Genomic DNA, 57,197 nt, shown 5'->3' with positions numbered 1-57,197 from the left:
CATCCATAGTAATAACTACATCGCCTTTAGCTTTTTCAAAACCTGCATGAAGTGCTTGCGATTTTCCAAAGTTTTTTAAAAACCGAATACCTTTAGAGTTTTCGTTTTTTATAGATAATTGTTTAATAATATTCCAAGAATCATCGGTACTACCATCATCAATAAAAATGATTTCATATGAAAAATGATTGGATTGCATGACTTTTGCAATCCAATCATGTAATTCAGTTAAAGAGTCTTGTTCGTTAAGTAGTGGTATAACTACAGATATATTCATTTATATATTTTCAAAAATAATATTCAAAAATACTGAATTTATTTAAGTAGAACTATTCTTCTTTCTTCATTACTAATCCTCCTATTAGAGAGTAAATTAATCCAAAAATAGCACTAAAAGCTACCCAAACTGCAGAACCAAGAAAAGGGTTTTGAAATTTTTTCATCATTTCCAATTGTTTTTCTACAATTTCAGGAGATAAATTTGGGTTTTCCATTAATTTTTCACCAGTTCTCTCAATTACTTGTCCCATAAACTCTGGGTCTATTATGTAGTTGAAAATTAAGCCGTAAATAGCATAAACTAAAGCACTTATGACTCCTATTAATAAACCTATTTTTATTGCAGTTGCTAGGCTTAAAATACCATTGTTTTTTTTCTTGTAATTACTAATGGCATAAATTATTACAACTGGGAATATTACATAATAAATTGTATTTGGCCATTGTACTCCATCGAGAGCCATTCCGTTACTATATGTTATAATTGAAATAAGCATAATAATAATGCCTAAAATCAAACCGTAATTAATAGAGAAATTTCCAAGAGTTAGTTCTTTTGTTTCCATGTTTTTATTGGTTTTAAAGTTGTTTAGTTGGTTAGTATTCAAAGATAATAAAACGTTACATTTATATTAGAAATAAAAAATATTAAAAAGTGTTGTAGATTTATAAAAATTACTTAAATTTGCACTTCCAAAATTGAAAAGAATTAAAGCATTTAGCGATGAGAAAAGGTATACACCCAGAAAATTATAGAATAGTAGCATTTAAAGATATGTCTAATGATGATGTGTTTTTAACAAAGTCTACTGCAAATACTAATGAAACTTTAGAAGTTGATGGTGTTGAATACCCATTAGTAAAAATGGAGATTTCAAGATCATCTCATCCATTTTATACTGGTAAATCTAAATTAGTAGATACTGCTGGTCGTATTGATAAATTCAAAAACAAATACGCGAAGTTTAAAAAATAATTTAGCGTTATATTTTATATTTAAAAGCCTTTCAGTAATGAAAGGCTTTTTTGTTTTATACAATTAAACTATTTTTGATTAAACTTAAGTTTAGGTTAATAGCAATAATTATAAACTTATTAAATTTTAAAATGAATTACATCCTTTTTGACGGGCCGTCTCGTAATAACCTATTGCCTTTTACATATACAAGACCCGTTGCCGATATTAGAGTGGGTATATTGACCATTAGAGAAAAGTGGGAAATGTTTTTAGGAGTAACTACCACAACGGTTACCGAAGATTATTTGTCTGATAAATATCCTATGGTAGAAATGGAAGAGAACATTATGATTAATGCGTCTTATCTTCCAAATTTAGAATTAGTAAGTATTATTAAAGATTTAAAGGAAAATCAAGCTGTTTTTGATGGCGACAATATTATAGCTTTTTTTGCTAAAGAATCGCAAGAAGATATTGATTTTGATACATTTGATGCTATAGAATTTACCAGTGATATTATTAAAATTGAAAACACTTGGGACATTTTTTCTAAAAATGGTGATGCTATTCAAGAAGATTTTAATTTAATAACATCGGGTAGAGAATCACAGCCAATCCCTAAAAGTAATAATATTATTGCTCCAGAAAATATTTTTATTGAAGAAGGTGCTTCTTTAGAATTCACAACACTAAATGCAACTAATGGCCCCATATATATAGGTAAAGATGCTTTAATTATGGAAGGCACTCTTATTCGTGGACCTTTTGCTTTATGTGAAAGTGCGGTTGTAAAATTAGGCGCTAAAATTTATGGGCCTACAACAGTAGGGCCTCAAAGTAAAGTAGGAGGAGAGATTAATAATGCTGTTATTTTTGCTAATTCAAATAAAGGACATGATGGTTTTTTAGGGAATTCTGTTTTAGGTGAATGGTGTAATTTAGGAGCAGATACTAATAACTCTAACTTGAAAAATAATTATGCAGAGGTTAGATTATGGGATTATCAAACTGAAGGTTTTGCAAAAACAGGTTTGCAGTTTTGTGGACTCATGATGGGCGATCATAGTAAATGCGGAATTAATACCATGTTTAATACAGGAACTGTTGTAGGTGTGAGTGCTAATATTTTTGGAAGTGGTTTTCCAAGAAACTTTGTGCCAAGTTTTAGTTGGGGAGGTAATAGTGGTTTTACAACCTATTTAACAAAAAAGGCTTTTGAAGTAGCAGAAGTTGTTATGTCTAGGCGTCAAATTGAATTTACACAGCAAGATAAAGATATTTTAGAACACGTTTTTGAAGAAACAAAGAAATATAGGCGTGAATAGATTAATTTAACGCATTGGTAATTAATGTTTTAAATTGATGATTGATTTCAAAATATTATATTTGTTTGAATCTAGTCTTTCTCTTATGATCAATTGGTGTTGTGTTTTTATTTTTTTTATTGGAATAATATCCTATTCTCAAACAGAAAATTATACTGTAATAAATCATAATATTAATACCGAATATCCTCATTTTGGTTTGATGCGGGTTGGTAAAAAAATACTTTTTACATCTTATTTATTAGATAAAAAAGGACGATTAAAACGTTTTCAGGGGAGTACTATATTAACTATTTTTGAAGGCGATGTAGCTAGTTCTGGTAATATTGAATCTGTAAAATTGCTTGAAATAGATTCTAAACAAAATATACCTCAAATTACAAGTGCAACAAAATCTGCTGACGGTAAATTACTTTATATATCAACGCTTTATACTTTTAAAAACAGACCTAAAGGCGACTTTAAAGATACTAATTTCCATATAGCAGTTGGTGAGTATAAAGAAGGTGTTGGTTGGACAAATTTTAAAGTACTTCCTTTTTGTAAACCTAAATATTCATATACACACCCATCATTAAGTAAAGATGGTAATGTATTGTATTTTACAGCAAATCTACGAGGCGGAAAAGAAACCACTAAAGGAGGTTCTGATATTTTTAAAGTAGATGTTTTAGGGGCTAATACTTTTAGCGAACCAAAAAATTTAGGTAGTGAAGTGAATTCTTATAGTAAAGACATGTTTCCTGTTATAGCTGACGATAACACGTTGTATTTTGCGTCAAATAGACCAAACGGATTTGGAGGTTTCGATATTTATAAAAGTATTATGAATACTGATGGGACTTTTGGTAAAGCTGAAAAATTGCCTAAACCTATAAATAGTAATAAAGATGATTTTTCCTTTATTATGAATCAAGATAATGTGTCTGGATATTTTTCATCTAAGCGAGAAAAAGGAAAAGGTGATGATGATGTCTATTATTTTAAATTAAATTAGCTTTATGTTAGGTATTCTTTTGTTATATTTTATAGGGAAACGATTTTATGATTTATCTGAAGAGTTTAATCAAAATAAATTGTTGTTTACAATATTGAGCATCGTTGTTTATTATGGTGTAGGATTTTTGTTTGTAATGATTATTGCAGTTTTAGATATGTTTGTTTTTGAATGGGGTTTTGACTGGGAAAAAAGTTATGGAATGAATTTACTTGTAATTCCATTTGGTTTACTTGCTGTATGGGCTTTTTATATGTTTTTAGAAAACAGATGGAAAAAATCAGTAGTAATCGTTAAAGATGAAATTAATGATATTGGAAAAAATATTAATTAAGAGAACTAATCTTTTCTCACCCGTTTTAAATCAATCATATTAATAGGGTTTATTCCTAAACCTTTTACGTTTTTTCTTGTAAAACGCACTACTTCATCATAAAATAAAGGTACCATAAGCGCTTTATCCATAGCCAAAGAATCTATTTTTGTGTATAAGAGTTTGCGTTCTTCAATGTTTGTTATAGTAAAAGCTTTGTTGTATAAGCTATCAACTTCTTTACTCTTATAGTGGAAGTAATTTGATCCGTTTGGAGCAAAGTTTTTACTGTAGAATATCGATAAATAGTTTTCGGCATCTAAATAATCGGCAATCCAAGAGCTTCTAAACATATCTACTTTTCCGTTAGATCGAGCACTTCTTAAAGTAGCTTCTGGCATGACATCTACATGAATATTGAGTCCGGTTTTTTCAAGTTCACGCTGTATAAATTCACAAAAACTGAGATAATTACTTGTAGTTGTTAAGTTAATTTCAGGATTAATTATACCGCTTTCTTTTTTAAATTGCTCAACAAGTTGTTTTGCTTTTTCTGGTTGGTAAGTAAAACCAATAGATTTATCATGACCAGCAAGACCAATGGGAATAAAACCACCATTGGCTGGATTACCAATGCCGTTTCGTAAATAAATCATCATTTTTTTTCTATCAAAACCATAGTTAATGGCTTTTCTTATGAGTTCAGATTGTATTTCGGGGGTTTCAGAATCTAGATAGAACCCTAAATATTCAGTATTTAAATAAGGGCCTCGAATCATATCTACTGTAGATTTGTATGTGTCTCGAAGTCTTCCGTCGGCTGTTAATAATTCGTCTTTGTATGAAGCATCCAATCCAGATAAATAATCAATATTTCCTTGTATAAATTGTAGAAACTCACTTTGTTTATCAGGTAAAAAGGTTAATGCTACGGCCTCTAAATAGGGTAATTGTTTGCCGTTTTTATCTTTTTCAAAATAGAGTTCGTTTTTTCTAAAAACAAGTTTTATGTTTTCTTCCCAGCGTTTAAATTTAAAGGGACCTGTTCCTATTGGCTGTGATCTAAATTCAGAACCATAATGTTTAACAACCTCTTTAGGAACTACCGAGCAATATTTCATGGTAAGTAATCCTATGAAAGCAGGGAATGGTTGCTTTAAAGTAATTTGAAAAAGGCTATCGTTAATAGCTTTAAAACCATCTACTTTATTTAAAACCCAACTGCCTGGAGCTGCTAGTTTTTTATCTATTAATCTGTTTAAACTAAATTCAAAATCGTTGGCTACAACAGTTCTTGTTGAGTCTTTTCCGAAAAGAACATGTTTGTGAAAATAAACATCGTTTCTTAGTGAAAACTGATAGGTTTTTCCATCATCAGAAATTGTCCAATTTTTAGCAATACATGGTAAAATATTTAAAGCACTATCTAATTGTACTAAGCCATTGTATAATTGATTGCAAACCGAATTATCTTGTAATGTTCTAGAAAAAGCAGGGTCTAAGGTATTAATGTTTGCATATTCGTTATAGCGAAAAGCAAGTGTATCCATTTTTTTTGATTCTTTATTATTACAAGAAGTATTTAAAAAAATGATAAATACACTTAAATATAAAAGGGTTGTATGTTTTTTTATCAAATTACTATATGTTAAGGTAATTCAAAAATAAAGGTTTTATTGTCTATTTCTAATTATTTCAAAAAGTTTAAAATATAAATGTGACTTTTTAAAAAGTAATGTGTCTTAAATGTGATGAATATTGCTATTATCAATAAAATAAACTCTCTCATGTTTATTTAATTATAATGTTATGGTTTTAAGAAGAGCGTTTCTATTAGAAGCGCTCTTTTTTTATTAAATTTGCATGTTTTTATATGAAAAATGAATTCTAGAAAAAAAGTCGCATTTTATACTTTAGGTTGTAAGCTAAACTTTTCTGAAACATCTACTATTGCTAGGAGTTTTAGGGATGAAGGTTTTGATCGTGTAGATTTTTCTGAAAGAGCTAATATCTATGTTATAAATACTTGTTCTGTTACTGAAAATGCAGATAAGCGTTTTAAAACCATAGTAAAACAAGCTCAAAAAGTAAATTCAGAAGCTTTTGTAATTGCAATTGGATGTTATGCGCAATTGAAACCTCAAGAATTAGCCGATGTAGATGGTGTTGATTTGGTTCTTGGAGCTACTGAGAAGTTTAAAATAACCGATTATCTTAATGATCTTTCTAAAAATGATTTAGGAGAAGTTCATTCTTGTGAAATTGAAGAAGCCGATTTTTATGTAGGCTCTTATTCTATAGGAGATAGAACACGTGCATTTTTAAAAGTGCAAGATGGTTGTGATTATAAGTGTACCTATTGTACTATTCCATTAGCACGTGGTATTTCAAGAAGTGATACCATGAGTAATGTTTTGAAAAATGCTCAAGAAATTTCGGAACAAAACATTAAAGAAATTGTTTTAACGGGGGTAAATATTGGTGATTATGGTAAAGGGGAATTCGGAAATAAAAAACATGAGCATACATTTTTAGATTTAGTTACCGAGTTAGATAAAGTTAAAGGTATTGAGCGTTTACGAATTTCTTCAATAGAACCCAATTTATTAAAAAATGAAACCATTGATTTAGTTTCAAAATCTAGAGCTTTTGTACCGCATTTTCATATTCCATTACAATCTGGAAACAATGAGATTCTTAAAAAAATGAAACGCCGTTATATGCGAGAGTTGTATGTAGATAGAGTTTTAAAAATAAAAGAAGTCATGCCACACGCTTGTATAGGTGTTGATGTTATTGTTGGTTTTCCAGGAGAAAGCGATGATCATTTTTTAGAAACGTATAACTTTTTAAATGAATTAGATATTTCTTATTTACATGTTTTTACTTATTCTGAACGTGATAATACTGAAGCAGCAGACATGGATGATGTAGTTCCAAATAATGTAAGAAGCAAACGTAGTAAAATGCTACGAGGGTTATCTGTTAAAAAACGTCGTGCTTTTTATGAAAGTCAGATTGGGACTAATAGAACTGTTTTATTTGAAAGTGAAAATAAAGAAGGTTATATACATGGTTTTACCGAAAACTATGTAAAAGTTAAAACCCCTTGGAATCCAGAATTAGTCAATAAATTACAGCATGTAATACTCAATAATATTGATGATGATGGTTTAGTTCGTTTTGATTTTGTTAAAAATGATGCTCTAATAAATTAGCAAATACTTCCTTTTAAGTTGATTTAATTGATTTTAAACGATTTTTTTTGATGTATTTGTTTTACAAGTATAAGTTTGGTGTAACCTAAATTTTAAACTAAGTCCCCAAAACTATTAGTTATGAAAAAGCACCTACTGTTATTAACAACTCTAATTGTTGTATCATTCTTTACTTCCTGTACAACTGAAGAAATTAATCAAGACACAAATTTATTAGGTGTTTGGGAGTCAACTTCTTTAAATGTAAATTCAACAGAAACACATAAACTAATATTTGGTGATAAAAATACAGGATTGAGTATTCAAGAAACTATTTCTATTTCTAGTGAAATAATATCAAGTGCCACTTCTTTTAATTGGAATGTAAATGATGATGTTGTAACAATTGTTGAAGATAATATAACTCAAAAAACATTTATTATTAATTCAGAAGGGCAACTTGTTTTAAGTAGCTCTCAAGATTTACGTTTAAATAAAGTGTCTGATGATTATTCAAAATATTATTAAAATTAAGAATCATAAATATTAAAAAAGCCAAAACTTAATAGTTTTGGCTTTTTTAATTGTTTTTTTTAGAAAATTATATTCTCACACCTACAGGTAACATACGTTTGTATTTTCTGTTACCTCGTACAAATTTTGCAATTTCAGGACTTGTAGGAACTACACTTAGGTTTCTGGCTTCAATTTCTTCAAAAACCATAGCTAAAAATTCTTTGCTAAAATTTTCATCTTTAATTTCTTCTGGAATAATAAGCTTAGTTAAAAAAATCTTTCGTTCTTGGAGTGAATATTCAATTTTTGCTAAATGATCGTCAATTTTTATTTCAAACTGACGTAAAAAATCATTATCTATTAATTCAGCAGCATCAATCATGTTGTAAAATTTTTATTTCAATGGAATCTAAATAGCGAATACTAATTTAGTAGCTTTGTAATGCAAAAATACAAAAAAAAATCGTTAAAATAAAGTAAAAAAATGGTTAATGTCTTATGGGTCAAGAGATAATACATGTTTACCTTATGCCAGGAATGGCAGCCAGTCCGAAAATTTTTGAATATATTAAATTACCTGAAAGTCAATTTAAAATCCATTATTTACAATGGATTATGCCTTTTGATGATGAGTTACTCGCAAATTACGCATTTAGAGTCTCTCAATTTATAAAACATGAAAATATTGTTTTATTAGGAGTATCGTTTGGTGGAGTATTGGTTCAAGAAATAAGTAAGCATATAAAAGTAGGTAAGTTAATAATTGTTTCTAGTGTTAAATCTGTATATGAAATACCAAAACATATGTTATTAGCAAAAGCGACTAAGGCATATAAATTAGTTCCCACACAATTAGCAAGTAATATTGATGTATTAGCTAAATATGCTTTTGGCACTGTTGTTTCTAAGAAATTAGAGTTATATAAAAAGTATTTGTCTGTTAATGATAGTAAATATTTAAGTTGGGCTATAAAAAATATGGTATGTTGGAATCAAGAAAATTATAATCCAAATATTATACATATTCATGGCGATAATGATGCCGTTTTTCCTATCAAAAATATATCTAATTGTACTTCAATAGATAAAGGTACTCATATCATGATTATTAATAAATATAGATGGTTTAACGAAAATTTGCCTCGTATTATTTTGAACGAATAACAGAAGCAATTCAATTATTTTTTTTAACTTTAAACAAAACTTATTAAAGATGAAGATAGTACAAAAAGCCTTAACGTTTGTGGGATTACTAAGTTTGTGTGCCTTATTTATTTATGCCCTACAAGATGCTCCAACCGATGAAAATTTTGAAACAAAATTAATAAACGATTATAATGTTTATGCGCTTCAAGTTCCTGAGAATTTAGATTTTGCAGGAGAAACCATGCCACTTAAAAATCCAGATATTTTAGAACGTATGGATCGCGAATTGTTGGTAAATACTTATTGGCAATCTAATGGTTTGTTAATGTTTAAACGTGCCAAAAAATATTTTCCAATTATGGAGCCTATTTTAGAAAAATATGGAATCCCTCAAGATTTTAAATATCTAGCGGTTATAGAAAGTGGTTTAACAAATGCAGTTTCTCCTGCAGGGGCAAGAGGTGTATGGCAAATAATGCCAGCTACTGGTAGAGAGAATGGTTTAGAGGTAAATAAAAATGTAGACGAACGTTATAATTTAGAAAAGGCAACTGAGGTTGCTTGTAAATACTTGTTAAAATCGAAAGAAGAATTAGGCTCTTGGACACTTGCTGCTGCCGCTTATAATGCAGGAAATGCTGGGGTTTCTAGACGTTTAAAAGAGCAAGGTGTTGATAATTATTACGATTTATTATTAGGAGAAGAAACAGGGCGTTATTTGTTTAGAATTGTGGCTTTAAAGGAGATTTTATCAAACCCTTCAAAATATGGGTTTAACTTTAGAGATAAAGATTTATATAATAATGTGCCTACATATAAGGTTGAAGTAGACACAGCCGTAGCCGATTTTTCAAAGTTTGCACAAAACTATGGTATTAATTATAAAATACTAAAACTACACAACCCTTGGTTGCGTGAGTCCCATCTTAATAACAAATCTAGAAAATTATACACTATTGATATTCCTAAAGAAGGATATTATAACTTACAGTAAGTTTTAGCTAACAAAAAATACTTGTTTTAGATGAAAGTTTATAAATCAAAAATTAGCTACCGGTTATTGCTATTTATTTTTTTGATTTTAGTTTTATCCTTCGGTTTTGGAATTTTTAAAGCAGAATCAATACAAAGTATAATTATTCCTATTGGTGTTTTTATTTTAATATTTGGTTTTGTATTACACTTATTTTTAAACACCAAGTATGCTATAATAAATAGCGTTTTAAAAATTAAATCAGGGTTTTTGTATTATAAAGAGTTAGATATTCATTCAATAAAATCTATCTCTAACTCAAATAGTTTGATGTCATCTCCAGCAGCTTCACTAGATAGAATTGAACTAAGTTATGGTAAATATACTTCAGTAATTATTTCGCCAAAAGATAAGTCTAATTTTATTAAGGATTTAGTTAAGATAAATCTGAATATTTTGGTAAAGCAATAATTTACCCTCTACGTTTCTGTGCTCTTATAGAGCCACCTGTTCCGTAATGTTGATTAGGAGCTTGGGCACGTTTCATATTTTGCTTCATCTCCTTAATTTGATCTGTAAGCATACCTTGTTTATCTAACTTTTGAGCTTCAGATAAAAGTTTTTGAGCTTCTTGTTTTCTGCGTTTAGAAAAAGCAATACCAGATAAATTTAGTTTTGCCATTGCTAAATCATGATCCATAGACAAACCTAAAGAAATGGCTTTTTTGAAATATTTTTCAGCTTCATTTATATTACTTTGAGACACCATAATACCATGTAAGTAGTTAAAGTAACCTTGTTGTTTTGTTACTAAAGCACTTTCAGGGTTTTTAATTTTATTAAGCCATTTTTTTGCGCCTTCAAAATCTTGTTTACGCAATCTTAAAAAAGCTAATAGAATAAATTCATTCTTAAAATAAAGGAAAATGAAAATTGTAGAAAGTAAAATATACATAATGCCGTTACCTATATTCCCTTCTGTAAATTGATAAACAGCAAAAGCAATAATACTAGCTGCAATTATAAGTTTTATGATTTTATTGTACATTTTTATTTAGTTTGATGTGTGTTATAGGCGTACTTTTACGTTCAAATTAACGCCATTTTTAATTTAGATTGCAAAGAAACTAAAATTTTATTAAAAATTACTTATACCTTTTAAACAAAAAACAACTGGTTATCCCAAATAAATAGAGGTTTTTCGGAAACTTTTTAGCTTGTGAAAATTAAATAAAATATTTTTTCAAAAATGATTTGCAAAGTAATAAAGGCTTTGTATATTTGCCGTCAGTTTTGGGGAAGCGCCAAACTATAAAATATACATTTCAGATTTTAAAGACATAAGATAATGAGTAAAAGAACATTTCAGCCATCAAAAAGAAAGAGAAGAAACAAACATGGTTTCAGAGAAAGAATGGCTTCTGCTAATGGTAGAAAAGTTTTAGCACGTAGAAGAGCTAAAGGAAGAAAAAAATTATCTGTGTCAACTGAATCTAGACATAAAAAATAATGATTAACAATTGTTAATAATTTAAAGGTGTTGCTTAATAGCAACGCCTTTTTTTATATCTAGTAATGTCTATTTTTGTAACAAATTATAATTCAATATATAAACAGTAAAAATGCCAAAAAAATCTAAACTTAAATCAATTTTAATAATTGGATCTGGGCCAATTGTTATTGGGCAAGCCTGTGAGTTTGATTACTCGGGAACACAAGCTTTAAGATCTCTAAGAGAAGAAGGAATAGAAACGATTCTTATCAATTCTAATCCAGCAACTATTATGACAGATCCTTCTATGGCTGATCATGTTTACTTGTTACCTCTTACTACAAAGTCAATTATTAAAATCCTTAAAGATCATCCTCAAATAGATGCCGTTTTACCAACAATGGGTGGTCAAACAGCATTAAATTTATGTATTCAAGCTGATGAGAAAGGTATTTGGAATGATTTTAATGTAGAAATTATAGGTGTTAATATTGATGCCATAAATATTACTGAAGACAGAGAGCAGTTTAGAGAGTTGATGCTTAAAATTGGGATTCCTATGGCACCTCAAGCTACTGCTACTTCATATTTAAAAGGAAAAGAGATTGCTCAGGAATTTGGATTTCCTTTAATTATTAGAGCTTCATTTACTCTTGGAGGAGCTGGAGCATCATTTGTTTATAAAGAAGAGGACTTTGATGAATTATTAACGCGTGGATTAGAGATTTCTCCTATTCATGAAGTTATGATTGATAAGGCTTTAATTGGATGGAAAGAATATGAATTAGAACTTCTTAGAGATTCAAATGATAATGTTGTTATTATTTGTTCTATAGAAAATATGGATCCTATTGGAATTCATACTGGAGATTCTATTACAGTAGCTCCTGCCATGACTTTAAGTGATAAAACGTTCCAGAAAATGCGTGATATGGCTATTCATATGATGCGTAGTATTGGTGATTTTGCAGGTGGTTGTAATGTGCAATTTGCTGTGTCTCCAGATGAAAAAGAAGATATTATTGCTATTGAAATTAATCCACGTGTATCACGTTCGTCAGCATTGGCTAGTAAAGCTACTGGATATCCAATTGCAAAAATTGCTGCTAAATTAGCTTTAGGCTATCATTTAGATGAATTAAACAATCAAATTACAAAATCTACTTCAGCTTTATTTGAGCCAACCTTAGATTATGTAATTGTAAAAATACCACGTTGGAACTTTGATAAATTTGAAGGTTCAGATAGAAAATTAGGTCTTCAAATGAAATCTGTTGGTGAGGTAATGGGAATTGGACGTTCGTTTCAAGAAGCCTTGCATAAAGCAACTCAATCATTAGAAATTAAACGTAACGGATTAGGAGCTGACGGAAAAGAGAATAAAAATTACGATCAGATTATTGAAAAGCTTACAAATGCATCATGGGATCGTGTGTTTATTATTTATGATGCCATTGCTATGGGAATTCCATTAAGTAGAATTCACGAAATCACAAGAATAGATATGTGGTTTTTAAAGCAATATGAAGAGTTACATTTTTTAAGAAATGAAATTTCAACTTTTACTATTGATACTATAGAGAAAGATTTATTACTAGAAGCGAAGCAAAAAGGTTATGGTGATAGACAAATAGCGCATATGTTGGGCTGTTTAGAAAGCCAAGTATATAGTAAACGTGAAGAACTAGGTATTAATCGTGTTTATAAATTAGTTGATACGTGTGCTGCCGAGTTTGAAGCAAAGACGCCATATTATTATTCAACGTTTGAAAGCGATATGGAAACTGCTGATGGTAATCGTTATGCAGATAACGAAAGTGTTGTTACCGATAAGAAAAAAGTGATTGTATTAGGTTCTGGTCCAAATAGGATTGGACAAGGCATAGAGTTCGATTACTGTTGTGTTCATGGAGTTTTAGCAGCTGCTGAAGCGGGTTATGAAACGATTATGATTAACTGTAATCCTGAAACAGTTTCAACCGATTTTGATACTGCCGATAAATTATACTTCGAACCTGTTTTTTGGGAGCATATCTATGATATTATCAAGCATGAAAAACCAGAAGGTGTTATTGTGCAGTTAGGTGGGCAAACGGCTTTAAAACTTGCTGAAAAACTAACTAAATACGGTATTAAAATATTAGGAACTAGTTTTGAAGCTTTAGATTTAGCTGAAGATAGAGGATTGTTTTCTAACTTATTAAAAGAAAATAACATTCCTTATCCGCAGTTTGATATTGCTACAACAGCCGATGAAGCAGCAGCCATAGCCGATGTGTTAGACTTTCCAATATTAGTACGTCCATCTTATGTTCTTGGAGGACAAGGGATGAAAATTGTGATTAATAAAGAAGAGTTAGAAAAACATGTGGTTGATTTGCTTAGCAGAATGCCAGGGAATCAATTGTTATTAGACCATTATTTAGATGGAGCTATTGAAGCAGAAGCAGATGCTATTTGTGATGGAGAAGATGTTTACATAATTGGTATTATGGAACATATTGAGCCATGTGGTATACATTCAGGCGATAGTAACTCGTTATTACCACCATTTAATTTGGGAGATTTAGTAATGCAGCAAATTATTGATCATACTAAAAAGATAGCTTTAGCACTTAATACGGTTGGTTTAATAAATATTCAATTTGCTATTAAAGACGATACCGTTTATATTATTGAAGCCAACCCTAGAGCGTCTAGAACGGTGCCATTTATTGCAAAAGCTTACGGAGAACCATATGTAAATTATGCAACCAAAGTGATGTTGGGTGATAAAAAAGTTAAAGACTTTGATTTTAAACCTAAATTAGAAGGCTACGCTATTAAGCAACCAGTATTCTCTTTTGATAAATTCCATAACGTAAATAAAAAGCTTGGTCCAGAAATGAAAAGTACAGGAGAAAGTATCTTATTTATCGATGGTTTAAAAGATGATGAATTTTACGATTTATATTCAAGACGTAAAATGTATTTGAATAAATAATAAGTAGATATTTAATTAAATAAAAAAAGCCGCTAATAGCGGCTTTTTTATTGATTGTTTTATTTCTTTTTAAGTTTAAAGTTAAAAGAAACCTCTATATCTTCTGAAATTTTACTTTTAACAATTTTAGGAATTTTTATATCATAATCAGATGCATTTGTTTTAAATGTTCCTGTAATAATAATGTTCCCATCATTACTAATTGAAATATTTAAAGGTGTCGACTCAAGGCTTTTTGTTTTACCATGAAAAGTTATCATGCCGCTACAATTAAAACGTGTAGTGCTTTCAGATAGTTTATTTATAGAAAAATTGTTTATTTTTCCTTTAAAAGTAGCTTTAGGATAAGTGTCAGATTCAGCATAATTTTCATTAAAGTGCTCTTCCATTAATGCATTTTTAAACCTGAATCCTTTTACTAATATTAATGCTGCTAGCTCTCCGTTTTCTGAATTGATAATTGCTGTTACAGAATTGTTGGTGGCTTTAACTTCTTCAAAAGAAGGTACAGAAGCTTCAAAAGTTACTTGTCCTGTTTTTGTTAAATATTTTTCTTGGGCAAATATATTTAAGCTAATAAAAGCTATGGCATATAATAGTTTTTTCATAATTACTTTATTTAACTTAATATACAAATCAAAAATGTTGCCAAAATTAATTTTCTAAAAGACCGTCGTCTTTCCACTTTTGTATCATTTCTCTTGTAGCTAATGGCATTTGTCCTGATGGAGGCATTACAGCTGATCCAGAACTATTAATCCGATTTAATATTGAATTTACACTATTTTTAACTTGAGTATACGTTGTAAATGAAGATGGCGCGCCTCCTGTTGGTGGTGTTCCGTGACATTGAATACAATTATCATTCATAATTGTTTTAATATCTTTATCATAAGTTGTTTTTACAGTTGTGTCTGGATCTTGAGTTGAATCTGAAAGATCTTCAGTACTACTGTTAGAGCAGTTAAATAGAATTAATGCTACTGAGAATGTGTAAAGTAAATTTATTGATTTCATAAGTTTATTTTTAGTTTTTTTTAGAATCTTCGGCTTAAATTAAAGCCAAAATAAATATTTCCATCACTCCAATCTCCCGATCCTTGACCTAAAAATCCATTGGTATTCATAGCTTGCGCATTAGTAAAATGCATTTGGAATACATGTCCTCCAGTTTCTAAGTCTATACCAATAGATAACGGATTTTTAAAAGGAGAATTGTCTGCCCTATTTAAATGATAACCATAATCTGCATTTATAGACCAGCGTTTGTTAAGTTTATAGCGTCCACCAAAGCCAATTGCATATTGCGAATTATCTTGATTATCCATAATAACATAATTATCATGAAAAAAAGTAGGAGCTAATTCAAAAGAGAAATTGCTGTTAATTTTTCTAGATATTAATAATTGGGCGGTATATCCTAAACGGTGTTTAAATTCAAGCAATGGTAAATTAGCTTTTTCTAAAGCAGTATTAATTAAAATAGAATTATAGCCTACTATTGTAAAAGGAGAACCACCATCTTTTTGTCTTAAAAGTTTGTATTTTAAGGATATATCATAAATTTTTAATAAAGAACTTCTTGAAATACCAATATTCAAGTTATTTGTAATACCAAACACGAAATTTAATCTTGTAACTGCTTCATCTAGACCAAAAAAGGTATCGATACCATTTTTAAGACTTCCAAATCGATGAGAAACTATAAATGTAAATTCTTTTTTTGCTACTAATTTAGTCGATTCGAAATTTACAATTTTTAAGCCTTTAAAAGCTGCTGTTGCATATTCAGTCCCTGTTGAATCAGAATCAATTTCATTTAACAAATCATTTTGAGAATAGGTAAATAAAGGTAATGATAAGAGAAGTATTAAGAGTTTTTTCATTCTGTTTTAAAATTTGTTTTGTTTGATGTGTTTTATTATTCCTTTATGAATTTTTTGGTACTTGTTTTTCCTTCAGAAAATATTTTAATTAAATAAATACCTTTACTCCAAGAAGAAACATCTATTGAAGTATTTAAATTAGAAATTGTTTTATTAAATATTTGTTTTCCTAAAATATCAAAAGCATTAATGGAAGCTTTTTTAGTAGTATTTGGTAATACAATATTCAATTTTGATGATGTAGGGTTTGGAAATAAACTAAAATTAGATGCTAAGTTATTGTCGTCTATGCTAAGTGTAATACCGCTAGAGGTAGCGCCTCTATTAGAGCTACCATGGTTTCCTAGATTAAAAGTAGCGCCATTTCCTCTAGCCCAAACTAAATTTATTGAAGTATCTGAAGTGCTGAAAACATAGTCATTACTTTCTCCTGTATTTAATACTCGAGTTGCAACCAATGTTCGCTTTCCAGAAGTAACTGTGTTTGATGTTACAGTCCAATCTTGATTATTGTCAAGTATAGGTGTGCTGCCTAGTCCTGTAAAGGTTCTATCTGTTAAGGTTGTACCTGTAAATATAACAACATCTTTATTTGTGGACATCGCACTAGTTCCAAAGCCCAATGCTAACCATCTATCATCAGGACCAATTAATGTTAATGTAACTTTAGCAGATGTTATGTCTATTTGTGCTGTGTATTCTAAACCATTAGTAGACGATAAATTTATAATTCCTGTAGAACTGGTTTGAGAATAGGAAATCATACCAATTGTTAAAATGAATAGAAATAAATTAATTTTTTTCATTTGGTTGTTTTTTTATAAGGTTTAGTAGTTCTTCGTTGTTGTTAATAAAAGCATAATCGTAAGCTGATTTTCCATTATTGTCTTTTAAGTTGTATTTAGCTCCAGATTTTACTAATAATTTTGCAATATCTGTAAGTTTAAAGAGTACAGCATAATGTAATGCTGTTGTTCCATTTGGATCTGTAATATTTGGGTCTGCTTTTTTGTCTAATAAAAGTTTTGTAATTTTTATATTTCCTTTTACAACAGCAGCCATTAATGGCGTGCCATATTCACTAGAGCCATTAATGTCTTTTACTTTGTCTATTAAAAAAGAAACTATATTATTATTTCCATGATAGCACGCTAAAATTAAAGGAGAGTAACCAGAATTATTCGTTGTATTGATAATGTTTGGGTTTGCTTTATATAATTTTAATATTTCTTCAACTGTTCCGTTACGGCAAACATCATATATGTCTTTTTGCGCATATAATGAAGAACAGAAAATTAATAGTATTAGAAAGTAGTTTTTTTTCATTTTTTTAGAATTGTACATTGATCTAGTTTTACTTGTTCTAATAAATCATCATAACCTATAACCCTTCCTTTTACTTTAATTGGTGAATTGTTTACTGGGGTATTTTGAGTGTTATTTATAAGTTGGCAAAAGACCTTGTTGTCTAAAGTAAGGTTGTTAGCGTTTTTTTCTGTAATATTTCCTTCTATTTCTATGGTTTTATTTAAATATTTTTTTTCTGAAGCACTAGGGTTTATAGAAAATTCATTTAAAATCGTAGTTGGGGTTAATGAAAAATCAGTTTGCTCAGAATTTATATCTCGATGATCTTGATATATATAATTGTAACCTATAATAGCTAATAAAATTATAAAAATAAATATAATTATTTTACGCATTTTAACAGAGGTGTTTAATGATACGACTTAAAAATACGTAATAATTTATATTATTTTAAATCTATTTTGGCATTTTGTGCTTTTATAGATTCAATATGTTCTTCAATTTTAAATTCTGAAGATTTAAACTTATTAGACCTTGTTTTAGCTTGTTCTTGTCTTGTGATACTCCTAGCAAAGCGTCTAACACTTTGTTCGTTATCTAATATAATTCCAGGAACTGGTACGTTTTTACCGTTTTCATCTTTAGCAACCATGGTGAAATAAGATGAATTACAGTGCTTAGTTTCTCCTGTTTGAATATTTTCTGATTCTACACGAACACCAACAACCATAGAGGTTCTTCCTGTATAATTTATAGAAGCTTTTAATGTAACTAGCTCCCCAACTTCAATAGGATTTAAAAAATCAACTTTGTTTACAGATGCTGTAACGCAGTAATGTCTAGAATGTTTAGAAGAGCAAGCAAATGCTATTTGGTCCATTAAATTTAGAATATAACCACCATGAATTTTACCGCTAAAGTTAGAGTGTGCAGGCAGCATTAATTCTGTAATAGTAACTTGTGATTCTCTAGGGTGTTTATACATGAGTGCTTTAACTTTTAATTATTTTATACAACTAAAGTAGTAATATATTCTTCTAGATAAATCAGGTGAATAACATTTTTAATGAGTTCTGAAATTTTTATCTAAAAATAATAATTTTAATAATTATTAATGCAAGAATTGCGCAATACAGTAATTAGGAAAGTACTTTATGATTCTTCTTCAGCACGTTTTATTATAGCCTCTGGAAGCGATTTTTTTGCTTTAGCTCCCATTTTTTTTAGTTTTTCTACACTAGTAATTAAGTTGCCTCTACCATCAACTAATTTATTCATGGCTGCAGAATAATCAGTTTTGGCGGCATCAATTTTTTTACCTACACCAGTTAAATCAATAACCAAACCATGAAATTTATCATATAAAGCACCAGCTTGTCTTGCTATTTCAATGGCATTTTGTTGTTGCTTTTCGTTATTCCACATAGAATCAATCGTTCTAAGTGTTGCAAGTAGAGTAGAAGGTGTTACAATTACAATGTTTTTTTCAAAAGCTTTGTTATAAATACTATTGTCTTCATTTACAACTACGGCAAAAGCAGGTTCAATAGGGATAAACATGAGTACAAAATCTGGCGATTCTATATCATATAAGTCTTGATAGTTTTTTTCTGAAAGTTGATCGACATGTCTTTTTATAGAATTTACATGCGCTTTTAAATAGGTGCTTTTATCGTAATCATCAGCATTTACTAAACGTTCGTAATCGGTTAAAGATACTTTACTATCAATAATCATTTTTTTACCATCGGGTAAATGTAAAACCACATCCGGTAATACACGAGATCCGCTTTCTAAAGTAAAACTTTGTTGTACAAAATATTCTCTATCTTTTTCTAAGCCCGATTTCTCTAAAACACGCTCTAAAACCAATTCGCCCCAGTTTCCTTGCATTTTACTGTCGCCTTTTAAAGCTCTAGTTAGGTTGGTGGCTTCTTTACTCATTTGTTGGTTTAAATCTTTTAAACCTAACAATTGCTCTTTTAAAGCCGAATGCATACTGATGCTTTCCTTTTGGGTTAAATCGACCTTTTCTTCAAAGACTTTGATTTTTTCTTGAAGTGGATTTAAAATATTTTTAATATTTTCTTTATTCTGAAGTGTAAATTTTTCAGATTTTTCATCAAGTATTTTGGTGGCCAGTAATTCAAAATCTTTACGTAATTGCTCTTGGCGTTCTTCTATTTCAGCATCACGCTTGATGTTTTGTTGTTGAAGGTTTTCGTATTCCGAATTTCTTCTAGCTAATTCTGTGTTTAAAAATTCTTTTTCACTTCTTATGGCTTCACGCTCCGTTTCAATTTTAGAAATTGTTTCTTTTAATTGATTAATTTGAAGATTGAAATTGGCATTTGTTTTTTCATTTTCAGCAGTGTTAAAAGATTGTAAATCTGTTAATTGCTGCTGTAAATTAGTGTTCCGTTCTTCTAAAGTACTTTTTTCGCTTTTACTTTTTAGTTTGGTGAAAAGTATCCCTAGATAACCTCCAATAGCTAGAGAAATTAAAACGGATAAAATTAGAATAAGGTTATCGTTCATTTTGAAAAAGTAATTTAATCAAATATAAATGTTTTGAAATGAAGACGAAAGATGGAAGGTGGAAGATTTATAAATTTTACTTTTTCACCCTAAAACTTCCTGTTTTTTTATCAAAAGCAATTAAATCTTCAGGAAATAATGTATTAAATGTACCTTCTTCAATAAGATTACAAGGTTGATTTGATACTACTCCATCTTTAGTCATAACAACAATTGTGTCACATAGCTGAATTGCTAAATCTATCTCGTGAGACGAAAACAAAATAGTCTTATTGGTTTCTTTAGCTAATTTTTGAAGCAGTTTAAGCACGTAGGCTTTGTGATACATGTCTAAATGCGTGGTAGGCTCATCAAGAATGATAAGGTCGGTGTCTTGAGCCAAAGCACGGGAAATCATTACTTTTTGAAGTTGCCCATCACTTAATTCATAACACTTTTTATCTTTTAAATTTTCAATATTTGTTTGTTGTAATGCTTTGTAAATGGCAGTCTTATCTTTTTTAGACAAATTACCAACCCAGTTCGTGTAAGGTTGTCTGCCCAAAGCCACCAATTCTAATACCGATAAATTTTTTGATAAAATGGGTTCAGTTAAAACCAAACTCATTGCTTTAGCTAAATCTATTGACGTATATTTTGAAATATCTTTATCATTAATAAAAATGGTGCCATCAAGTGGATTCTGAACTTTAGTTAAAGTTCTTAATAGGGTAGATTTACCAATACCATTACCTCCAATAAGTCCAATTAATTCACCTTTATGTAATTCAATGTTAATGTTAGAAGCAACAATAGTTTTACCTTTTTTAGAGGTGTATCCTATAGATAAATCTACAGTTTTTAGAACGATATTTTTATTATCAACTTCCATTAAAACATCATTTTACGTTTTCTAACCAATAACCAAATTACAACAGGAGCCCCAATTAGAGAGGTTATAGCATTTATAGGTAATGTATAATCGCTCGTTGGTAATTGTGCAATACTGTCGCAAATTAACATAACAATGGCTCCTAGTAAAAATACAGCTGGTAGTAATATTTTGTGATTAGATGTGCTAAATATTTGTCTTGTCATGTGAGGTATTGCTAAACCTATAAAAGCAATAGGTCCTACAAAAGCGGTAATAGTACCAGCAAGTAAACTGGTTGATATTATTAATGATAATCGACTTCTTTTAATGTTTAAACCTAGGCTTTTTGCATAATTTTCTCCAAGCAATAAGGTGTTTAGTGATTTTATAGAACTTAAACTTATAAGTATTCCTGTAAAGTAAATAATGAATAAAACCAGAAGTTCTTCCCAGGTTAAATTACCTAAACTTCCAAACCCCCAAAAAATATATTGTTGTAATTCTTCGGCAGAACTAAAGTAAGATAGCACACTTACAACAGCTGCTGTTATACTTCCAAACATAAGCCCAATTATAAGAATGGCCATGGTGTCTTTTACTCGAGTAGATACAATAACTACGGCAAGTAATACTAAAAAACTACCAAGACTCGCAGCAATAACAGTACTCCAGTTAGAAGCTAAAATTGTAGATAACATGCCACCAAATATAGAAGCTCCCATAATAGTTAAAGCGACACCTAAACTTGCACCAGATGTAATACCTAAAACAAAAGGGCCGGCAAGTGGATTTCTAAAAAGTGTTTGCATCATTAATCCAGAAATACCTAAACCAGAGCCAACAATAATCGCGGTAAATGCTTTTGGTAATCTGTAATCTATAATAATATGTTGCCAAGAGGTATTATCTATTGGCCCCAGAAAACTTTTAAATATTTCTGAATTTGGTATAGAAATAGAACCTAAACCAATATTAATAAAAAAGCAAGCCAGAGTAGCTAAAGCTAATAGGATGAATGCAATTTTATATGACTTAGTAGTTTCCAATTTATTCTAATGCTTTGAAAAAGTAAGATTCATAGGTTGGTAGTAGTTCTGGATGTGCAATTTTTATAATATCTTTTAAAATTAAATCGGGACGTAAAGGCCCTAATTCAAAATAAAGAAGACCGCCTTTTGGACCAATTTTATTTGTATACGTATATGTTTTACTGTTTTTAAAAGCTTCAAAATAGCCATAACTTTTACTATTTGAAATCATTTCGTTTTTGTTCTTAAAAGAACCAACACCAATCCATAGGTCAGCATTTTGTCCTTTTTCTAGAACATTTTCAAAATTTAGTTGAAGACTTCCAGTAGATTGGTCGTTTTTCCAAAGGTAATCAGTATTGGCGTCTTCCAAATATTTTGAAACAAAACTATGACCTCCAGGAATATTCCAAACCTCTTTAAATAAAGATCCAGACATTACGGTTGGAATAGTATTTGTTTTTTTAGCAAGCGCTTTAGCTTCTAAATAATCAGTTTCAATTTTATCGAAGAGTATCTTTGCTTCTTCATTTTTATCAAAAAAAGCGGCTATAAATTTTATCCATTCAGAGCGCCCTAATGGGTGTTGCTCCGTCCAAGCACCATCTAAAACAACAGGTATTCCAAACTTTTCTATTTTGTTTAAAGACTTGTTATTACCATTAACAGAAAACCCAATAACCAACTCAGGATTTATGTTTAAGAGCAATTCCATGTTAATTTCTAAGTCGTTATTTAAATCTCTTACTTTACCAGAATCAATTAGTTGTCTTGTTTTTTTAGATGAAATATAATCTGTGTTAGGAAACCCAACTAATCTGTCTTCTACATTTAAATATTCTAATGCAGGAATATTTGTTGTAGACATAACTACAACTTTTTTAATTGGAATTTTAATGACAGTGGTGTTGCTATCATGTTCAGGAATAGCTAGTCCATCTTTTATTAAAATATATTTAAAAGTTTTCTTGCTATTAGGCCATGCAGTATTTACTATAATTTCTTTATAGTTATTATAGACGTTTATAGAAAAACCTTTAGCATATTTAATGTTTTTAGAAACTATTTCAGTTGTTTTTGGATCTACTGTCTTAGTGTTTGTTTTCTCTTTACATGAAGAAAAAAATAAACAACTACTTAATAAAATTAGTATATAACGCATCTAAAAAAAATATCTGTCAAAGGTCATTATTTTTTTTGTAATAAAGTCAATATAAAACTACTTTTGAGCATTTAAAATACTTTATAATGAATTTTTTGTGCTCTTGGAGTGGAGGTAAAGATAGTTGTTATGCCTTTTATAAAGCTATTATGCAAGGTTATAAACCAATGGTACTTTTAAATGTTATGAATGAGTTTGGTGATAGATCGCGTTCTCATGGCATACCTAAAAATGTTTTAGAAGCTCAGGCTGAAGCTTTAGATTTACCTATCCATTTTTTTAGCAGTACATGGACAGATTATGAGGCAAAATATATTGAAAGTTTAAAAACACTTGTTAAAGATTATCCTATTGCATATAGTGTTTTTGGTGATATAGATATTGAATCGCATCGTGCTTGGGAAGAAAAAGTATCTAAAGCAGCAAATCTAGAAGCTGTTTTGCCGCTTTGGCAAGGTGACAGAAAACAATTGGTTTTAGATATGATTGAAGTTGGATTGGAAGCAATGATTGTATCTTGTAACAACGTTCTTGGTCCAGATTTTTTGGGACGCATTATTGATGAAGCTATAATTGCTGAGTTTGAAGCCTTAGGTGTTGATGCTTGTGGTGAAAACGGTGAGTTTCATACCTTAGTTGTAAACGCACCATTTTTTAAAAACCGCATCGAAGTTGAGATAAAAGAAAAAGCGAAATCAAGTAATTACAATTTTGCGAACTTAGTTCTTAAAGTTTAATTTCTGTAACGAGTTTTAAGGATTCATTTTCTTTCTTTAGATGAAATATATCGCCGTAATTAATTTTAATGTTGAATGAATCTTTCAGCGGAAGCTTTAAAAGTTTAGCAAGTATCGCTCTTATGGGGCCAGCATGTGATATAATTATTAAGTCCTGATTACTTTCTGAATGGGTGATTTCTTCAAAAAAAGCATGAACTCTTGAGGCTAACTGTATATACGATTCGCCATTTGGGACAGCAACATTTACAAAGTCTTCCATCCAAGGATTACTATCTTTTTCGGGTATATCGTTCCAAGCTTTGAGTTCCCAATCTCCAAAATTTAGTTCTTTTAAGCGATCGTCAAAAACGATCTCATCATTAAACTGTTTTGCTAATAGTTTGCAGCGTTTTAAAGGGCTAGATATAACTTTGAAATCTTTTTTTAGTTCAATTTGATTCGAAATAGCTTCAAATTCTTCAGAGCAATTAGATTTTAGACCTAAATCACTTTGGCCGTAGCAAATACCTTTTTCAATATCGGGTGTTGTATGTCTTATTAAATAAATTTCCATAGAGCAATCGCACTTAAATAAAAAACAACTTCACTTAATTGTTGAACAGCACCAGCACAATCTCCAGTTTGTCCACCTATCCATTTTTTAAATTTAGTACCTAAATAGACTTTTGCTAAGTAACAGGGAATTAATGTTAAGAAAATATAAGGTGATTTAAAAAAGAGTAGAGGAGCTAACCCAAATATAGCACTAACAATAACCATACTTAGCTTAATGTTTTTGGCAGCAGGTTTTGCTTTACTATCGTCTGTGTCTCTTACATACGGGTGCGTATAAATTAAAGTGGTTGCTATAAAACGGCTAACGCTATGTCCTGCAATAATAGTTAAAGGAATGATATGAATAGGTGTTTCTCTTAAGGCTGAGAATTTAACAGCAAGAATTAAAATTAGCCCTGAAACGCCATAAGTTCCTAAACGAGAATCTTTCATAATTAATAAAATTTTCTCTTTTGTCCATCCGCCTCCAAAAGCATCACATACATCTGCAAATCCATCTTCATGAAAAGCACCTGTAGCATATATTGTAGAAACCAAACTTAGAAGTAAGCTTATTTCAGTAGAAAAAATATAAGAGAAACCATAATAAACTAAAGCACCTATACTTCCAACGATAATGCCAACCAGCGAAAAATATTTTGCACTTTTTTGCAAAAACTCAGGTTTATGATCTACCCATTTTGGACAGGGAATTCTTGTAAAGAACATAATGGCTGTTAAGAATATTTGGATTTCTTTTTTCATTGTTTATTATTTTTCAATTTCGCCACTAACTCCAGCACTTTCAAAACTTGCCATATTATTTAAAAAATCTACCGAACCTCTTAATAACGGTATTGCTAAAGCGGCTCCTGTGCCTTCTCCAAGCCTTAAACCTAATGATAATAGTGGTTTAGAATTAAGAAAGTCTAATATTTTAGTATGACCTTGTTCGTTAGAGTTATGTGCAAATATGCAGTAATCTAATACGTTTTTATTTATTGCTTGTGCAGTTAAAAGAGCTGAAGAAACAATAAAGCCATCAATAACAATAACCATTTTTAACTCTGCAGCTTTTAAAATAGCACCACATAGCATAGCTATTTCAAAGCCTCCAAAAGTGGCTAAAGCTTCTTTTGGGCTTTGAGGTTTGTGTTTTTTATAAACTTCGGAAAGAATACGGCTTTTTTTATTAATACCTTCTGAATTTAAACCAGTACCTGAACCAACACATTCGACAACTGGTACATTCATAAAATAAGCCATAAGTAATGATGCCGATGATGTGTTGCTTATTCCCATTTCTCCAAAACCTATCGTATTACAGCCTTCAGAATGAATTTGGCTTATAATATCACCCGCTTTATCCATAGCATTTTGACATTTTTGTAATGTCATTGCAGGTTCGTCTTGGTAGTTTTTTGTTCCCAGTGTTATCTTAGCATCAATAATGTTTAAGTTGTTTTCAAAGTTATGATTAACGCCTGCATCTACAACTTTTAAATTAATGTCATTCGTTTTTGTAAGTACATTTATAGCAGCACCTCCGTTTACAAAATTATAAACCATTTGTGCTGTTACTTCTTGCGGAAAAGGGTTAACTTCTCCCTTCTTAGCAATACCATGATCGCCTGCAAAAACAACAATGGTTGGGCTCGATATTTTTGGAGTTTCAGTATTTTGAATGCAGCCTATTTTAAAAGCTAAATGTTCTAAATCGCCTAAAGAACCTAATGGTTTTGTTTTTAAATCAATTTTTTTTTGAAGCGCAACTTCTAATTCTGGATTTTGAGTTGAGACAATATTTATCATAGTTATTATTTAAGAATTAATGGTATGCCAGAAACCATCATGGTTGCTTTATCTGCATGTTTAGCTATGTGTTGATTCACCCAACCTTGTAATTCTGTGAATTTTCTACCAACTTCTGTTTGTGCATGTACACCCATTCCAATTTCATTAGAAATTATAATTATTGTAGCATCAATATCTAGTAGTTTATTGAATTCTATTTTAGCTAATTCTAGGCATTTTTCAATATCATTTTTAGTATCAACATAAAAATTAGTAAGCCAAAGTGTGACACAATCAATAACAACAACATCTTTGGTTTCTATAACGGAAGCTAATACTTTTTCTTCTTCAATAGAGGTCCAACGTTCGTCTCTATCTGCAATATGTCTGTCAATACGATTTCTGTGGTCGTCTCCCCAAATGCGAGATGTGGCAACATATTTTGGTGTATTTGAAAGTGATAATGCCAAGTTTTGAGCATAACTACTTTTACCAGAACGTTCGCCTCCTGTTATGTAATAAATCATAAATTTTGTGTTGTTGATTCTTGGTTACAAAGGTTATTATTTTTTTAATAATTACGTCATAAAAAGCTTTATGATTATAAAAAATGTATTTCATGAGTAGGATATGATAATTGTCATCTTTAGATATTTTATAGCTTATTACTTTTGGCAAAAGTATTTGACAATGAGAAATGATTCCGATATAATACTATATGATAGTAGGCGGCGTAATTATAGCTCATTTTCTTATAGGGTTTATTTATCTTATTTGTAAAATGAATAAGAAAGAGTAAAGTTTATAAGAGAAGTTAAATTAAAACAATTATTTTTGCACAGAATTTGGTTTTGTTCAGTATTAAACTGAACAAATTAAAAGGGAATCTGGTTAAAATCCAGAACTGTTCCCGCAACTGTAAGCTTAGTCCTTTTATTAGGATGCTTAATAGTATACTTCAAGTCACTGGATAATATATCTGGGAAGACATCTATTAAGACGCAAGTCAGGAGACCTGCCAATTCGAAACAAATAAGTTAAACTTTCGGGATAAAAGTTTGCGTATGATAATACATACCATCTCGATTAATTATTCATTAAAATGAACAAAAAAACAAATGTTTTAGGTGTACTATGTTTTGGTATATCTATGATTGGATTTGCACAACAGCAGGTAGATTCAACAAAAGTAGAACAACTAGATGAAGTTGTTATTACAGATTCTCGTTTTAAATTAAAACGTGAAAACTCAGGGAAGTCTGTTATTAAAATATCAAGAATTGATATTGAAAGAAATCAAGGAAGAACGGTTTCAGAATTAATTAATGCACAATCAGGTATCGAAATTAACGGTAGTAGAAGTAATGCCGGTCAGAATTTAGGTGTATACGCTCGAGGAGGTCGTAATCGTCAAGTTTTAGTTTTAATTGATGGTATTCAAGTAAGTGATCCATCTCAAATTAATATTGAGTATGATCTTAGACTTTTAAATTTAAATCAAATTGAGTCTATAGAAATAATTAAAGGAGCGGCAAGTACTTTATATGGTAGTGGAGCTGCATCAGTAGTTATAAATATCACAACAAAAAAGGCAGATGCTAAAAAAATTAGCGCCGTTTTTTCTTCAAGTTTCGGAACAAATCAAACGGAATCTGATCAAAATTATAAAATTGCCGATTTTAATAATAGTGTTGCATTAAGTGGAACTTTAAATAAGTTTACATATCGTGCTGCATTTAGTAATCAATTTTCTGATGGTATTTCTGCTGTAATTAGCGATAATAATGAGAAAGATGTTTACAATAAATATGGCGTAGATGTTAATTTGGGTTATAAGTTTAGTAACGCTTTTTCTTTAAATGTATACGGAAATTTTACGGATACAAAATCAGAAATTGATGGGTACGATTCTAATTTTAGTTTAGTTGATACTGATGATGAGTTTAATAATGAACAATCTCGAGTAGGTATTTCTTCTAAATTTAAATATAGAAATGGTAGCGTAAATTTAAATGCTGCTTATAGTGAGTATGAAAGAGAGTTTATTTCTGCTTTCCCTTCTATATTTAATTCTAAAAATTATGTTTTAGATGTTTATAATAAATATGTTTTTGATAAAATGTTCTATACTATTGTTGGTTTGAATGCTATTGAAAATAAGGCTGTATTTGCTAACGATGTAAGGTTTACTATCGTTGACCCGTATGCTAATTTTGTATATGTTTCAGATTTTGGATTAAATATTAATACGGGAGCACGCTTAAATAATCACAGTGACTATGGATCTCATTTTACATATAATTTAAATCCTTCATTTACTATTAAATCTGATGAAGATCGTTACACAAAGATTTTTGGGTCTTTTAGTACATCATTTATAACCCCTTCTTTATCTCAACTATTTGGTGATTTTGGTGCTAATCTAGATTTAGAACCAGAAGAGAATAGAACTATAGAAGCTGGAGCTGAATTTAAACTAAATAATAATTTTAGAGTAACAGGGCTTTTCTTTAACAGAGAAGAAAAAAATACCGTGTTATGGCTTAATGGAGGCTATTTAAATGCTATAGATAAGTTACATGCGCGTGGTGTAGAGGTTGAAGTTAATACAACACCAGTTGAGAAATTATCTGTTACAGCTAATTATACATTTACAGAATATAAAGAAAGTTTAGCTCGTAGAATACCTAAGCATAAAGCTAATTTACAATTGGGTTACGATTTTTCTAAAACTACTTTCGCTTCTCTATCTTACCAATACACTCATGATAGGTTCGAAAATAGTTTTGTGCCACTTTTAGATAGCTTTAGTTTAGTTAATTTGTATGTAAGTCATACAGCTTTGAAAAATAAAATTAAGTTTTTTGGAGGGCTTGATAACATCTTAAATGAAGATTATGTAGATGTGCCAGGTTATGCAACCAAAGGAAGAAATGTTAGATTAGGATTTCAATTGACTTTATAGTGAGAGAATAAAGTCAATTTTAAATGCCACCATAACTTCTATATGGTGGCATTTTTTTATGGAATTAAATCGCAATACCAAACCCCGTATTTTTCAGAGTCGCTTTTACAAATAGAATCATCGTCAGATTTTGGAGCGTTATATTCACGATATACTTTTTCGCCAATAGTAAAAGGAATAGGGTTTTTAAAAATGGGTCCATCAAAACAAAAAGTGTGAAATTCTCCATTTTCACCACAGGGGTCAACACCTTCAGGAAGATTGTCTATAAAGTTTTTGTCAATAATAGTTCCCACAAAGTCTTCTCCAAAATATTTAGAATTGGCACAAACAATAATAGTTTTAAAGCCTAAATCTAAAAACTCGTTTAGAAGTGTTTTTGTATCTCGTTTCCAAATAGGGAAAACAGCTTTAAAACCTTGTTTGGCTAATTGCTCTTCTCTATAAGTTCTTAAATCTTCTAGAAAAATATCACCAAAAGCGCTATGTGTAAATCCGTTGTTTTTTAGTCTAGAAACCGTTTCAAGCATTTTTTGTTCATAGATTTCCATACTTGGCATTTCTGGTAATTCTATAAGGTTCGCTTTAATATTAATAGCATCCGTTTGAGCAAGGAGTAATTCTTTTCTCAATCCGTGCATAGACACTCTATTGTAATGACTATTTACTGTGGTAATTAATTCTTCAACAGAGTAGTGTTCGTCTTGTAATAAGTGGTAGAGAGCTAAAGCCGAGTCTTTTCCAGAACTCCAGTTAAAGTAGGTTTTGTATTTTTTCAAAATTATAGATGTTTATTCAATACGCATACCACCTTCATAAGGATTAAGATCGTTACTGTCAAATATTAATTTTAATGAAGAGTTGTCCTTAGATTTTATTTTTGAAATTTTAGAAGTTGAATTTTCAATGTCAGCTAAAGCAATTGCTAATAGGGGTTCATTTATATCACCTAATGTCCCGTAATTAAAAGGGTTTTCTTGGTATTCAAATCCAATTGATGGGGTTAGTCCAGAACCTGGTACAGCCACATCATTTTTATTTATAGCATTTGCAACAAGAGGCTGCATAGCATATGTGTGATTTGGATTTGCACCTTGTCTTCCAAAATCTTCAGAGTCATAAATTGTAATAGATGCTTGTGTTTTTCCAGTTGTGTTAGTGCCTATTTGTACTATTTCTATAAATGGAGCTAAGCCATTTATTAAACCCTCGCTCGCCGATGCAGATCTACTTGTTGTTAACACATAAAGCTTTTGAAGATTTAAGCTATTAATGGTATTGCCATTTTCTATTTTAGTATCAAAAGTGTAGATGTTATTTGCTTCTTGTAAATCTTCATTATAAATAACTTTACTAAAAATTTCACCTGTGAATTGTCCTGTTATCATACTTGCTAAAAATGTTCCAGTACTTACACGGCCTCCTGGATTGTAGCGTAAATCTAAAACCAAATGCTGAATGTTATTTGATTTAAATTCACCAAAGGCATCATTTAATTGCGTTTCAAAACTATTGTTAAACTCATTGTAGATTAAGTAACCAACATTTTTACCACCAATATTAAATATATTAGTTTGGTAAACAGGGTTTTCAGTATATTGAACTTTAGTTAATGTTATATCTTCATTTAATGGGTCAATGCTATCATCTGTTGTTTCTGGTGTGCCTTTGTCGTTATAAAAACCAAGATTTAAAGTGTAGGTTTCTTGACTTAATAACTCATTTATGTTTTGATTAGTAAGCCTTTGTCCGTTTATACCATAAAAAATATCACCACGTTTTAAATTTGCAATATCACCTGGGCTATTAGGTAATACTAATTTTATAACACCTATGCCTTCATTGGCAATGTTAGGATTAGAAAAGAAACCAAACTCAATACCATTTGTGTTTGAAATACCATTAAACTGATTTTCCAATTCAAAATAATCATCTACTATCCAGCTAAATCTGTCGATGGTTTGTCTTTCATAAATTAAGCTTTCGAACAATTGTTCGGGAGAATTAAAACTATTTAAGTAATTAGCATATTCACCATTATTAGTAAACCTATCATTTGCAAGATTTGAAATATTTTCTTTATAGAGATAAAAAACATTCATTCCTTTCCATACGAAATCGTTTATTTGACTAGCAGAAACAATATTGTCATCATTATCTTCAAAACAACTTACTGTACTAATAGCAACTATGAGGATTAGAACAAGGGCTTTTATATTTTTCATTTATTGAGTTTTTATAAGTAGTCTATAAAACCCTAAATTTACTTACATTATTGTGTAATAAAAAAATAAAATGAATGAATTTAATTTTCATTGTAACAAAATAGAATGTGCATCGTCGTAATATCAAACAGCCTTAATAGAGTTGTTTTAACTAAACCAAACCAAAAATAAAATGACTCAGACAGAGTTTTTAAATATTGTAATGCCTTTTAAAGATAAGGTCTTTCGTTTAGCAAAACGATTGCTAGTGTCTACTGAAGAAGCTGAAGATGCAACACAAGAGGTTTTGTTGAAGTTATGGAATAATAAAACGAAGATGCAAGAGTATAAAAATGTAGAAGCATTTTCAATGACTATGACAAAGAATTTTTGTTTTGATAAATTAAAGTCAAAGCAAGCACAAAATTTAAAAATTGTACACAGTAACTATGAGGATGGTAATACACAATTACAAAAACAAGTTGAGTTAAATGATAGTGTAAATTGGGTTGCTAAAATAATTGAAGAGTTACCTGAGCAGCAAAAAATGATTATTCAATTAAGAGATATAGAAGATTACGATTTTGATGAGATTGCAAAAATGTTAGATATGAATAACACGGCAGTACGAGTAAACTTATCGAGAGCAAGAAAAACAATAAGAGAAAAATTAACTAATACACATAATTATGGTATTAAATAATATAGAAGAATTACTAGAAAAATACGAGAACGGAGAAACAACTCTAAAAGAAGAGCAGCAGTTAAAAAACTATTTTTCGCAAGAAACTGTAGCGCCACATTTAGAAATGTACAAACCCATGTTCACCTATTTTTTGGTAAACAAGGAAGAACAATTTACTAAAGACATTCCATTAAAAACTAAAAAAGTATTTAACTATAAATGGATTTCTGTCGCAGCCGTAGCTGTTCTTATGTTAAGTATTTATTATACAAAACCATTGATTTCATCATCATATGACGAATATGTATATGGAACTTATAATAACCCTGAAGATGCTTATAATGAACTATCAAATTCATTAGCAATGATTTCGAGTCATTTTAATAAGGGAGCTTCTACTGTAAGTTACTTAAACGAAGTAAATAAAGGAACGTCTACTTTAAGTTACCTTAATGAAATTGAAAACGGAACAAGTATAATTTTTAAAACAAACAAATAATTAAATAATGAAAACCTTTAAAATAAATAAAATGAAAAATAAATTAATAGTATTAATAATGGCAATTATGTTAATGCCTTTAACAGGAATGGCTCAAAAAGATGTTTTTGAAAAATACAGTGACAATTCTGATGTAACTTTTGTCTCCATTAAGCCAAAAATGTTTCAAATGATAGCAAAAATGGGTATTGATGTAGATGATGCTGAAGCAAAAGCTTATATTGATATGGTTAAAAGTATTACCAGTTTTAAAACGATAATAACTGATAATAAAACAATATCTGCCGATCTTTCAAAATGGGTAAAATCGCGTTCAAGTTCGTTAGAAGAACTTATGGAAGTTAAAGATGATGGTACCGAAGTAAAATTTTATATTAAAGAAGGTAAAGATGCCGATCATGTAAAAGAACTTTTAATCTTCGTTAGTGGTATAGATAAAGCTATGAAAGGTGAAGGGGTTGAAATTAATGGAGAGCAACGTAAAATTGAAACTGTAATTGTGTCGCTTACTGGCGATATCGATTTAAATGAAATATCTAAACTTACCGATAAAATGAATATACCAGGCGGTAAGCATTTAGAGAAAAAGAATTAATAAATCATTCAATCATGCAACGAACCATCAATCAATTAATTTGCACCGTATTTGCTACAGTTATCTTAGTTAGCTGTAGCACTGGTGTAAGTTTACAAAGTTATTTTGTAGATAAGCAAGAGACTAAAAACTTTATTTCTCAAGACATTCCATTGTCTATGATGAAAATAGATCAGACTAATTTTACTAAAGAACAAACTGTGGCTTATAATTCTGTAAGTAAATTGAATTTTTTAGGATATAAGGCTAATGAAAATAATGCTGAAGAATTAAAAGCAGAAATAGACATAGTAAAAACTATTTTAAGTAATGCTAAGTATAACGATCTAATGGAGTTTAGCGATAAAGGAAATAAAATAGTTGTAAAATATATTGGAACAGATGAAGAAGCAGATGAAATTATCCTTTTTGGAAGTTCTAAAGAGTTAGGGTTTGGTGTTGTTCGTGTATTAGGAAGTAATATGAATCCAGATAAGATGGTAACATTAGTAGGAGCGATACAAAAGGCGGGAGTTGATAAAAACCAACTTACAGATATTATGAATTTCTTTAAGTAAGAATTAATTATATATGTTAATAAAAAAGGTTTACCATTTTGGTAAACCTTTTTTATTTGATATCGTTATCTTCTTTTTTTTTTGAATTTTCCTTTATTAAAAAAAGATTCAGAATTATTGTAAAAAAAACAAGTGTTAAAATAGTTAAAACAACAAAATTGGTTAAAATTTCCAAAATTCCACTAACAAAAATTCCACCGGCCATAACGCCGCAAAGAATTAAAGATTGTTTGTCGTTTAATATTGCCATAGCTTTAAATTCCTGTATAATTACTAGGCGTAATCTGTTTTAATTCTACTTTAATTGAATTTGAAACCTCTAAGGTATCAATAAAATTTGAGATTGAATCTTTGTTTATTTTAGCGTTGGTTCTTGTTAACCCTTTTAAAGCTTCATATGGATTAGGATATGCTTCACGACGCAAAATAGTTTGAATAGCTTCAGCTACTACTGCCCAATTGTTTTCTAAATCTTCAGCAAATTTACTTTCATTTAAAAGTAATTTATCTAAACCTTTTAAAGTCGATTTAAAAGCAATTAAAGTATGTCCAAAAGGAACACCAACATTACGTAAAACAGTGCTATCTGTTAAATCACGTTGTAATCTTGAAACCGGTAGTTTAGCCGATAAATGCTCGAAAACAGCATTTGCAATACCTAAGTTACCTTCGCTATTTTCAAAATCGATAGGATTTACTTTATGTGGCATAGCGCTACTTCCAACTTCACCTGCTTTAATTTTTTGTTTAAAATAATCCATAGATACATAGGTCCATATATCTCGGTTTAAATCAATTATAATGGTATTAATACGTTTTAACGTATCAAATAAAGCAGCCATATGATCGTAATGCTCTATTTGAGTAGTTGGAAACGAGTGTTGTAAACCTAGTTTTTCTTGAACAAAACTACCTCCAAAAGCTTTCCAATCAATATTTGGATAGGCTACGTGGTGTGCATTAAAATTACCTGTTGCACCACCAAATTTAGCAGCACTTGGTATATCATTCAATAAATTAAATTGTTCTTGAAGACGTACTACAAAAACTTCAATCTCTTTACCTAATCTAGTAGGAGAAGCTGGTTGCCCATGAGTTCTTGCAAGCATAGAAATTTCAGCCCAGTCTTTAGTTAATGTTTTTAGTTTTTCAAGAATAATTAAATATTCAGGAACATAAACATCATTCATTGCTTCTTTAATGCTTAAAGGAATGGCAGTGTTGTTTATATCTTGAGAGGTTAATCCAAAATGGATAAACTCTTTGTATTCAGATAAACCTAAAGCATCAAACTTTTCTTTTATAAAGTATTCAACTGCTTTAACATCATGGTTTGTAACGCTTTCAATTTTTTTAATAGCAAGAGCGTCTTCTGTAGAAAAGGTTTTGTAAATAGCTCTTAAATCTTCAAAAATGGCAGTGTCAATAGCTGCAAGTTGAGGTAACGGAATTTCGCAAAGCGCAATAAAATATTCTATTTCAACTAAAACACGATATTTTATTAAAGCTTCTTCAGAAAAATAAGGTGCTAATTCGTTTACTTTACTTCGGTATCTTCCATCAATAGGAGAGATGGCGTTAAGTGGTGATAATGACATGTATGGTTTGTTTTTTAAGAAGTTGCAAAGATAGAATTTTTAGACTGAAGTCGGAAGATTGAAGACGGAAGTTTTTAGTTTTTAGAAGGACTCTTTTTTATTTTTTTCAGTATTTGTTTTGCTCGTGCTTTAAAAGCGGCACTTTGTAAGGAGAAATCGCGTTCTAAAATTAAGACTAATTCGGGGTAAACCCAATCATACGCTTTACCAAACATAAAAAGTGTTGTCATACTATAAGCTTTTGGAGCTACTTTTTCATCATTAATCATATAATCAAAACAAACTTCAATAATACGTTCTTTATGTATGGCGGTTAATGCTTTTTTTATTTCATTATCTTCTTTTGACGTATATGCTTTGGCAATCAATTCACAAACTTTAGCAACGGGTCTTACAGCAGAATCTAGATGAACTTTATGCATCTGTTCTGTAAAAATATCTAAGTAAGGAATAATAGTATTAATGTTATTACTACACATAAATTCGAAAACCCAAGCAGCACGTGGCGATATTTTATCATTAACTCTAAAAAGAATTTCTAATAATTTAGGGACTAAGTCTGGGTTGTCAATCATTAAATGTGCATAATGCAGACGTTTTTCACGCGAATGATTGACATAATTTAATTCTTTGTAAAGTTGTGCTGTAGTCAAATGAATTTTAGTATTTTTAAAATATAAAATTACTAAAATGCGAATAATAAAAAAGATACTTTGGGTTTTATTAATCCTGCTTTTAATTTCACAGTTTTTCGGTCCAGAAAAAAATCAAGGCGATTTTGCTTCTATAGATGCTTTTTTAGAAGAAACCAATCCGCCAGAAGATGTTAAGCTTATTTTAAAAGAAACGTGTTACGATTGTCATAGCAATGTTACCAGATACCCTTGGTATAGTAATTTAACACCTGTTAATTACTGGTTAAATCATCATGTAGAAGAAGGGAAGCATGAGTTAAACCTCTCTAATTGGGTAGGTAATTCAGTAAAACGAAAAGACCATAAATTTGAAGAAATTATAGAACAAGTAGAAGAAAAGGAAATGCCTTTACCTTCGTATACATGGACACACACAGAAGCTAAACTTACAGATGAACAAATAGCATCTGTTGTTAATTGGGCAAAACAGGTTCGTATAAAGTATAGTTTAATGCCTAAACCAGAATAAATTTAATTTATGTCTAGTAACCTAATGCAAAAAAGAATATTAATTATTGGTTTTGTTTGGCCGGAGCCTAATAGTTCTGCTGCCGGTAGCCGTATGATGCAGTTGATAGATATATTTCGATCTTCAGGTTGTAAAATAACGTTTGCTAGTACATGTGCTAAAAAAGAGAATGCTTTTGATTTAACTGAAATTGGTGTTGAGCAAGTTGATATAGCTTTAAATAGCGATAGTTTTGATGTGTTTGTTAAAACTTTAAATCCAGATATTGTACTGTTTGATCGTTTTATGGTTGAAGAGCAATTTGGTTGGCGTGTTTCTGAGCAATGCCCAAATACTTTAAGAATTTTAGATGCCGAAGATTTGCATTGTTTAAGAAAAGGTAGAGAACTAGCGCTTAAAGATCAGTCTGTTTTTAGCAAGACTTATTTGTTTAATGATACAGCAAAGCGAGAAATAGCAAGTATTTATAGATGTGATTTAAGTCTTATAATTTCAGAAGAAGAAATAGAAATATTAAAAAATCAATTTAAAGTAAGTGCTCATCTTTTATATTATTTGCCTTTTTTAACCGAAGTAATTTCAATGGAGGCTAAACGGAAATTGCCAAAAATAAAGGAAAGAGAACACTTTATTACTATTGGTAACTTTTTACATGCACCCAACTACAATGCAATTTTATTTTTAAAAGAAGAAATATGGCCTTTAATTAGAAAGAAACTACCAAAAGTTGAAATGCATATTTATGGTGCTTATGCTTCAGAAAAAGTACTTCAGTTAAACAATAAAAAAGAAGGTTTCATTATTAAAGGATTTGCTGAAGATGCAAATTTAGTGATGCAAAATGCTAAAGTATGTTTAGCACCTTTACGTTTTGGTGCAGGTTTAAAAGGTAAACTTATTGATGCGATGTTAAACGGTACACCTGCTGTTATGACATCAATTGCTGCTGAAGGTATGTTTGGTGGATTTGATTCAAATGGTTTTATAGCAGATGATGTCGAACAATTTGCAGATAAGGCTATTGAATTATATACGAACAAGATTTTTTGGAACGGAAAACAAAAAAACGGGTTTATTGTAATGAATGCCCGTTTTGATAAACAACTGTTCGTTTCTGATTTTGTGTTTAAAATAAATTCAATTTTAAACAATTTACAAATTCATAGATTAGATAACTTCACAGGGCAAATGATACAGCATCATACCATGCAAAGCACTAAGTTTATGAGTAAGTGGATTGAGGAAAAGAATAAAAATTAATTAAGCCTCAACCTCATTTTTTTTAATTTTTCTATAAATAAAGCTGTTAAAAATATTACGCTTTGCAAAGCGTGTTAATTTATCAGACTGACAAAGTTTAATATACAAGGCTTTATTAACACCAAAGTATTCATAAGTATTACCATCTAAAAAGGTTATTTCTAACAACATGCCTTTGTGTTGCCAATCCATTATTGGTGACGTTATGGTTGTATTGTATTCTTCTAAATTTGCAGCTTTAGTTTCTGGAGCAATACTTACTAAAAAATGATACGCGTCAATTATTTGTCTACTTTTCAATTCGGCTTCAATAGCTTTTTCATCACCTGCTTGAAACTTATCAGGATGCCATTCTTTAACTAAATTTCGGTATGTTTTTTTTAGTTGTTTTAGTTCAATGTTTTTTTCAACATTAAACAATTTTTTGTATTCGTTTATACGTTTCATTACCAGGCTTTTTTCAAAATAAGGCGCGAAGATAGTCTTTATAAAATACTGAAAGAGAAAAGATTGTTATAAAAACATTATTTCTTTTTAATAACGCACTTTTTTCTAGCTTTGCAGCTTTAAAAAATAAACTATGATTTCAGTTGATGCTTTAGCAGTAGAATTTAGTGGACAAGCTTTATTTAGTGATGTTTCATTTACCATAAATGAGAACGATAAAATAGCTTTAATGGGGAAAAATGGCGCAGGAAAATCGATCATGATGAAAATTATTGCAGGTGTTCAAAAAGGAACCCGAGGTCATGTGCGATATCCTAAAGATGTTGTTATTGCGTATTTACCACAGCATTTATTAACCGAAGATCATTGTACTGTTTTTGAAGAAGCTTCAAAAGCCTTTAAGCATATTTTTGAAATGCGAGACGAAATGGAACGTCTTAATAAAGAATTGGAAACTAGAACCGATTACGAATCGGATGACTATATGAAAATTATAGAAAAGGTTTCCGATTTAGGTGAAAAATTCTATGCATTAGAAGATGTTAATTATGATGCCGAAGTTGAAAAAGCTCTTGGAGGTTTAGGTTTTAAACGTGAAGATTTTACGCGTTTAACAAGCGAATTTAGTGGCGGATACCGTATGCGTATTGAGTTGGCTAAAATTTTATTACAAAAACCAGATTTAATTCTTTTAGATGAGCCTACCAATCACATTGATATTGAATCGGTTATTTGGTTAGAAGATTTTTTATTGAATAAAGCCAAAGCGGTCATGGTTATTTCGCATGATAAAGCGTTTATTGATAATATTACCAATAGAACGATTGAAGTTACTATGGGGCGTATTTACGATTATAAAGCAAATTACACTCATTATTTACAATTACGTGAAGAACGCCGTGAACATCAAATAAAAGCCTATCAAGAGCAGCAAAAGTTTATCGCCGATAATATGGCGTTTATTGAACGTTTTAAAGGCACGTACTCTAAAACCAACCAAGTAAGTTCAAGAGAACGCATGTTGGAAAAACTTCAAATTATTGAAATTGACGAAATAGATAATTCTAGCTTGAAGCTTAGGTTTCCACCCGCACAACGTTCGGGAGATTATCCTGTAACTGTTAAAGAGTTGTCTAAAGCATACGACGAGCATGTGGTATTTAAAAATGCCAATATGTCTATTGCACGTGGCGAAAAAGTATCGTTTGTTGGTAGAAATGGCGAAGGAAAATCGACCATGATTAAAGCTATTATGGGAGAGATAGATGTAGATGGCGAATGTAGTTTAGGACATAATGTGAAAGTGGGTTACTTTGCGCAAAATCAAGCATCGTTGTTAGATGAGAATTTAACTATTTTTCAAACCGTAGATGAGGTTGCTCAGGGTGATATACGAACACAAATAAAAAATATTTTAGGTCGATTTATGTTTAAAGGCGACGATATTGATAAAAAAGTAAGCGTGCTTTCTGGTGGAGAAAAAACCAGACTTGCCATGGTAAAACTACTTTTAGAACCAGTGAATTTGTTGATTCTTGATGAACCTACCAATCATTTAGATTTAAAATCTAAAGATGTTTTAAAAGAAGCTTTATTGTCTTTTGATGGGACGCTCATTTTAGTATCTCACGATCGCGATTTTCTACAAGGACTTTCTCAAAAAGTTTTCGAATTTAAAGACCAACGCGTTATTGAACATTTTGAAACTATAGACGATTTTTTAGTTAGAAACCGTATTGAGAATTTGAAGCAGATTGATTTGAACTAGAAGTCTTATACTTGGGTTCATAAAAAAAACAGCATTACAAAACAACTTAAATTCAATTGTTTTGTAATGTTGCTTTTTTGTTTCATCTTTTTAGAAGTGTTACAGGAGGAATAAAAAATATTAGAAAATCTAGTTTAGCGCTACTCTTAAAAGATATGAGTCCGCAGTTATGTATAACATAGATTCATCGGCATTCAAAGCACAATTTGATGTGCGTTCTCCTGTTTTTATTACTCCTAAAAATTCTTCTTCAGCACTAAAAATGAAAACCCCACCAGGTCCCGAAGCATAAATGGTTCCATTCTTACCAACTTTTAGTCCATCCGGAAGTCCCAATTCTCCTTTTTTTATTCTTTCTGAAGCATCAAGTATAACACGGCCATTGGTAATTAGTCCATCCTTGGTTACATCGAAAGCTTTCCAAATGGGTCTTTCTTTAAGTGAATTGGCAATGTAGAGTGTCTTTTCATCTGGCGAAAATGCAATTCCATTAGGGCGTTCAAACTCATCTGTTAAGAGTGTCACTTTTCCATTTTTACTCAATCGAAATACTCCTTGAAATGATAGTTCCTTTTCTGAATCATTCATCCGTTTAGGTAAACCATACGGAGGATCGGTAAAATACAAATCACCATTGTTCATATAATCCAAATCATTTGGGCTATTAAGTCTTTTTTCATTATATGCATCAACTAATGTAATGAAAGATGCCTCTGGCTTACTTAATGAACTATTCATACGAACAATTTTACGGTCACCATGTTGACATAATACTAATGCCTCGTTTTCATCAAGTATAAGTCCATTAGAGCCAGGTTCTGTTCCTGTGAAATTTTCCCCTAGAAACCCTGAAGGTTTCAAATACAATTTGGAGTCTTCTCCTTCTTTCCAAGCATAGATTGAGTTTCTTGGAATATCGCAATACAATAATATCTGCTCAGATTCTACCCAAAGAGGACCTTCAGTCCAGTCATGTCCCTTAGCAAGTATTTCTACCTTAGCATCATTTGAAACAATCGACTCCATTTTTGAATTAATCACTTCAATGGATGCTCCTGCTAATACAGGATATTCTGTTTTTGGATGACTAACCTCTTTTACTTTTTTTTTCTTTGTTTCACAGCTTAATGAAAAAGCGATGATTATGAATATTGATAAAATTCTTAACATGTTGATTGTTTTTGTTTGCTAATATACTATTCTATTTTTGTAGACGACGGTCCTGCATAAGACTCTTTAAGTCCTCCCATATCTATCACTATTTTTTGAATGACCATACCTTGTGTATCTCCCATAATTTTTAAAGTATGCTTCCCTGCTTTGTCTACGTAGATTTTAGACATTTCTAAAGCTGTATTACTAAATACATTTTCTTTCCATGCATCTGAATATTCTCTAACTGTAATATCGTGTCGTTTTGAAATGCCATCATCAATTTTAAGGGTATAACTAGCTTTTTCTAATGGGTTAAGTGGAAATACCGGAAGCGAATACACATATACTTTTACCCAACCTGTATTAAACGTATAAAAATCATATTCTACACTGGCATTACTTTTTGTTAGTGGGTTTCTGTCTCTTTGTAAAGGCGCTCCAAACTGTACAGATTTATTTTCTATACCCAGACCATTAATCACAATTGTTTTATCACTACTTTTTTCATTAGTTCTATGGAAATCGGCAGCAGGAATAGAAATGTATCCGTTTTGTTCTACAAAAAGTCCTTTTAAGTAAGTACTAGCAACTTCTTTAGGTTTGAAAGTAGCTATGTTTACTTTTTCTTTTTGTTTTCCAAATGTAAACTCAATGTTTCCAAATATATTTTCACCGTTAGGTCGTTTACTCCAATCTATAGAAACAGATAGTCTTTGTTCATCTTTAGTTTTTCCGGAAGAATTAGAAAGTTTAATCCAATCTGCACTAGTTGTAGCAGACCATTTAAGGTTTCCTTTTCCTTTGTTAACGACATCTATATAATAAGTTTTATTCGCATAAGCGTTAAATGTAGGTAAGCTAGTATGTGCCGTTTTATTACCCTTAAGTTCCTCATGACCTTCAGGATAAACTCCTAAAGATGGTTTTTCTTTTAACGAAATCGTTTTTAATTCGGGCATTAGATGCGTGGCAGAACGTCCTTGTTTTACAGACATCATATTATCCCATTTTCCATCTAATAATGTGTTATAGCCATTTGTGATTAAATCTAAACTATCTGAATATTGTTTTGCTAAGCCTGCTAACTCATTCGTTTTTGAACGTCCTTGTTGCGCATACATTCTGTTTTTATGAGCAGTTAGCATTTTTTTATTCATTAAATCGGCTCCTTTTATAGGGTAATATACCAGTTGGTAAAAAGCAGGTTTTAATTCCGGACTTAATTTATCCAGAATATTTGTGGCTTTTTCAGCAATACTGTTATACGCTTTTAATCGATTTTCAACTTCATTATAATTATTAAACGAGAACTTGGTATCTACAAGAGTTTCATAATGATTATTATGACCACTATATTCGTAACCAAAGCCCATATATTCTGGTTTTCTTATAAAGGCTTGATGGTAAAACGTATTCCATATGTCTTTAAGTTCCTTAATATATGTTTCTCCAAAAATTTCAGCCGTCCAATTGGCATGGTGTTCATAAAGATTATTATAGTTAAAAGCATCTATATCCCACGCCATATCAAGGAATAACTCGGTAGAATATTCGCAAGATTTAATATCACCAACATTTAAAATCCAAATACGGTCTGCACCTGTATTATAAGCTTTAGACATTTCTTCGTACATATGGTTTGGAGGTGTTGTACTCATCCATAAATTATTATGAGGTTCGCCTAAATATGAAACATGGTAATACACACCGGAACCACCAGAACGTTTTTGTTCTTCTTGGGTGCTTAAACGTTTTATATAACCATAATTATCATCTGGCCAAACAACTGTAACCTCTTCTGGAAGTTCTACCCCCATTTCATAAATATCCATAACTTCTTTATACGGAATTAAAACTTGAGGAATATCTTCAATATTTGTATCTATATATTTTTCTAATAGTTTTCGTTGATCCCTAATGGCGTTTTCAAGAATTTCTACCTTTTCTTGTTGACTCATGTTGCCTATCATGCCTTCATCATGCATGCCTCTTAATGCTAATGTGTATATGTTTTCATAAGGTGCATTAGATTTTACACGTTTTTCTAATTGATTTATAATCCCTTCTTTATTTGTTTTGTAATCCCATTCTCCCATGGTTTCCTTATCCCATTCTGTAGCATTATTAAAAAGTAAAGGCTCACAATGTGCAGATCCCATAAGAATTCCATAATCATCTGCTACAAGTTTGTTTTCTGGGTATTTATTAAAAGCACCAGTAACCTCATGCATTGCAGGCCACATATAATTAGCTTTTAATCTAAGCATTAGTTCAAAAACTTTGGCGTAGGTTTTTGGACCAATATCATTTAATTCTGGATCTATAAGTTTTGAAGCCCAAGGTTTTAATCCCCAGTCTTCATCATTTAAAAAGATACCTCTGTATTTTACAGATGGTGCTTTCGAAACAACAGTTTCTGAACTTAAATTAATATAATTTTGTTTAATTACTGGTATATCTGCCCACCAATACCAAGGTGAAACGCCAATAGATTCTGATATAGAAAAAACACCATAAGCGGTTCCACGTCGATTACTTCCCGCAATGACTAAGGCTTTTCCTCCTTTTGAAAAAGGGTTATCTATGGTTTTTATAACGTAGCGTTCCCATTTTCCTTTAATTTGGTTTATTTCAGGATGCGTTTCAGCCAGTTCATCAATAATCTTACTTTTACCGATTGTTCCAATAATGACAATATTTCCTTTTAAGTTATTTTGTGAAGTAGCTATCTCTGGTTTTGTTTGGGTGACTAAACCAATATCGTTCGAAAATAGATTTGCAGCTTTACTTATAAGTATATCGTCTGCTTTATCATAATAAATTTGAATACTTTGATTTGGTGCTGATAAAACAAAGTCTTTTTGGTTATTCGTTGGCGCATTACTTACGTTTAATTGTGCAATAAGGGCGTAAGGAAGCATAAAAAATGATAAAACTATTTTTTTCATAATATGTTCAATAAGGAGGGTTTTTACTATCAAAGATTCATGTAAATCCAAATATACAAAATTAAAACAAACGTTTGTTTTAATTAGTTGTGAGATATTAGTTTTGAGTTTGACTTTATTTTAAATAATAACTAAATTAATTTTTCAAGCTCCAAGAAGTTTCATGGCCTTCTTAATGCCTTTTGTAGCTGTTTCAGGAATAACGGTTAAATACTGCTTGCTTTCGACATTCGGCTTTGGGTCAATAAAATATGTTAAGGAGTTTTCAGGCACATAATGCATTAAACTGGCTGCAGGATAAACTTGCATAGAGGTGCCAATAATTATAAGGATATCAGCCGTTTCACATATTGTTACGGCTTTTTCTATCATAGGTACATCTTCGCCAAACCATACAATATCTGGTCGTAATTGGTGTCCGTTAGAGTCTGTATCGCCTAACACTAAATCGGTTTTCCAATCTTGTACATCGTTTCTGTTAACGGTGCTTCTAACTTTTAGGAGTTCGCCATGTAAATGAATGACGTTTGTGCTACCTGCACGTTCGTGTAAATCGTCTACATTTTGAGTGATGATGCTTACTTTATAATTGTTTTCAAGTTTCGCCAAATTAAAATGTGCTGTGTTTGGTTTTACTTTAAATAATTGTTTTCGGCGTTGGTTATAAAAATCTAATACCAATTCTGGGTTGGCAGCAAAACCTTCTGGTGTTGCTACTTCTGCAACATTATGCCCTTCCCATAAACCATCGGCATCTCTAAAGGTTTTTATGCCGCTTTCGGCACTCATGCCAGCGCCTGTAAGTACTACTATATGTTTCTTCATGAAATAAAGATAAGTTTTTTTCATTTCCGTAAAAACGAAAATCTTATAGTTTTAAAGCAAAAAACTTTATTAATTTTGAAACATGATTGATTTAAAACTTTTAGAGCATTTAGAAACTTACCTTACAGATTCTCGCAAAGAAAAATTTTTAAAAGTATTACAACAGCGTACTAAACATTTTACGGTAGCAACTGAAGATGTGTATCAATTACATAATACCAGTGCGGTAATGCGTAGTTGCGATGTTTTTGGTATACAGGAGTTACATATTGTTGAAGAGCAAAATTCTAAGCAAATAGATAGAGAAATTGCTATGGGAGCTCAAAAATGGGTTGATTTAAATAGATATACTCATGTTAAAGATTGTATAGCAGGTTTAAAAGAAAAAGGCTATCAAATTGTTGCTACCACACCGCATACTGATGATTGTTTGTTACATGAGTTTGATGTAACGAAGAAGTCTTGTTTTTTCTTTGGAAGGGAAACCGAAGGACTTTCTAAAGAGGTGTTAGACGAAGCTGATGTGTTTATGAAAATACCAATGGTTGGTTTTACCGAGAGTTTAAACATATCTGTAAGTGCTGCTATTACTTTACAGCATGTAACGACCAAGTTAAAACAAACCGATATTAATTGGCAGCTTACTGAATCTGAACAATTAGAAAAACGATTAGATTGGTGTAAAAAAACGATTAAGAGTTATGATGAGATATTTGAACGTTTTTATAGTGTTTAATGTTTAAGCATAAAAAAAAGAGACTTTAGTTAAAAAGCCTCTTTTTTTATATTGTGACAAGGAATTAAATCTTTCTACTTCTGCCTCTGCTTAATACTTTGTATTCTTCATAGCATTCGCTAATGGCATCGAGTATTTGTAAATCGTTAGCGGTTTGTATAAACCCTTTAGAATAATTACAATGACTTACTATTTCATCTAAATCTACACGGTCTACTTGTAGTAAAACGGTAAGCATTTCTCTGTCAAAACGCGATGCTAAAAGATTTCTAATTTCATCATCTTCCTTCATCTTTTTAAGCTTACGCAGCTCATTTGGTTTTTTACCAAACATGCGGTGTAGAAAATCGGCAGGATTAAAAATAGAACCTATAATTTTACTTACAGCTCCAGGAGAACTCGCTTCGTAACCTGTGCTTAACCCAGAAATGCTATAACGGTAATTGTTATTAATAATGGGGACTTGCTTAATGTCTACTTCTAAATAGCCCGTTAGTTTTAATTGATTTACAACCACTTCTTCAAGTGCAAGGGCTAATTCTGTTAATTCAATTTTAGAACTTCCAAACTTTAACCAGTCATTAGTAACTCTTACTTTTATAGATTTAAACCCTAAATAAGAAAGGTGTAATGTATCGTTCGCTTTCGCAGAAATTTCAAATTCCCCTTTTTTGTTAGTTGTTGTACCTACAACCTGATTAAGGTTAACAATATTTACGCTTTCTAAAGGTTTATCTGTTGAAGAATTAATAATAACACCTATAACTTTATCTGCTTCTTGTGCCATAGTAAATGCAGAAGTCGCTAATAGTATAAATAGGAGTAGGGTATTCTTCATAGGTTTGTCTTTATCAACGCTAATTTTGTTATAAAAGTACTAAACTAAATAACAAAATAGCGCCAACAAGTTTTATTTTGACTAAAAATTAACATAAACGTTTAATTCTATCTACGTGAACGTCTTGGTCTGTCTGAACCAGAATAGTTCGATTTAGAATCAGAACCAGAGCGTCTTTCAGATCTGTTAGGACCTGAATTACTAGATTTAAAATCGCCACCAGAACGTCTTGGTCTAGAAGAATCATTTCTAGAGCCAGAGCGTCTTTCGCCACCGCCACGTCTATCATCACGACGTCTGCCGCCACCGCCACTGCGTCTATCGTTACGTCTTCTACCACCACCGCGGTTTTCAGATACTTCAACGTTTACAAAACGACCTTCATGCTTATAGTCTGTAAAGAAAGCTAGTACTTTCTCTTTTTGTTCATTTTCGGTATTAAAGAAAGAGAAACTCTCTTTAACTTCAACTTTAAAAACATCGTCTCTACCTAGCTCAAGTACTTCTTTTAAGAAATCTTTTAACTTCATCCAATCAAAACCATCTTTACTACCAACGTTAATAAAATAACGTGTTGAGTTCGATTTTCCTCCAAAGTCTCTACCGCCTTCTCTATCTCTAGAGCCTTCAGCAACATTTAAGTTTTTAGATTTTTGGTAGTAATTGTAGAAACGTGTAAACTCTACCGAGAAGAATTTTTTAATCAATTCATCTTTATCAGTATCAACAAACAATTCGTTAATACTCGTTAAATGCTTATCAATTTCGTGATTAATCTCTGTATTGTGAATTTTATTAGCAAGCGACATTAATTGTACTTGGCAAATTTCAGATCCATCAGGAATGTCTTTTTTCTCAAACTGGCGTTTAATAATACGCTCAATACTTTTTATTTTACGAACTTCACTTTTAGATACAATAACCATAGAAACACCTGTTTTACCAGCACGTCCTGTACGTCCAGAACGGTGTGTGTAAGTTTCAATTTCATCAGGTAATTGGTAGTTTATAACGTGTGTAATATCGTCTACATCAATACCACGAGCAGCAACATCGGTAGCTACAAGCATTTGTATTTGTTTGTTTCTAAACGATTTCATGACAATGTCACGTTGATTCTGACTTAAATCGCCGTGTAAAGCGCCAGCGCTATACCCATCTTCAATTAAGTTTTCGGCAACTTTTTGAGTATCACGTTTTGTTCTACAGAAAATAACAGAAAATATATCAGGATTGGCATCCGATAAACGTTTTAAAGCTTGGTAACGATCTCTAGAATTAACTAAATAGTATTCATGAGATACGTTGCTTGTACTTTCATTTTTATTACCAACAGTGATTTCCTGTGGGTTAGACATGAATTTTTTAGCAATAGTTGCCACTTCTCTTGGCATGGTTGCAGAAAACAACCAAGTGTTTTTATCTTCAGGAGTATGCGAAAGAATATCGGTAATATCCTCTTTAAAACCCATGTTTAGCATTTCGTCAGCCTCATCTAAAACACTGTATTGTATTTTAGAAATATCAACCATGCGTCTGCTAATCATATCTTTCATACGTCCAGGTGTAGCCACAATAATTTGTGCGCCTCTTTTAACCTCTCTTGCTTGGTCCGATATGCTCGATCCACCATAAATAGCAACTACGTTAAGTCCTTTACAGTACTTACCATAAGCTTTCATTTCGTTGGTTATTTGTAAACAAAGTTCACGTGTAGGCGATAAAATAAGACCTTGTGTGGTTCTGCTATCTACATCAATTTTCTCTAACATAGGAAAACCAAAGGCTGCTGTTTTACCAGTTCCTGTTTGTGCTAATGCAACTAAATCGGTTTCCGATTCTAATAAAATTGGGATTGCTTTTTCTTGAACTTCACTTGGTTTAATAAAACCTAAATCTGTAATAGCTCGTAAAAGGTCGTCATTTAGACCTAATTCTTGGAATGTGCTCATTTTTGTATAAGTATTCGATTATGTTATGTGGTGTTACATAAAGAAGCGAATCGACATACTTAAACATTAAACCTCTCGTAACACATCCTCACTCTGAGGAATTTAAACTCGTTTTTCAGATTTCAAGGCGCAAAGATAAGCTTTTATTTCAATAAACAATTTTTAAGCGTTTTAACACGCTTTACTCATACTCTAATATTTTAAATTTTGGAAATTGTGAATATAAATATTTTACTACTCGTTCCATCCATTGTCGGGCAGTTCAAATCAAGCCGTTAAATCTTTAATACGTTTTTTTTAAAGAGGTTCGTTTATCAACGTCGTTAAGCGAAGGTAGTCGAAAATTTTACAAAATCAAGTTTCACCAAAATATAAAAACATTCCTTTACGCCTTTATTTGACAAGTATAAAGCGATTTCTAGTTACTTAGAAATGACACGTGGATTTAAAATTTATGATTTCCTCAAATTTCCAATCCGTTGCAAAAGTGTAGGATGTGAGTAATGCATAAACACATACGCTTTATGAGGCGTTAAATTACTCAAACTATTTTTAGATAATTTTTTAAGTGAGGTAATTAAAGGTTCTGCTTTAAAAGTGTTTTTAGCATAATCATCGGCTTGATATTCAAACTTTCTAGAAAACAAATTCATAATCAACCCGGTAATTTCAGAAATAGGTGAGTAGAGTAGTCCAAAAGCAATCAAACCAATATGAAAACTAGGAATTTCAACACCCAAAGCATTCGATAATAACGGATTTGAAATAAATAGAGATAAAATGAATAAAGTTAATCCCGTCAATAAAATCGAAGCAAATAGGTTGAAAATAATGTGTTTCTTTTTATAATGTCCTACTTCGTGAGCTAAAACAGCAACAATTTCATCTTCATCTAAATCATTAATTAATGTATCATAAAGTGTTACACGTTTTTCACTTCCAAAACCAGAAAAATAAGCATTGGCTTTGGTGCTACGTTTAGAGCCGTCAATTACAAATATTTTGTCTAATTTAAAGCCAACAGTATCAGCATATGCGGCAATTTTATCACGTAAACTACCTGCTTCTAAAGGTGTTTGTTTATTAAAAAGCGGAACAATAAGTTTAGAATAAAACATATTCATAAATAATGAAAACACAGCAACTAATGCCCAAGCGTATAGCCAAAAATGTGTTCCAGTAACTTGATAAAACCAAATAATGAGAGCTAAAATACCGCCACCAACAATAGCCATCATTAACCAGCCTTTTACTTTGTCTAAAAAGAAAGTTTTAACAGTTGTTTTGTTAAATCCGAATTTTTCTTCAATAACAAATGTGCTATAATAGGAAAAAGGAGTGGTTAAAATATCGCTACCAATCATAATAATTCCGAAGAAAAATAATGCGACAAGAATGGGGTTTTCAGAATAGCCTCTAGCTATATTGTCTATAAATTCGAAACCATCAAACAATAGAAACCCTAAGGTTAATAGAATGGAAAACGTTGAGGTTATAATTCCAAATTTATACTTGGTGGCTTTATAGTTTTGTGATTTTTTATATTCGGTGTCATCATAAACATCTTGTAATTCTTCAGGAAGTACATCATTGTAATGTTTCGCATTTAAAGCATCTAGAATTTTATCAACTACAAAATTGATAATTATTATAGCTATGATGATGTAAAAAAGAGTATTTTCTGTCATGTTATAGTTTAATTAGGTCTTCGACTGTTGTCTTCTACTGATAATAGAAACATCATTAAAATCCCCGTTGTCTTTTCGCTTCAAAAATAAGAATTCCTGCAGCAACCGATACATTCATAGAATCTATTTCCCCCTGCATAGGGATAATAATGTTTTGAGTTGCGTTTATACGCCACTCTTCACTTAAACCTGTGGCTTCTGTACCTACAACAATAGCAGTCGGTTTGGTATAATCTTGTGTGTGATACTCAACAGACTCTTGTAAAATTGCTGTATAAATATTTATGTTTTTAGCTTTTAAAAAGTCAATAATTTCTGTTGTAGTTCCTGTTACTATTTGGTTAGTAAACACACAACCCACACTAGAACGAATAATATTAGGGTTGTATAAATCAGTTTTTGGGTTGGCAATAATAACGGCATCCACATTAGCTGCATCGGCAGTTCTTAAAAGCGCACCAATATTACCAGGCTTTTCTGGAGCTTCGGCAACTAAAATTAAAGGATTTTTAGTTTTAAATGTTGATTCGTTTATATTGTGGTTTTTGCTTTTAGCTACAGCAATTACACCTTCAGTAGTGCTTCTATATGCTAATTTTTGGTACACATCTTTAGAAACTTCTATGAAGTTAATATCTTGAAATACTGATTCGTTTATCTGTTCCTTAGAAATAATATCAGGATTAAATAAAATAGATGCTAACTCATAACCACCTTTTAACGCTAATTTAATTTCACGTTCGCCTTCAATTAAAAATAAACCGCTTTTTTTACGTTCGCGCGATTTGTCTTTTAATTGAACTAGTTGTTTTATAAACGGATTTTGTATACTAGAAATTTCTTTATTCATCTCAGGCAAATATAATTTAATTATAATGATTCAGATTCAAAATAATTTACCAATAAAGCCACTACATAACTATAACTCCCCATGCCTTTACTTTGTTGGTTAGCTTTTAAAAAGCTACCATAAAACAGTTTAAAAAAAGGTTCGGTTGGGTTTTGGTGTGCTTCCCAAAAGTCGCGTGTTTCTTTATAGTTTTTTAGAATGCCTTTGTTTACATCAGAAAAGAGGTCTTCATATAAACAAGAGTCGCGTCTGTAAATTTCATTTAAGCAAAAACGTAAAGCAAATGTGTAACCTGCATATTTAAAATAGATATTATCATGGTTTATGGCCGCTAAGCAACCAATAAAGTTGGCTTCATTTTCGGCAGCATAACCTAATTGATGCGCCATTTCATGTGTTGTTGTGGTTGGAGATTTAAAATCAGGAATTAAGGCGTTTACCTGAGCTTCGTTGGTTAACGGATTCAAATACCCACTAAACCCCATATATGTTAACGGGTAACTAAATAACGATTTTTTAATGCTTTTAGGTTTGTATTCTAAATTAGGAAATATCTGTTTTAAATTTTTATAGCCTTCAGGAGCTAGTTTGAAAGCTGTTTTTTTATTAAAAGGCATTTTAATTTTAACCGTGTCATTTTTTGTAATTTCTAAATGAATTGCATTCGATGTCTCTAATAATTTTTCAGTAACAACAATCAATTCTTCAGTGGTATAATCGCTTTTTAAATTTAAATTTTTATGCAATGGCAATCGGTAATAATTTAAGCCCCAAAATAAATGAAAAGCAAAATAAATAATCGATAAGGCCGAAAACACATCAATAAACCAGTGTTTAGTGTCTTTTCTTAGCCTTTTTCTATTAAGAAAAAACCACCTGATACTATAAATAATAGCAAGGGTATAAATTAAATCACCAAACGAAAAAGGTATCCAGTCTAAAAAAAATCGAAACGTTTTCGAAATATAGGGATATAAACCATTGCTGTAATAAGTTTCAATAAAATCCGGGTAATTAGATAGTAATTTGACTATTAAATATTGCGGAATTAATAGTAAAGCAATAATGGTTTTTTTCTTTTTCAACATACTTCAAAAGTAATAAAATGTTTATTAATCCTGATTAGATATGTTACCTTTGTAGAACTTAAATAATAGATTTATGAGCTCAGAAATAAGACAACTTCAACCGCAACAACTTTGGAATAAATTTGCCGATTTAAACGCTGTTCCACGACCTTCAAAAAAAGAAGAACGTGTTATTGCTTTTATGAAAGATTTTGGTAAAAGCTTAAACCTTGAAACTATTGAAGATGAAGTAGGGAACGTTATTATAAAAAAGCCAGCTACTGCTGGTATGGAGAATAGAACCACTGTGGTTTTGCAATCGCATTTAGACATGGTACATCAAAAAAATAACGATACCGTTTTTGATTTCGATACGCAAGGAATAGACATGTATGTAGATGGCGATTGGGTAAAAGCAAAAGGAACGACACTTGGTGCCGATAACGGTTTAGGTGTTGCAACCATTATGGCTATTTTAGAAAGCACAGATATTGAGCATCCAGACATTGAAGCTTTATTTACTATTGATGAAGAAACTGGTATGACAGGTGCTATGGGTTTAAAAGGTGGTTTGCTTTCTGGTGGAATACTTTTGAATTTAGATACAGAAGAAGATAATGAAATTGGTGTAGGTTGTGCAGGAGGTATAGATGTTACTGCAACAAGAAGTTATGATGAAGAAGAAACGCCTGAATTTAAAATAGGCTATAAAGTAACGGTTAAAGGTTTACAAGGTGGACATTCAGGGATGCAAATTCATGAAGGTTTAGGAAATGCTAATAAAATAATGAACCGTGTTTTGTTTGATGGTTTTGAAAATTTTGGTTTAAGAATTTCAGAAGTTGATGGTGGTAGTTTACGTAATGCCATTCCACGAGAGAGTAATGCTATTGTTGCTATTGATGCTATTCATGAAGATGCTTTTTTATTAGAAATGGCATTAATGTCAACAACAATAAAAAAGGAGCTTAAAACCATGGAACCTGATTTAGAAATTGTAGTTTCTAAATGTGAAGCACCTGAAAAAATAATGGATTTAGGTGTTCAAGAAGGATTAACAAGAGCTATTTATGCAGCTTGTAATGGTGTTTATAGAATGAGCGCCGATATTCCTGATTTGGTTGAAACGTCTAATAATGTAGCGCGCGTAATTGTTAAAGATGGTGACGTTAAAATAGGTTGTTTAACACGCTCATCTGTTGAAAGTGCTAAATGGGATTTGGTAAATACGCTTCGTGCAACATTTGAACTTACTGGTTGTGAAGTTGATGCTTCTGGAGATTATCCAGGATGGAAACCTAATATGGATTCTCCTATTTTAAAAGTATTATCTAGAATTTATAAAGATATGAATGGGGAAGAAGCACACGTTGCTGCTTGTCATGCAGGATTAGAATGTGGTATTCTTGGAACTAATTACCCAGAGATGGATATGATTAGTTTTGGACCTAATATAAAAGGAGCACACTCACCAGATGAACGTGCTCAAATTTCTTCTGCTCAAAAATATTGGAAATTTGTATTGGAGATTTTGAAGCAAATTCCTGTGAAATAAATTTTATATTTTACTTATAAAATCTAAAAAAAAGGTTTATTTATCTAAGTTGTTTCAACCCCTCATAAACTATAATACTAACAGCATTAGCAAGATTCAAACTTCTAACATGTTCGCTATATAAAGGAATTTTAAATAGTGAATTACTATAAGTTTCGTTAATAGATTTTGGTAGTCCTACCGATTCTTTTCCGAAAATTAAAAACATATCATCCTCATAAGGAATATCCCAATGGTTTTTGTTTCCATGACTGGAAAGAAATGCCATTTTTTTGTCTTTGTGTTTGCTGAAAAACTCATCAATGTTATCGTAATAAGTAACCTGTAAATGTTGCCAATAATCTAAACCGGCACGTTTTAAACGCGAGTCGCTAATTTCAAAACCAAAAGGTTTTACTAGGTGTAAATGAGAACCAGAAGCTAAAGCTAATCTACCTATGTTTCCGGTATTATTTGGTATTTCTGGTTCTATTAAAACAATGTTTAAAGGCATGTTTATTTAATATAATGAGTGATAAAACAAAAACCTATTCTAAATAGAATAGGTTTTTATATAATATATTTTTGAGATTTTATTCCTCAATTTGAGGTTTTCCTATTTCGTCAATTTCTTCAGCAGCACTTCCCTTAGGATCTGGTCCCCATTTATTTGGGCCTACTTCTCCATTAGTTACAGCAAGAATGAAGCTATAAATAGGTATTAAAAGATACCAGCCACTTTTGCCTACATCATGCATTCTTCTTACTCCAACAGCTATAGAAGGAATTAATACTGCTAATGAGTATATTGTATTTAAAATAGATAACTCAGGCACATCTAAACCTAAAGCTAAGAAAACTATACCATAAGCAATTAGGATATTGAATAAGAAGAACATCCAGTACTCTTTTCTTCTAGCACGTCCTTTAAAATCAGCATATTGCTTTAATACTTTTAAATACCATTTCATAAATATAAAATTTTGGTTAGTGATTATTATAAATCAAATATATTTAATTTAAGATAATATTTACAAATTTATCAATACTATTTGCTCCTTTATTAGTTACATGCTTTACAAAAGCACTACCAATAATAGCGCCTTTTGCATATTTTGTAGCTTGTGTAAATGTTTCATTATTACTAATTCCAAAACCTATAACTTGAGGGTTTTTTAGGTTCATATTTCCAATACGTTCAAAGTATTCAGTTTGCTCGTTTCCAAAACCAGATTGAGCACCTGTTGTACTTGCAGTACTTACCATATATATAAATCCGTTTGAAATCGAATCAATATATCTAATACGTTCATCGCTCGTTTGTGGCGTTATTAAAAATACATTGATGATTCCGTATTTTTCAAAAATGGCTTGGTATTCTTCATGATACACATCCACTGGCAAATCAGGAATAATTAAACCATCAATACCAATTTCTTGACACTTTTTACAAAAAGCTTCAACACCATATTGAAACATAGGATTAAAATATCCCATGATAATTAAAGGAATTGAAACCGTTTTACGAATGTCTTTTAATTGATTAAAAAGTACTTCGGTGGTCATGCCGTTTTTAAGAGCTTGAGTAGAACTCGCTTGTATGGTTGGGCCATCTGCTAGTGGGTCACTAAACGGGAGTCCGATTTCAATCATATCAACACCGTTTTTTTCTAAATCTTGAATGATGTTAACAGTGTCATCAATATTTGGGTAACCTGCTGTAAAGTATATTGAAAGTAGTTTCTTTTCTTCTTGTAATTTCGTATTTATCCTGTTCATTATAAATGAATATTTTTTCATTCCCTCGAAGGAGGGAATCTTTTTATTATTTTGTTAAATATATTCTGAAAGATCTTTCCAATCAGGGTTTAATCTGTTAATTAGATTAATCTTCCATTCTCGATTCCACTTTTTTATTTGTCGTTCTCTTTTTATAGAATTGTTAACGTATTTGGTTGTTTCAAAATAGACCAATTTATCAACATTGTATTTTCCGGTAAATGTTTTTAAATTATTGTTTTTATGTTGAAGTAATCTTGTTTTTAATTGTTTTGTTCTGCCAACATATATATAATACAGTATGGTTTTTATTTGTTAATATGTAAACGTAATGAATATCCATTGTTTTATTATGGGATTTCCACCTTCGCGGAAATGAAAAAAAATAAAAACTTTAAATCTTAAAATATTCAATATAATTATTCAAATCTTTATCACCACGCCCAGATAAACTCACCACAATAACATCGTTTGGTTTAAAGGTTCTTTGTTCAAAAATGGCAAGCGCATGCGAACTTTCAATAGCAGGTATAATACCTTCTAATTTACAAAGTTCTAATCCTGCATTCATTGCATCATCATCTGTAACTGCCATAAAATCGGCACGTCCTGTTTTGCATAAATGCGCATGCATAGGGCCAACACCAGGATAATCTAAACCTGCCGAAATAGAATAAGGCTCGGTTATTTGTCCATCTTTGGTTTGCATTAACATGGTTTTACAACCGTGAATAATACCTTCTTTTCCTAAAACCGAAGTTGCTGCACTTTCACCAGAATCTACTCCTAAACCAGCAGCTTCAACAGCAATTATATTAACATCTTCTTCATGTAAATAATGATAATATGTACCCGCAGCGTTACTTCCTCCACCAATACAAGCGACTACATAATCTGGATTTTCTCTGCCTTCTTGTTCTTTTAGTTGCCATTTTATTTCTTCGGAAATAACCGATTGAAAACGTGTCACCATATCAGGATATGGGTGCGGACCAATAGCTGAACCAATAATGTAATGTGTGTTTACAGGGTTGCTAATCCAATCGCGAATGGCTTCGTTAGTAGCGTCTTTTAAAGTACGACTTCCAGATAATGCAGGAACAACAGTTGCTCCAAGCATTTTCATACGTGCTACATTTGGTGCTTGACGTGCGATATCAATTTCACCCATATAAACAATACACTCTAAGCCCATTAAAGCACAAACTGTAGCTGTAGCAACACCGTGTTGACCAGCGCCTGTTTCGGCAATAATTCTAGTTTTACCTAAGCGTTTAGCCATTAATATTTGACCAATAGTATTGTTTATTTTGTGAGCACCTGTATGATTTAAATCTTCGCGCTTTAAGTAAATTTTGGTATTGTATTTTTCTGAAAGACGCTTTGCAAAATAGAGTGGGGAAGGGCGGCCTACATAATCTTTTAAAAGCTGATCGAATTCCTTTTTAAAATCTGGTTCAGCCATTACTTTTAAATAGTTTTGGCGTAACTCTTCTACATTTGGATAAAGCATTTCAGGGATGAATGCACCACCAAATTCGCCGTAATATCCTTTTTCGTTTACGTTGTAATTCATAATTTCTGTCATTCCTGCGAAGGCAGGAATCTGTTTAAATTTTTTTAAATCTTCAATATCTTTTAATCCAGGTTCTATTTCAAATTTACTATTTACATCTAATGCATAGCAATACTTTGAAGCTTCACTTTGTTGGAATTTTTTAATATCCTCAATTTGATTCAATCCAATACCACCGCTTAAAAAGAATGGCGTTGTAGAAGGATAGTTATTTAAAACACTCCAATCGAATGTGTATCCGTTGCCTCCTGGAAGTTTGCCTTTCGTGTCAAAAAGAAAATAATTTACAAAGCCTTCATAAGGTTTTAAAACACTAAAATCGAATTCGTCTTTTATTGAGAATACTTTGAAAATTTCAATGTTTTTAGATTGTAATTCTTTACAATAGTTTGGTGATTCTTCACCATGTAATTGAACAGCTTGTAAACTATGTTTGTTAATTTTATCGACAACAAAGTCTATATCTGCATCAACAAAAACACCTG

The 57,197-nt window shown here is 30.9% G+C and carries 61 protein-coding genes, 1 pseudogene and 1 riboswitch (2 of these 63 running past the window's edge); of the genes and pseudogenes, 22 read left to right on the top strand and 40 right to left on the bottom strand.

Annotated features, from left to right (window positions below):
* Positions 1-277, bottom strand: partial view of a glycosyltransferase family 2 protein gene (locus tag ACH5TW_RS04705; protein ID WP_439335324.1) — the start only. It extends 674 nt beyond the left edge of the window; the window shows 277 of its 951 coding nt (coding positions 1-277); its start codon is at positions 275-277; its stop codon lies off the left edge, out of view.
* Between the two features lie 52 nt (positions 278-329).
* Entirely contained in the window at positions 330-845 is a 516-nt protein-coding gene (locus ACH5TW_RS04700) for a DUF4199 domain-containing protein (protein WP_439335323.1), read from the bottom strand.
* Between the two features lie 158 nt (positions 846-1,003).
* On the opposite strand from ACH5TW_RS04700, the gene ACH5TW_RS04695 reads away from it, so the two are divergent.
* From ACH5TW_RS04695 to ACH5TW_RS04680, 4 genes are all read left to right on the top strand, one after another.
* On the top strand, positions 1,004-1,255 hold the full coding sequence (locus tag ACH5TW_RS04695) for a type B 50S ribosomal protein L31 (RefSeq protein WP_439335322.1): 252 nt from the start codon (positions 1,004-1,006) through the stop codon (positions 1,253-1,255).
* 131 nt (positions 1,256-1,386) lie between these two features.
* A complete protein-coding gene (locus ACH5TW_RS04690) occupies positions 1,387-2,562 on the top strand; it encodes a GlmU family protein (RefSeq protein ID WP_439335321.1) in 1,176 nt (391 codons plus the stop codon).
* Between the two features lie 85 nt (positions 2,563-2,647).
* Positions 2,648-3,559 carry a TolB family protein gene (locus ACH5TW_RS04685; protein WP_439335320.1) on the top strand — a complete coding sequence of 304 codons (912 nt, stop codon included), beginning with the start codon at positions 2,648-2,650 and terminating at the stop codon, positions 3,557-3,559.
* 4 nt (positions 3,560-3,563) lie between these two features.
* Positions 3,564-3,893, top strand: a complete 330-nt coding sequence (locus ACH5TW_RS04680; RefSeq protein ID WP_439335319.1) for a hypothetical protein — start codon at positions 3,564-3,566, stop codon at positions 3,891-3,893.
* Positions 3,894-3,898: 5 nt separating this feature from the next.
* Here the strand turns inward: ACH5TW_RS04680 and ACH5TW_RS04675 are convergent, their stop codons facing one another.
* Positions 3,899-5,422 carry an ABC transporter substrate-binding protein gene (locus tag ACH5TW_RS04675; protein WP_439335318.1) on the bottom strand — a complete coding sequence of 508 codons (1,524 nt, stop codon included), beginning with the start codon at positions 5,420-5,422 and terminating at the stop codon, positions 3,899-3,901.
* A 330-nt stretch (positions 5,423-5,752) separates the two neighbouring features.
* Here ACH5TW_RS04675 and mtaB point away from each other — a divergent pair, with 330 nt between their 5' ends.
* Positions 5,753-7,090, top strand: a complete 1,338-nt coding sequence (mtaB, locus tag ACH5TW_RS04670) for a tRNA (N(6)-L-threonylcarbamoyladenosine(37)-C(2))-methylthiotransferase MtaB (protein WP_439335317.1) — start codon at positions 5,753-5,755, stop codon at positions 7,088-7,090.
* Positions 7,091-7,210: 120 nt separating this feature from the next.
* The gene (locus ACH5TW_RS04665) at positions 7,211-7,597 is read left to right on the top strand and encodes a hypothetical protein (RefSeq protein WP_439335316.1); all 387 of its coding nucleotides are present in this window, start codon (positions 7,211-7,213) and stop codon (positions 7,595-7,597) included.
* A gap of 73 nt (positions 7,598-7,670) precedes the next feature.
* Here the strand turns inward: ACH5TW_RS04665 and ACH5TW_RS04660 are convergent, their stop codons facing one another.
* Entirely contained in the window at positions 7,671-7,967 is a 297-nt protein-coding gene (locus ACH5TW_RS04660; protein WP_439335315.1) for an N-acetyltransferase, read from the bottom strand.
* A gap of 116 nt (positions 7,968-8,083) precedes the next feature.
* Here ACH5TW_RS04660 and ACH5TW_RS04655 point away from each other — a divergent pair, with 116 nt between their 5' ends.
* The 3 genes from ACH5TW_RS04655 to ACH5TW_RS04645 are packed head-to-tail and all read left to right on the top strand — an operon-like array spanning position 8,084 to position 10,175.
* Positions 8,084-8,749, top strand: a complete 666-nt coding sequence (locus tag ACH5TW_RS04655; RefSeq protein WP_439335314.1) for an alpha/beta hydrolase — start codon at positions 8,084-8,086, stop codon at positions 8,747-8,749.
* Between the two features lie 49 nt (positions 8,750-8,798).
* Complete coding sequence (locus ACH5TW_RS04650; RefSeq protein ID WP_439335313.1) at positions 8,799-9,725, top strand: lytic transglycosylase domain-containing protein; 927 nt, start codon at positions 8,799-8,801, stop codon at positions 9,723-9,725.
* 30 nt (positions 9,726-9,755) lie between these two features.
* Positions 9,756-10,175 (top strand): PH domain-containing protein, encoded by a 420-nt coding sequence (locus ACH5TW_RS04645; RefSeq protein WP_439335312.1) that lies wholly within the window; start codon positions 9,756-9,758, stop codon positions 10,173-10,175.
* Between the two features lies 1 nt (position 10,176).
* Here ACH5TW_RS04645 and ACH5TW_RS04640 read toward each other — a convergent pair whose 3' ends face one another.
* Positions 10,177-10,752: a tetratricopeptide repeat protein gene (locus tag ACH5TW_RS04640; RefSeq protein WP_439335311.1), complete on the bottom strand. Its 576-nt coding sequence runs from the start codon at positions 10,750-10,752 to the stop codon at positions 10,177-10,179.
* A 300-nt stretch (positions 10,753-11,052) separates the two neighbouring features.
* On the opposite strand from ACH5TW_RS04640, the gene rpmH reads away from it, so the two are divergent.
* Entirely contained in the window at positions 11,053-11,214 is a 162-nt protein-coding gene (gene rpmH / locus ACH5TW_RS04635; protein ID WP_188215129.1) for a 50S ribosomal protein L34, read from the top strand.
* A 112-nt stretch (positions 11,215-11,326) separates the two neighbouring features.
* A complete protein-coding gene (carB, locus tag ACH5TW_RS04630; RefSeq protein WP_439335310.1) occupies positions 11,327-14,179 on the top strand; it encodes a carbamoyl-phosphate synthase large subunit in 2,853 nt (950 codons plus the stop codon).
* 59 nt (positions 14,180-14,238) lie between these two features.
* Here the strand turns inward: carB and ACH5TW_RS04625 are convergent, their stop codons facing one another.
* The 11 genes from ACH5TW_RS04625 to ACH5TW_RS04575 all read right to left on the bottom strand — a co-directional run bounded on the left by ACH5TW_RS04625 (position 14,239) and on the right by ACH5TW_RS04575 (position 22,954).
* On the bottom strand, positions 14,239-14,787 hold the full coding sequence (locus ACH5TW_RS04625; protein ID WP_439335309.1) for a YceI family protein: 549 nt from the start codon (positions 14,785-14,787) through the stop codon (positions 14,239-14,241).
* A gap of 46 nt (positions 14,788-14,833) precedes the next feature.
* Positions 14,834-15,196: a hypothetical protein gene (locus ACH5TW_RS04620; RefSeq protein WP_439335308.1), complete on the bottom strand. Its 363-nt coding sequence runs from the start codon at positions 15,194-15,196 to the stop codon at positions 14,834-14,836.
* A 20-nt stretch (positions 15,197-15,216) separates the two neighbouring features.
* Positions 15,217-16,065 (bottom strand): DUF5777 family beta-barrel protein, encoded by an 849-nt coding sequence (locus ACH5TW_RS04615; RefSeq protein WP_439335307.1) that lies wholly within the window; start codon positions 16,063-16,065, stop codon positions 15,217-15,219.
* Between the two features lie 35 nt (positions 16,066-16,100).
* Positions 16,101-16,871, bottom strand: coding sequence for a T9SS type A sorting domain-containing protein (locus ACH5TW_RS04610; RefSeq protein ID WP_439335306.1), 771 nt, complete (start codon positions 16,869-16,871; stop codon positions 16,101-16,103).
* Entirely contained in the window at positions 16,858-17,391 is a 534-nt protein-coding gene (locus ACH5TW_RS04605; RefSeq protein ID WP_439335305.1) for an ankyrin repeat domain-containing protein, read from the bottom strand. The genes ACH5TW_RS04610 and ACH5TW_RS04605 overlap by 14 nt, the downstream gene beginning before the upstream one ends.
* Positions 17,388-17,768: an OB-fold protein gene (locus tag ACH5TW_RS04600; RefSeq protein WP_439335304.1), complete on the bottom strand. Its 381-nt coding sequence runs from the start codon at positions 17,766-17,768 to the stop codon at positions 17,388-17,390. The genes ACH5TW_RS04605 and ACH5TW_RS04600 overlap by 4 nt, the downstream gene beginning before the upstream one ends.
* 50 nt (positions 17,769-17,818) lie before the next feature.
* Positions 17,819-18,358: an acyl-CoA thioesterase gene (locus ACH5TW_RS04595; RefSeq protein ID WP_439335303.1), complete on the bottom strand. Its 540-nt coding sequence runs from the start codon at positions 18,356-18,358 to the stop codon at positions 17,819-17,821.
* 167 nt (positions 18,359-18,525) lie between these two features.
* Entirely contained in the window at positions 18,526-19,911 is a 1,386-nt protein-coding gene (locus tag ACH5TW_RS04590) for a DNA recombination protein RmuC (RefSeq protein ID WP_439335302.1), read from the bottom strand.
* 76 nt (positions 19,912-19,987) lie between these two features.
* A complete protein-coding gene (locus tag ACH5TW_RS04585) occupies positions 19,988-20,782 on the bottom strand; it encodes an ABC transporter ATP-binding protein (RefSeq protein ID WP_439335301.1) in 795 nt (264 codons plus the stop codon).
* Positions 20,782-21,810 carry a FecCD family ABC transporter permease gene (locus ACH5TW_RS04580; protein WP_439335300.1) on the bottom strand — a complete coding sequence of 343 codons (1,029 nt, stop codon included), beginning with the start codon at positions 21,808-21,810 and terminating at the stop codon, positions 20,782-20,784. Before ACH5TW_RS04580 ends, ACH5TW_RS04585 begins: the two co-directional genes overlap by 1 nt.
* Position 21,811: 1 nt before the next feature.
* Positions 21,812-22,954 (bottom strand): ABC transporter substrate-binding protein, encoded by a 1,143-nt coding sequence (locus ACH5TW_RS04575; protein WP_439335299.1) that lies wholly within the window; start codon positions 22,952-22,954, stop codon positions 21,812-21,814.
* 86 nt (positions 22,955-23,040) lie between these two features.
* On the opposite strand from ACH5TW_RS04575, the gene ACH5TW_RS04570 reads away from it, so the two are divergent.
* Complete coding sequence (locus ACH5TW_RS04570; protein ID WP_439335298.1) at positions 23,041-23,691, top strand: Dph6-related ATP pyrophosphatase; 651 nt, start codon at positions 23,041-23,043, stop codon at positions 23,689-23,691.
* On the opposite strand, the gene cobC is transcribed toward ACH5TW_RS04570, so the two are convergent.
* The 4 genes from cobC to ACH5TW_RS04550 are packed head-to-tail and all read right to left on the bottom strand — an operon-like array spanning position 23,681 to position 26,549.
* Positions 23,681-24,247 (bottom strand): alpha-ribazole phosphatase, encoded by a 567-nt coding sequence (gene cobC, locus ACH5TW_RS04565; RefSeq protein ID WP_439335297.1) that lies wholly within the window; start codon positions 24,245-24,247, stop codon positions 23,681-23,683. The two genes, ACH5TW_RS04570 and cobC, sit on opposite strands and share 11 nt — an antisense overlap.
* On the bottom strand, positions 24,232-24,993 hold the full coding sequence (locus ACH5TW_RS04560; protein WP_439335296.1) for an adenosylcobinamide-GDP ribazoletransferase: 762 nt from the start codon (positions 24,991-24,993) through the stop codon (positions 24,232-24,234). Before ACH5TW_RS04560 ends, cobC begins: the two co-directional genes overlap by 16 nt.
* A 6-nt stretch (positions 24,994-24,999) precedes the next feature.
* On the bottom strand, positions 25,000-26,040 hold the full coding sequence (gene cobT, locus ACH5TW_RS04555; protein ID WP_439335295.1) for a nicotinate-nucleotide--dimethylbenzimidazole phosphoribosyltransferase: 1,041 nt from the start codon (positions 26,038-26,040) through the stop codon (positions 25,000-25,002).
* 5 nt (positions 26,041-26,045) lie between these two features.
* The gene (locus ACH5TW_RS04550) at positions 26,046-26,549 is read right to left on the bottom strand and encodes a bifunctional adenosylcobinamide kinase/adenosylcobinamide-phosphate guanylyltransferase (protein WP_439335294.1); all 504 of its coding nucleotides are present in this window, start codon (positions 26,547-26,549) and stop codon (positions 26,046-26,048) included.
* Positions 26,550-26,851: 302 nt separating this feature from the next.
* Positions 26,852-27,059, top strand: a riboswitch (cobalamin riboswitch).
* A 65-nt stretch (positions 27,060-27,124) separates the two neighbouring features.
* Here ACH5TW_RS04550 and ACH5TW_RS04545 point away from each other — a divergent pair.
* Complete coding sequence (locus tag ACH5TW_RS04545; protein WP_439335293.1) at positions 27,125-28,987, top strand: TonB-dependent receptor plug domain-containing protein; 1,863 nt, start codon at positions 27,125-27,127, stop codon at positions 28,985-28,987.
* 56 nt (positions 28,988-29,043) lie between these two features.
* Here ACH5TW_RS04545 and ACH5TW_RS04540 read toward each other — a convergent pair whose 3' ends face one another.
* Together ACH5TW_RS04540 and ACH5TW_RS04535 are read right to left on the bottom strand one after the other, a co-directional pair.
* Positions 29,044-29,766 (bottom strand): Dph6-related ATP pyrophosphatase, encoded by a 723-nt coding sequence (locus ACH5TW_RS04540; RefSeq protein WP_439335292.1) that lies wholly within the window; start codon positions 29,764-29,766, stop codon positions 29,044-29,046.
* 12 nt (positions 29,767-29,778) lie between these two features.
* On the bottom strand, positions 29,779-31,212 hold the full coding sequence (locus tag ACH5TW_RS04535) for a GFO_1087 family putative carboxy terminal peptidase (RefSeq protein ID WP_439335291.1): 1,434 nt from the start codon (positions 31,210-31,212) through the stop codon (positions 29,779-29,781).
* A gap of 172 nt (positions 31,213-31,384) precedes the next feature.
* Between ACH5TW_RS04535 and ACH5TW_RS04530 the strand changes: the two genes are divergently transcribed.
* From ACH5TW_RS04530 to ACH5TW_RS04515, 4 genes are read left to right on the top strand one after another with little or no spacing between them, the layout of a single operon-like run.
* On the top strand, positions 31,385-31,894 hold the full coding sequence (locus ACH5TW_RS04530) for a GFO_1088 family ECF-type sigma factor (protein WP_439335290.1): 510 nt from the start codon (positions 31,385-31,387) through the stop codon (positions 31,892-31,894).
* Positions 31,881-32,375, top strand: a complete 495-nt coding sequence (locus ACH5TW_RS04525; RefSeq protein ID WP_439335289.1) for a PG0215 family putative anti-sigma factor — start codon at positions 31,881-31,883, stop codon at positions 32,373-32,375. Before ACH5TW_RS04530 ends, ACH5TW_RS04525 begins: the two co-directional genes overlap by 14 nt.
* Before the next feature lie 31 nt (positions 32,376-32,406).
* Positions 32,407-32,970 (top strand): GFO_1090 family protein, encoded by a 564-nt coding sequence (locus ACH5TW_RS04520; protein WP_439335288.1) that lies wholly within the window; start codon positions 32,407-32,409, stop codon positions 32,968-32,970.
* 14 nt (positions 32,971-32,984) lie between these two features.
* Positions 32,985-33,527, top strand: coding sequence for a GFO_1091 family lipoprotein (locus ACH5TW_RS04515; protein ID WP_439335287.1), 543 nt, complete (start codon positions 32,985-32,987; stop codon positions 33,525-33,527).
* Between the two features lie 52 nt (positions 33,528-33,579).
* Here ACH5TW_RS04515 and ACH5TW_RS04510 read toward each other — a convergent pair whose 3' ends face one another.
* The 3 genes from ACH5TW_RS04510 to ACH5TW_RS04500 form a co-directional block, all read right to left on the bottom strand.
* The gene (locus tag ACH5TW_RS04510; protein WP_439335286.1) at positions 33,580-33,777 is read right to left on the bottom strand and encodes a hypothetical protein; all 198 of its coding nucleotides are present in this window, start codon (positions 33,775-33,777) and stop codon (positions 33,580-33,582) included.
* Between the two features lie 4 nt (positions 33,778-33,781).
* Positions 33,782-35,125 (bottom strand): adenylosuccinate lyase, encoded by a 1,344-nt coding sequence (gene purB / locus ACH5TW_RS04505; protein WP_439335285.1) that lies wholly within the window; start codon positions 35,123-35,125, stop codon positions 33,782-33,784.
* A gap of 74 nt (positions 35,126-35,199) precedes the next feature.
* The gene (locus ACH5TW_RS04500; protein ID WP_439335284.1) at positions 35,200-35,778 is read right to left on the bottom strand and encodes an adenylosuccinate lyase; all 579 of its coding nucleotides are present in this window, start codon (positions 35,776-35,778) and stop codon (positions 35,200-35,202) included.
* Between the two features lie 37 nt (positions 35,779-35,815).
* On the opposite strand from ACH5TW_RS04500, the gene ACH5TW_RS04495 reads away from it, so the two are divergent.
* Both ACH5TW_RS04495 and ACH5TW_RS04490 read left to right on the top strand, forming a co-directional pair.
* Positions 35,816-36,289, top strand: a complete 474-nt coding sequence (locus ACH5TW_RS04495; RefSeq protein WP_439335283.1) for a heme-binding domain-containing protein — start codon at positions 35,816-35,818, stop codon at positions 36,287-36,289.
* A gap of 24 nt (positions 36,290-36,313) precedes the next feature.
* On the top strand, positions 36,314-37,549 hold the full coding sequence (locus ACH5TW_RS04490) for a glycosyltransferase (protein WP_439335282.1): 1,236 nt from the start codon (positions 36,314-36,316) through the stop codon (positions 37,547-37,549).
* Here ACH5TW_RS04490 and ACH5TW_RS04485 read toward each other — a convergent pair whose 3' ends face one another.
* Positions 37,550-37,996 carry a KTSC domain-containing protein gene (locus ACH5TW_RS04485; protein WP_439335281.1) on the bottom strand — a complete coding sequence of 149 codons (447 nt, stop codon included), beginning with the start codon at positions 37,994-37,996 and terminating at the stop codon, positions 37,550-37,552.
* A gap of 133 nt (positions 37,997-38,129) precedes the next feature.
* On the opposite strand from ACH5TW_RS04485, the gene ACH5TW_RS04480 reads away from it, so the two are divergent.
* Entirely contained in the window at positions 38,130-39,764 is a 1,635-nt protein-coding gene (locus tag ACH5TW_RS04480; protein ID WP_439335280.1) for an ABC-F family ATP-binding cassette domain-containing protein, read from the top strand.
* Positions 39,765-39,893: 129 nt separating this feature from the next.
* Here ACH5TW_RS04480 and ACH5TW_RS04475 read toward each other — a convergent pair whose 3' ends face one another.
* From ACH5TW_RS04475 to ACH5TW_RS04465, 3 genes are all read right to left on the bottom strand, one after another.
* Positions 39,894-40,790 carry an SMP-30/gluconolactonase/LRE family protein gene (locus ACH5TW_RS04475; RefSeq protein ID WP_439335279.1) on the bottom strand — a complete coding sequence of 299 codons (897 nt, stop codon included), beginning with the start codon at positions 40,788-40,790 and terminating at the stop codon, positions 39,894-39,896.
* Between the two features lie 170 nt (positions 40,791-40,960).
* On the bottom strand, positions 40,961-43,867 hold the full coding sequence (locus ACH5TW_RS04470) for a glycosyl hydrolase 115 family protein (protein ID WP_439335278.1): 2,907 nt from the start codon (positions 43,865-43,867) through the stop codon (positions 40,961-40,963).
* Positions 43,868-44,011: 144 nt separating this feature from the next.
* Positions 44,012-44,692, bottom strand: coding sequence for an SIR2 family NAD-dependent protein deacylase (locus ACH5TW_RS04465; protein ID WP_439335277.1), 681 nt, complete (start codon positions 44,690-44,692; stop codon positions 44,012-44,014).
* A gap of 82 nt (positions 44,693-44,774) precedes the next feature.
* Here ACH5TW_RS04465 and ACH5TW_RS04460 point away from each other — a divergent pair, with 82 nt between their 5' ends.
* Positions 44,775-45,428, top strand: coding sequence for a TrmH family RNA methyltransferase (locus ACH5TW_RS04460; RefSeq protein WP_439335276.1), 654 nt, complete (start codon positions 44,775-44,777; stop codon positions 45,426-45,428).
* Positions 45,429-45,492: 64 nt separating this feature from the next.
* On the opposite strand, the gene ACH5TW_RS04455 is transcribed toward ACH5TW_RS04460, so the two are convergent.
* From ACH5TW_RS04455 to ACH5TW_RS04435, 5 genes are all read right to left on the bottom strand, one after another.
* Positions 45,493-46,266, bottom strand: a complete 774-nt coding sequence (locus ACH5TW_RS04455) for a carboxypeptidase-like regulatory domain-containing protein (RefSeq protein ID WP_439335275.1) — start codon at positions 46,264-46,266, stop codon at positions 45,493-45,495.
* A 107-nt stretch (positions 46,267-46,373) separates the two neighbouring features.
* Positions 46,374-48,218, bottom strand: a complete 1,845-nt coding sequence (locus ACH5TW_RS04450) for a DEAD/DEAH box helicase (RefSeq protein WP_439335274.1) — start codon at positions 48,216-48,218, stop codon at positions 46,374-46,376.
* Positions 48,219-48,670: 452 nt separating this feature from the next.
* Complete coding sequence (locus ACH5TW_RS04445) at positions 48,671-49,906, bottom strand: M48 family metallopeptidase (protein WP_439335273.1); 1,236 nt, start codon at positions 49,904-49,906, stop codon at positions 48,671-48,673.
* 55 nt (positions 49,907-49,961) lie between these two features.
* On the bottom strand, positions 49,962-50,756 hold the full coding sequence (locus ACH5TW_RS04440) for a TrmH family RNA methyltransferase (protein ID WP_439335272.1): 795 nt from the start codon (positions 50,754-50,756) through the stop codon (positions 49,962-49,964).
* A gap of 20 nt (positions 50,757-50,776) precedes the next feature.
* Positions 50,777-51,844 carry a DUF3810 domain-containing protein gene (locus ACH5TW_RS04435; RefSeq protein WP_439335271.1) on the bottom strand — a complete coding sequence of 356 codons (1,068 nt, stop codon included), beginning with the start codon at positions 51,842-51,844 and terminating at the stop codon, positions 50,777-50,779.
* A gap of 73 nt (positions 51,845-51,917) precedes the next feature.
* On the opposite strand from ACH5TW_RS04435, the gene ACH5TW_RS04430 reads away from it, so the two are divergent.
* Positions 51,918-53,378, top strand: a complete 1,461-nt coding sequence (locus ACH5TW_RS04430) for an aminoacyl-histidine dipeptidase (RefSeq protein WP_439335270.1) — start codon at positions 51,918-51,920, stop codon at positions 53,376-53,378.
* Between the two features lie 40 nt (positions 53,379-53,418).
* Here the strand turns inward: ACH5TW_RS04430 and ACH5TW_RS04425 are convergent, their stop codons facing one another.
* From ACH5TW_RS04425 to ACH5TW_RS04400, 6 genes and pseudogenes are all read right to left on the bottom strand, one after another.
* Positions 53,419-53,871, bottom strand: a complete 453-nt coding sequence (locus tag ACH5TW_RS04425; protein WP_439335269.1) for a tRNA (cytidine(34)-2'-O)-methyltransferase — start codon at positions 53,869-53,871, stop codon at positions 53,419-53,421.
* A 79-nt stretch (positions 53,872-53,950) separates the two neighbouring features.
* Entirely contained in the window at positions 53,951-54,328 is a 378-nt protein-coding gene (locus ACH5TW_RS04420; protein WP_439335268.1) for a DUF805 domain-containing protein, read from the bottom strand.
* A 43-nt stretch (positions 54,329-54,371) separates the two neighbouring features.
* A complete protein-coding gene (trpA, locus tag ACH5TW_RS04415) occupies positions 54,372-55,136 on the bottom strand; it encodes a tryptophan synthase subunit alpha (protein ID WP_439335267.1) in 765 nt (254 codons plus the stop codon).
* A gap of 54 nt (positions 55,137-55,190) precedes the next feature.
* Positions 55,191-55,427, bottom strand: coding sequence for a GIY-YIG nuclease family protein (locus ACH5TW_RS04410; RefSeq protein WP_439335349.1), 237 nt, complete (start codon positions 55,425-55,427; stop codon positions 55,191-55,193).
* Positions 55,428-55,530: 103 nt separating this feature from the next.
* Entirely contained in the window at positions 55,531-56,712 is a 1,182-nt protein-coding gene (gene trpB, locus ACH5TW_RS04405) for a tryptophan synthase subunit beta (protein WP_439335348.1), read from the bottom strand.
* A 42-nt stretch (positions 56,713-56,754) separates the two neighbouring features.
* Positions 56,755-57,197, bottom strand: a pseudogene (locus ACH5TW_RS04400) (phosphoribosylanthranilate isomerase); its annotated part runs 130 nt beyond the window's last position; the annotation flags it as partial.

This window comes from Thalassobellus sediminis, from assembly GCF_044386045.1.
GTDB classification, from domain to species: Bacteria; Bacteroidota; Bacteroidia; order Flavobacteriales; family Flavobacteriaceae; genus Thalassobellus; species Thalassobellus sediminis.
This window is presented reverse-complemented; position numbering and strand designations above follow the sequence as displayed.

Excerpts from the sequence above, each read along its gene's own strand:
- ACH5TW_RS04700 (WP_439335323.1), bottom strand. The coding sequence starts at position 845 with ATGGAAACAAAAGAACTAACTCTTGGAAATTTCTCTATTAATTACGGT.
- ACH5TW_RS04695 (WP_439335322.1), top strand. The coding sequence starts at position 1,004 with ATGAGAAAAGGTATACACCCAGAAAATTATAGAATAGTAGCATTTAAA.
- ACH5TW_RS04690 (WP_439335321.1), top strand. The coding sequence starts at position 1,387 with ATGAATTACATCCTTTTTGACGGGCCGTCTCGTAATAACCTATTGCCT.
- ACH5TW_RS04685 (WP_439335320.1), top strand. The coding sequence starts at position 2,648 with ATGATCAATTGGTGTTGTGTTTTTATTTTTTTTATTGGAATAATATCC.
- ACH5TW_RS04680 (WP_439335319.1), top strand. The coding sequence starts at position 3,564 with ATGTTAGGTATTCTTTTGTTATATTTTATAGGGAAACGATTTTATGAT.
- ACH5TW_RS04675 (WP_439335318.1), bottom strand. The coding sequence starts at position 5,422 with ATGGATACACTTGCTTTTCGCTATAACGAATATGCAAACATTAATACC.
- mtaB (WP_439335317.1), top strand. The coding sequence starts at position 5,753 with ATGAATTCTAGAAAAAAAGTCGCATTTTATACTTTAGGTTGTAAGCTA.
- ACH5TW_RS04665 (WP_439335316.1), top strand. The coding sequence starts at position 7,211 with ATGAAAAAGCACCTACTGTTATTAACAACTCTAATTGTTGTATCATTC.
- ACH5TW_RS04660 (WP_439335315.1), bottom strand. The coding sequence starts at position 7,967 with ATGATTGATGCTGCTGAATTAATAGATAATGATTTTTTACGTCAGTTT.
- ACH5TW_RS04655 (WP_439335314.1), top strand. The coding sequence starts at position 8,084 with ATGGGTCAAGAGATAATACATGTTTACCTTATGCCAGGAATGGCAGCC.
- ACH5TW_RS04650 (WP_439335313.1), top strand. The coding sequence starts at position 8,799 with ATGAAGATAGTACAAAAAGCCTTAACGTTTGTGGGATTACTAAGTTTG.
- ACH5TW_RS04645 (WP_439335312.1), top strand. The coding sequence starts at position 9,756 with ATGAAAGTTTATAAATCAAAAATTAGCTACCGGTTATTGCTATTTATT.
- ACH5TW_RS04640 (WP_439335311.1), bottom strand. The coding sequence starts at position 10,752 with ATGTACAATAAAATCATAAAACTTATAATTGCAGCTAGTATTATTGCT.
- rpmH (WP_188215129.1), top strand. The coding sequence starts at position 11,053 with ATGAGTAAAAGAACATTTCAGCCATCAAAAAGAAAGAGAAGAAACAAA.
- carB (WP_439335310.1), top strand. The coding sequence starts at position 11,327 with ATGCCAAAAAAATCTAAACTTAAATCAATTTTAATAATTGGATCTGGG.
- ACH5TW_RS04625 (WP_439335309.1), bottom strand. The coding sequence starts at position 14,787 with ATGAAAAAACTATTATATGCCATAGCTTTTATTAGCTTAAATATATTT.
- ACH5TW_RS04620 (WP_439335308.1), bottom strand. The coding sequence starts at position 15,196 with ATGAAATCAATAAATTTACTTTACACATTCTCAGTAGCATTAATTCTA.
- ACH5TW_RS04615 (WP_439335307.1), bottom strand. The coding sequence starts at position 16,065 with ATGAAAAAACTCTTAATACTTCTCTTATCATTACCTTTATTTACCTAT.
- ACH5TW_RS04610 (WP_439335306.1), bottom strand. The coding sequence starts at position 16,871 with ATGAAAAAAATTAATTTATTTCTATTCATTTTAACAATTGGTATGATT.
- ACH5TW_RS04605 (WP_439335305.1), bottom strand. The coding sequence starts at position 17,391 with ATGAAAAAAAACTACTTTCTAATACTATTAATTTTCTGTTCTTCATTA.
- ACH5TW_RS04600 (WP_439335304.1), bottom strand. The coding sequence starts at position 17,768 with ATGCGTAAAATAATTATATTTATTTTTATAATTTTATTAGCTATTATA.
- ACH5TW_RS04595 (WP_439335303.1), bottom strand. The coding sequence starts at position 18,358 with ATGTATAAACACCCTAGAGAATCACAAGTTACTATTACAGAATTAATG.
- ACH5TW_RS04590 (WP_439335302.1), bottom strand. The coding sequence starts at position 19,911 with ATGAACGATAACCTTATTCTAATTTTATCCGTTTTAATTTCTCTAGCT.
- ACH5TW_RS04585 (WP_439335301.1), bottom strand. The coding sequence starts at position 20,782 with ATGGAAGTTGATAATAAAAATATCGTTCTAAAAACTGTAGATTTATCT.
- ACH5TW_RS04575 (WP_439335299.1), bottom strand. The coding sequence starts at position 22,954 with ATGCGTTATATACTAATTTTATTAAGTAGTTGTTTATTTTTTTCTTCA.
- ACH5TW_RS04570 (WP_439335298.1), top strand. The coding sequence starts at position 23,041 with ATGAATTTTTTGTGCTCTTGGAGTGGAGGTAAAGATAGTTGTTATGCC.
- cobC (WP_439335297.1), bottom strand. The coding sequence starts at position 24,247 with ATGGAAATTTATTTAATAAGACATACAACACCCGATATTGAAAAAGGT.
- ACH5TW_RS04560 (WP_439335296.1), bottom strand. The coding sequence starts at position 24,993 with ATGAAAAAAGAAATCCAAATATTCTTAACAGCCATTATGTTCTTTACA.
- cobT (WP_439335295.1), bottom strand. The coding sequence starts at position 26,040 with ATGATAAATATTGTCTCAACTCAAAATCCAGAATTAGAAGTTGCGCTT.
- ACH5TW_RS04550 (WP_439335294.1), bottom strand. The coding sequence starts at position 26,549 with ATGATTTATTACATAACAGGAGGCGAACGTTCTGGTAAAAGTAGTTAT.
- ACH5TW_RS04545 (WP_439335293.1), top strand. The coding sequence starts at position 27,125 with ATGAACAAAAAAACAAATGTTTTAGGTGTACTATGTTTTGGTATATCT.
- ACH5TW_RS04535 (WP_439335291.1), bottom strand. The coding sequence starts at position 31,212 with ATGAAAAATATAAAAGCCCTTGTTCTAATCCTCATAGTTGCTATTAGT.
- ACH5TW_RS04530 (WP_439335290.1), top strand. The coding sequence starts at position 31,385 with ATGACTCAGACAGAGTTTTTAAATATTGTAATGCCTTTTAAAGATAAG.
- ACH5TW_RS04525 (WP_439335289.1), top strand. The coding sequence starts at position 31,881 with ATGGTATTAAATAATATAGAAGAATTACTAGAAAAATACGAGAACGGA.
- ACH5TW_RS04520 (WP_439335288.1), top strand. The coding sequence starts at position 32,407 with ATGAAAAATAAATTAATAGTATTAATAATGGCAATTATGTTAATGCCT.
- ACH5TW_RS04515 (WP_439335287.1), top strand. The coding sequence starts at position 32,985 with ATGCAACGAACCATCAATCAATTAATTTGCACCGTATTTGCTACAGTT.
- ACH5TW_RS04510 (WP_439335286.1), bottom strand. The coding sequence starts at position 33,777 with ATGGCAATATTAAACGACAAACAATCTTTAATTCTTTGCGGCGTTATG.
- purB (WP_439335285.1), bottom strand. The coding sequence starts at position 35,125 with ATGTCATTATCACCACTTAACGCCATCTCTCCTATTGATGGAAGATAC.
- ACH5TW_RS04495 (WP_439335283.1), top strand. The coding sequence starts at position 35,816 with ATGCGAATAATAAAAAAGATACTTTGGGTTTTATTAATCCTGCTTTTA.
- ACH5TW_RS04490 (WP_439335282.1), top strand. The coding sequence starts at position 36,314 with ATGCAAAAAAGAATATTAATTATTGGTTTTGTTTGGCCGGAGCCTAAT.
- ACH5TW_RS04485 (WP_439335281.1), bottom strand. The coding sequence starts at position 37,996 with ATGAAACGTATAAACGAATACAAAAAATTGTTTAATGTTGAAAAAAAC.
- ACH5TW_RS04480 (WP_439335280.1), top strand. The coding sequence starts at position 38,130 with ATGATTTCAGTTGATGCTTTAGCAGTAGAATTTAGTGGACAAGCTTTA.
- ACH5TW_RS04475 (WP_439335279.1), bottom strand. The coding sequence starts at position 40,790 with ATGGAGTCGATTGTTTCAAATGATGCTAAGGTAGAAATACTTGCTAAG.
- ACH5TW_RS04470 (WP_439335278.1), bottom strand. The coding sequence starts at position 43,867 with ATGAAAAAAATAGTTTTATCATTTTTTATGCTTCCTTACGCCCTTATT.
- ACH5TW_RS04465 (WP_439335277.1), bottom strand. The coding sequence starts at position 44,692 with ATGAAGAAACATATAGTAGTACTTACAGGCGCTGGCATGAGTGCCGAA.
- ACH5TW_RS04460 (WP_439335276.1), top strand. The coding sequence starts at position 44,775 with ATGATTGATTTAAAACTTTTAGAGCATTTAGAAACTTACCTTACAGAT.
- ACH5TW_RS04455 (WP_439335275.1), bottom strand. The coding sequence starts at position 46,266 with ATGAAGAATACCCTACTCCTATTTATACTATTAGCGACTTCTGCATTT.
- ACH5TW_RS04450 (WP_439335274.1), bottom strand. The coding sequence starts at position 48,218 with ATGAGCACATTCCAAGAATTAGGTCTAAATGACGACCTTTTACGAGCT.
- ACH5TW_RS04445 (WP_439335273.1), bottom strand. The coding sequence starts at position 49,906 with ATGACAGAAAATACTCTTTTTTACATCATCATAGCTATAATAATTATC.
- ACH5TW_RS04440 (WP_439335272.1), bottom strand. The coding sequence starts at position 50,756 with ATGAATAAAGAAATTTCTAGTATACAAAATCCGTTTATAAAACAACTA.
- ACH5TW_RS04435 (WP_439335271.1), bottom strand. The coding sequence starts at position 51,844 with ATGTTGAAAAAGAAAAAAACCATTATTGCTTTACTATTAATTCCGCAA.
- ACH5TW_RS04430 (WP_439335270.1), top strand. The coding sequence starts at position 51,918 with ATGAGCTCAGAAATAAGACAACTTCAACCGCAACAACTTTGGAATAAA.
- ACH5TW_RS04425 (WP_439335269.1), bottom strand. The coding sequence starts at position 53,871 with ATGCCTTTAAACATTGTTTTAATAGAACCAGAAATACCAAATAATACC.
- ACH5TW_RS04420 (WP_439335268.1), bottom strand. The coding sequence starts at position 54,328 with ATGAAATGGTATTTAAAAGTATTAAAGCAATATGCTGATTTTAAAGGA.
- trpA (WP_439335267.1), bottom strand. The coding sequence starts at position 55,136 with ATGAACAGGATAAATACGAAATTACAAGAAGAAAAGAAACTACTTTCA.
- trpB (WP_439335348.1), bottom strand. The coding sequence starts at position 56,712 with ATGAATTACAACGTAAACGAAAAAGGATATTACGGCGAATTTGGTGGT.